Here is a 54,917-nt window from a genome sequence, read left to right on the forward strand (position 1 = left end):
CGCGCGCCGGCAGTAAGATGCGCGGCCGCTTTGGCGCGGTCGGTGAACAGACCGGTGCATTCGAACACCACGTCAATCTTTTCTGCGGCCCATGGCAGCTCGGCCGGGTTGCGAATGGCGCTGACCGCAATGCGGTCGCCATTGACCGTCAGGCTCTCATTGTCATGGGCCACTTCGGCGTCGAATGTGCCATGAACGGTGTCGTATTTGAGCAGATGGGCATTGATGGCGCTGTCGCCCAGATCGTTGATGGCGACGATCTGCAAATCCTGTCGATAGCCTTGGGTATACAGTGCGCGCAGGACATTACGGCCGATGCGGCCAAAACCATTGATTGCGATTCGAAGAGTCATTGAACAGCGCCGCCGTCGTTTTGTTGTTGGAATTACAAGATTATTCGCATAAAAATAGAAAACAAGCCTTTTTAGTGGCAATATTTTGTTTTATCTACAACGAGTGACCTGAATCAACTGGTCCGAATGGTCAAAAAAGCCGTCTGTCATTCCAACAACAACGGCGTTTGATCAGCATAGACAATCAGGTCGCCACATCCGTTAGCCTGGAGTTCTACACATGCATCCCCGCGTTCTTGAGGTCACCGAACGGCTTATCGCCCGCAGCCGCGCCACGCGTCAGGCTTACCTTGCACTGATTCGCGGCGCCGCCACTGACGGGCCGATGCGCGGCAAGCTGCAATGCGCCAACTTCGCCCACGGCGTGGCCGGATGTGGCAGCGAAGACAAGCACAGCCTGCGGATGATGAACTCGGCGAACATCGCCATTGTTTCTTCGTATAACGACATGCTCTCGGCGCACCAGCCGTACGAAGTGTTTCCCCAGCAGATCAAAAACGCCTTGCGCGAAATCGGCTCGGTCGGCCAGTTCGCCGGTGGTACGCCGGCGATGTGCGATGGCGTGACCCAGGGCGAGCCGGGCATGGAGCTGAGCCTGCCGAGCCGCGAAGTGATCGCCATGTCGACGGCGGTGGCGCTGTCGCACAACATGTTCGACGGCGCGTTGATGCTCGGCATCTGCGACAAGATCGTCCCGGGCCTGATGATGGGCTCGCTGCGTTTCGGCCATCTGCCGACGATCTTCGTCCCGGGCGGGCCGATGGTCTCGGGGATTTCCAACAAGGAAAAAGCCGACGTGCGGCAGAAGTACGCCGAAGGCAAGGCGACCCGCGAAGAGCTGCTGGAATCGGAAATGAAGTCCTACCACAGCCCGGGCACCTGCACTTTCTACGGCACCGCCAATACCAACCAGTTGCTGATGGAAGTCATGGGTCTGCACTTGCCGGGCGCCTCTTTCGTCAACCCGAACACGCCGCTGCGTGATGCCCTGACCCGTGAAGCCGCGCATCAGGTCACGCGTCTGACCAAGCAGAACGGCAACTTCATGCCGATCGGCGAAATCGTCGACGAGAAGGCGCTGGTCAACTCGATCGTCGCGCTGCACGCCACCGGCGGCTCGACCAACCACACCCTGCACATGCCGGCCATCGCCATGGCTGCGGGCATCCAGCTGACCTGGCAGGACATGGCCGACCTCTCCGAAGTCGTGCCGACCCTGAGCCACGTTTACCCGAACGGCAAAGCCGACATCAACCACTTCCAGGCTGCTGGCGGCATGTCGTTCCTGATCCGTGAACTGCTCGAGGCCGGCCTGCTGCACGAAGACGTCAACACCGTGCTCGGCCACGGCTTGAGCCAGTACACCAAGGAGCCATTCCTCGATAACGGTGAGTTGGTGTGGCGCGAAGGCCCGACCGAAAGCCTCGACGAAAACATCCTGCGTCCGGTCGCCCGTGCATTTTCCGCCGAGGGCGGTCTGCGGGTGATGGAAGGCAACCTCGGTCGCGGGGTGATGAAAGTCTCCGCGGTGGCGCTGGAAAACCAGATCGTCGAAGCGCCAGCCATGGTGTTCCAGGATCAGCAGGACCTGGCCGACGCGTTCAAGGCCGGTTTGCTGGAGAAGGATTTTGTCGCGGTGATGCGCTTCCAGGGCCCGCGCTCCAACGGCATGCCCGAGCTGCACAAGATGACGCCGTTCCTCGGCGTGCTGCAGGATCGTGGCTTCAAAGTCGCGCTGGTCACCGACGGGCGCATGTCCGGCGCGTCGGGGAAAATCCCGGCGGCGATTCACGTCAGCCCTGAAGCGTATGTCGGTGGTGCTTTGGCGCGGGTGCAAGAGGGCGATATCATCCGCGTCGATGGCGTCAAAGGCACTTTGGAACTCAAGGTCGACGCCGCCGAATTTGCAGCGCGCGAACCCGCCAAAGGCCTGTTGGGCAACAATATCGGCAGCGGTCGCGAACTGTTTGGCTTCATGCGTTTGGCCTTCAGCTCGGCGGAGCAGGGCGCCAGCGCCTTCACTTCTGCCCTGGAGACGCTTAATTGAAACTGGCTTTGGTCGGTGATATCGGAGGCACCAACGCGCGGTTCGCGTTGTGGAAAAACCAGCAACTGGAATCGGTTCAGGTGCTGGCCACAGCCGACCATGCCAGCCCGGAAGAGGCGATCAGCCTGTACCTGAGCGGCCTCGGTCTGGTGCCGGGTTCGATCGGTTCGGTGTGCCTGTCGGTGGCGGGGCCGGTGAGTGGGGATGAATTCAAATTCACCAACAATCACTGGCGCTTGAGTCGCACGGCGTTCTGCAAGACCTTGCAGGTCGAACAACTGCTGTTGATCAACGATTTCTCGGCGATGGCGCTGGGCATGACCCGTTTGCAGCCCGGGGAATTCCGCGTGGTCTGCGACGGCACGCCGGAGCCGTTGCGCCCGGCGGTGGTGATCGGTCCGGGCACGGGGCTGGGTGTCGGTACCTTGCTCGATCTGGGCGAAGGCCGGTTTGCCGCGCTGCCGGGCGAGGGCGGGCACGTCGATCTGCCGCTGAGCAGTCCGCGTGAAACCCAGCTCTGGCAGCACATCCACGACGAAATCGGACACGTCAGCGCAGAAACGGCGCTGAGCGGTGGTGGCTTGCCTCGGGTGTATCGGGCGATCTGTGCGGTGGATGGGCATGAACCAAAGCTTGATACGCCGGAAGCGATTACCGCGGCCGGTCTGGCTGGCGATCCGATCGCGCTGGAAGTGCTGGAACAGTTCTGCTGCTGGCTCGGCCGCGTGGCCGGCAACAACGTGCTGACCACCGGGGCTCGTGGCGGGGTCTTCATCGTGGGCGGGGTGATTCCGCGCTTTGCCGATTTCTTCGTCGAAAGCGGTTTCGCCCGCAGCTTCGCCGACAAGGGCTGCATGAGTGATTACTTCAAGGGCATTCCGGTGTGGCTGGTGACGGCGCCGTATTCCGGTCTTGTCGGTGCCGGCGTGGCACTGGAGCAAGCAATCCCGACCTGAAATGCAATCCTATTGTGGGAGCGAGCCTGCTCGCGAAAGCGGTGTGTCAGTCAACAGATCTGTTGAATGTTAAAACCGATTCGCGAGCAGGCTCGCTCCCACAGGGGGTTCTGTGGTGTTTGCAAGTTCGATGCTTAAGGCATAATCCGCCCCAATTCCAACAACAAGGATGCCTTCGAAGTGAGCTCAGTCAACAAGTCGATATTGTTGGTCGATGACGACCAGGAAATACGCGAGTTGCTGGAAACCTACCTGACCCGCGCCGGGTTTCAGGTGCGGGCCACGGCCGATGGCGCCAGTTTCCGCCAGGCCCTCAACGAGGCGCCGAGCGATCTGGTGATCCTCGATGTGATGCTGCCCGATGAAGACGGTTTCAGCCTGTGCCGCTGGGTGCGCCAGCATCCGCGTCAGGCGCAGGTGCCGATCATCATGCTCACCGCCAGTTCCGACGAAGCCGACCGCGTGATCGGGCTGGAGCTCGGCGCTGACGACTACCTCGGCAAACCTTTCAGCCCCCGTGAACTGCAAGCGCGAATCAAGGCTTTGCTGCGGCGTGCGCAGTTCGGTCAGGAACGCAGCGGCAGCGACGTGCTGGCCTTCGACGAGTGGCGGCTGGACATGGTCAGCCATCGACTGTTCCACACCGACGGCGAAGAAGTGATTCTCTCCGGCGCCGACTTCGCGTTGCTGAAGTTGTTTCTCGATCATCCGCAGGAAATTCTCGACCGCGACACCATCGGCAACGCCACCCGTGGCCGCGACCTGATGCCGCTCGACCGGATTGTCGACATGGCCGTCAGCCGCTTGCGCCAGCGCCTGCGCGATACGGAAAAACCGCCACGGCTGATCCGCACCGTGCGCGGCAGTGGCTACCAACTGGCAGCCAATGTGGTTGCCGGCAATGCTCACTGAGTCGCTGCGCAGGCTCGCCAACACAGTGCCGGTGCCGCGTTCGCTGCTCGGGCGCATGCTGCTGCTGACTCTTTTGGCGGTGTTGTTTGCACAGACCTTGTCGAGCGTGATCTGGGTTTCGCAACTGCGCGCCACCCAGCTCGAGGGCCTGGTCACCAGTGCCCGCAGCCTCGCCCATTCGATGACCGCCAGCGTCAGTTATTTCCGCTCGTTGCCAGTAGCCTATCGGCCATTGGTGCTCGACCAGTTGCGCAGCATGGGCGGCACCCGTTTCGTGGTGACGCTCAACGACAAGCCGCTGGGCATGGACGTGCTGCCGATCACCCCGCGCAAGGCTGCGGTGATTCAAGCGGTGGATGAAGTGCTGCGCCAGTCGCTGGGCCATGACACGGATATTTCGGTGACCTTCGTCAGCCCCGAGGATCTGCGGATTTTCAATGCCGGGCTGAAACTCGATGAGCTGCCGCGCTCGTGGGCGCATTACGCGTTGACCCTGGAACCGGTGAATCCGCCCGTGCTGGTGACGCAGATTCAAATGGCCCCGGGCGAGTGGCTGTACATCGCCTCGTTGCTGCCGGAGCCCTACACCAGTCTTGAAGAGCAAGGCCTGCCGGCGCAGCAGGTGTGGTTCATCGTCCTCACCAGCGGCTTTTTGCTGCTGTTTATCGGCTTGCTGGTGCACTGGCAGAGCCGGCCGCTCAAGCGTCTGGCGCGGGCGGCGCGGGATCTGTCGCTGGGCGCCGATGTCGAGCCGGTGGCCGAGGGCGGCGGTAGTGAAGTGGTGGAAGTGGGCCGTGCGTTCAACACCATGCGCGAACGCATCAGCCGCTACCTGACCGAGCGCAGCCAGTTGTTCAGCGCGATTTCCCATGACCTGCGCACGCCGATCACTCGCCTGCGTTTGCGCGTCGAGTTGCTCGAAGACGAGCAGCTGCAAGCCAAGTTCGGCCGCGATCTGGATGAGCTGGAGTTGCTGGTCAAGGGCGCGCTGCAATGCGTGAAAGACACCGACATCCACGAGAACATCGAGCCGGTGGATCTCAATCATGTACTCGACTGCCTCGTAGAACCGTACCTGGCGCCCAACGGTAATGGCCGCGTGACCCTGCAAGGCAAGGCGCTGGCGGCGTATCCAGGCAAGCCTTTGGCGTTGAAACGCTGCATCGGCAACCTCATCGACAACGCGTTGAAGTACGGGCAGAACGCGCACCTGCACATCGATGACGATGAGCGCGCGTTTGTCCTGCACGTCGACGACGAAGGCCCGGGCGTACCGGAGCAGCGGCTGGAGCAGGTGTTCGAGCCGCACTTTCGCCTGGCCGGGCAGCAGCAAGGCTATGGTCTCGGTTTGGGCATTGCGCGCAACATTGCCCACAGCCATGGTGGTGAGGTGACGTTGCAGAACCTGCGTGAGGGCGGGTTGCGGGTGACGTTGCAGTTGCCGCGCAGTGTTGATTAGTCAGACCGAGTTATCGTTCTTCGCGAGCAGGCTCGCTCCCACAAGTTGATTGCGTTTCAACTGAAAGAATGCAGTCGAATGTGGGAGCGAGCCTGCTCGCGAAGGCGTCGGTCCATCGAACACAAGTGTCACGAGCTGGTGACAAAACCCGTCCCCTTCGTTACAAGCCCACCCCGGCCCGTTGTTTAGACTGCCCGCAGTCATAACAACAAAAAAGGGCCACTCATGGACACCTTTCACCCAGGCTTCAGCAGTTGGCTGAATGCCCCTGCCCACCAGCAATGGCTCGCCGACGAAGGCCTGCGTTTGCTGGACTTTGCCAAGGCTTCAAGACTCCCGGAAGGTTTCGGCAACCTCGACGAGCGCGGCCATCTGCCGGCGCACGCGCAAGCCGAAACCATGAACACCGCGCGCATGACCCACAGCTTCGCCATGGCCCACATTCAGGGCCTGCCGGGGTTTGCCGAACTGGTTGATCACGGCATTGCGGCCCTGCGTGGTCCATTGCGGGATGCGCTGCACGGCGGCTGGTTTGCGGTCGCCGAACACCGCGATGGCAACACCGGCAAGAATGCCTATCTGCATGCCTTTGTCGCGCTCGCGGCCAGCTCGGCGGTGGTCGCGCAACGTCCCGGCGCCCAGGCATTGCTGGATGATGCGATCGACATCATCGACACGTATTTCTGGAGCGAAGAAGAGGGCGCCATGCGCGAATTCTTCAATCGCGACTGGCGCGAAGAAGAGGCCTATCGCGGCGCCAACAGCAACATGCACGCCACCGAAGCATTCCTCGCGCTGGCCGATGTCACTGAAGACCCGCGTTGGCTGGTGCGTGCGCAGCGCATTGTCGAGCGGGTTATCCACGGTCACGCCGCCGCCAACGGCTACATGGTCATCGAACACTTCGACCGCGACTGGCAACCGCTGCGCGAGTACAACCACGACAATCCGGCTGACGGCTTCCGCCCTTACGGCACCACCCCGGGCCACGGTTTCGAGTGGGCGCGACTGTTGCTGCACCTCGAAGCGGCGCGGGTCCAGGCCGGGATGCTCACGCCGGGCTGGCTGGCGACCGATGCGCAAAAACTCTTCGAGCAGAACTGCCGACACGGCTGGGATGTCGATGGCGCGCCGGGCATCGTCTACACCCTCGACTGGGACAACAAAGCCGTGGTGCGTCATCGTCTGCACTGGACCCATGCCGAAGCCAGCGCGGCGGCCAGCGCCTTGCTCAAACGCACCGGTGATGCGCAATACGAGACCTGGTACCGGCTGTTCTGGGAATTCTGTGAAGGCCATTTCATCGATCGCTGCGATGGCAGCTGGCACCACGAACTCGATCCGCAAAACCGTCCGAGCGCCGATATCTGGCCGGGCAAACCCGATCTCTACCACGCGTGGCAAGCGGTGTTGATCCCTCGTCTACCCTTGTCACCGAGTATGGCAACGGCTCTGGCGCAAATATCCCGGGCTGTTCCTGTGTAACCATGTGGTGACATTCGCGCGTCCCTTCGTTACCTGCGAAGGGAATCGTCCTGTTTAAACTCCTGTGCAGCGCAAGCACCAGACTTGCATGCATAACAACAAGAAAGGTACATCTCAGATGAATGCGATTTCTCGCCTCGCTACTGTCATTTCTGTCGCCTCCCTGTTCCCGCTCGCAATTCTGCCTCTCAGTGTGTCCGCTGCCGAATCCAAAGGTTCGGTCGAAGTCGTGCACTGGTGGACGTCCGGTGGCGAAAAAGCCGCTGTCGATGTGCTCAAGGCGCAAGTTGAAAAAGACGGTTTCACCTGGAAAGACGGCGCTGTCGCCGGCGGTGGCGGTGCCACGGCCATGACCGTGCTGAAGAGCCGCGCCGTGGCCGGCAACCCGCCGGGCGTGGCCCAGATCAAAGGCCCGGATATTCAGGAATGGGCCTCCACCGGTCTGCTCGACACCGACGTCCTGAAGGACGTGGCCAAAGAAGAGAAGTGGGACAGCCTGCTCGACAAGAAAGTCTCCGATACCGTGAAGTACGATGGTGATTACGTGGCCGTACCGGTGAACATTCACCGCGTGAACTGGCTGTGGATCAACCCGGAAGTCTTCAAGAAAGCCGGCATCACCAAGAACCCGACCACCCTCGAAGAATTCTACGCCGCCGGCGACAAGCTCAAGGCTGCGGGCTTCATCCCGCTGGCTCACGGCGGTCAGCCTTGGCAGGACAGCACCGTGTTCGAAGCCGTGGTGCTCTCGGTCATGGGCGTTGATGGTTACAAGAAAGCCCTGGTCGACCTGGACAACAAGGCGCTGACCGGCCCGGAAATGGTCAAGGCGCTGACCGAGCTGAAGAAAGTCGCGACCTACATGGACGCCGACGGCAAGGGTCAGGACTGGAACCTGGAAGCGGCCAAGGTCATCAACGGCAAGGCCGGCATGCAGATCATGGGTGACTGGGCCAAGTCCGAATGGACCGCCGCCAAGAAAGTCGCCGGCAAGGATTACGAGTGCGTAGCCTTCCCGGGCACCGACAAGGCGTTCACCTACAACATCGACTCCTTGGCGGTGTTCAAGCAGAAAGACAAAGGCACTGCGGCCGGTCAGCAAGACATCGCCAAAGTCGTGCTGGGGGAAAACTTCCAGAAAGTCTTCAGCATCAACAAAGGCTCGATCCCGGTACGTAACGACATGTTGAACAACATGGACAAACTCGGTTTCGACTCCTGCGCACAGACCGCTGCCAAGGACTTCCTGGCTGACGCCAAGTCCGGCGGCCTGCAACCGAGCATGGCGCACAACATGGCGACCACGCTGGCGGTGCAGGGCGCGTTCTTTGATGTCGTGACCAACTACATCAACGACCCGAAAGCCGACCCGGCCGATGCGGCCAAGAAACTGGGCGCGGCGGTTCAGTCGGCCAAATAACTAAAAGCAGGCTCGAACCCTGTGGGAGCGAGCCTGCTCGCGAAGGCGTCATGTCAGTTGCTACATCCGTCGACTGACACACCGTTTTCGCGAGCAGGCTCGCTCCCACAAGGGACCTCACTGTAGTTTTTATTCCCTGTACTGGATTTCCCCATGAGTTCTGTTGCTGTGTTCAGCAAAGCCTCGCCGTTCGATGCACTGCAGCGCTGGCTACCGAAACTGGTGCTGGCGCCGAGCATGTTCATCGTGCTGGTGGGCTTCTATGGCTACATCCTGTGGACGTTCGTGCTGTCGTTCACCACCTCGACGTTCCTGCCCAACTACAAGTGGGCCGGCCTGGCGCAATACGCGCGGTTGTTCGACAACGATCGCTGGTGGGTGGCGAGCAAGAACCTCGCGGTGTTCGGTGGCATGTTCATCGGCATTACGCTGGTGATCGGTGTGCTGCTGGCGGTGTTCCTCGACCAGCGCATCCGTCGCGAAGGCTTTATCCGCACCATTTACCTGTACCCGATGGCGCTCTCGATGATCGTCACCGGTACCGCGTGGAAATGGCTGCTCAACCCGGGCATGGGCCTGGACAAATTGTTGCGTGACTGGGGCTGGGAAGGCTTCCGTCTGGACTGGCTGATCGACCCGGATCGCGTGGTCTACTGCCTGGTGATCGCTGCCGTGTGGCAAGCCTCGGGCTTCATCATGGCAATGTTCCTTGCCGGCCTGCGTGGGGTCGATCAGTCGATCATTCGTGCCGCGCAGATCGATGGCGCGAGCATGCCGACCATCTACTGGAAAGTCGTGCTGCCAAGCCTGCGTCCGGTGTTCTTCAGTGCGGTGATGATCCTCGCCCACATCGCGATCAAGAGCTTCGACCTGGTCGCGGCGATGACGGCGGGTGGCCCGGGTTATTCCTCCGACCTGCCGGCGATGTTCATGTACTCCTTCACCTTCAGTCGCGGTCAGATGGGCATGGGCTCGGCCAGTGCGATTCTGATGCTCGGTGCGATTCTCGCGATCATCGTGCCTTACCTGTACTCCGAGCTGAGGACCAAGCGTCATGACTAGTCTCGCTGCCAAACCCGCGTTCAGCCTCAGTCGTGTGGCGATCTACGCGGTGCTGATCCTCGCGGTCCTGCTGTACCTGATTCCGCTGGTGGTGATGCTGCTGACCAGCTTCAAGACCCCGGAAGACATCAGCACCGGCAACCTGCTGAGCTGGCCGACCGTGGTCAGCGGCATCGGCTGGGTCAAGGCCTGGGCCACGGTGGATGGTTACTTCTGGAACTCGATCAAGATCACCGTGCCGGCCGTGGTCATCTCCACTGCCATTGGCGCGTTGAACGGTTACGTGCTGTCGTTCTGGCGCTTCCGCGGTTCGCAGCTGTTCTTCGGTCTGCTGCTGTTCGGTTGCTTCCTGCCGTTCCAGACCGTGCTGCTGCCGGCCTCGTTCACCCTCGGCAAGATGGGCCTGGCGAGCACCACCACCGGCCTGGTGTTCGTGCACGTGGTCTATGGTCTGGCGTTTACCACGCTGTTCTTCCGCAACTACTACGTGAGCATTCCCGATGCGCTGATCAAAGCAGCACGGCTGGATGGCGCGGGTTTCTTCACGATTTTCCGGCAGATCATTCTGCCGATGTCGACCCCGATCATCATGGTTTGCCTGATCTGGCAGTTCACCCAGATCTGGAACGACTTCCTGTTCGGTGTGGTGTTCTCCAGCGGTGATTCGCAACCGATCACGGTGGCGCTGAACAACCTGGTCAACACCAGCACCGGCGCCAAGGAATACAACGTTGATATGGCAGCGGCGATGATCGCCGGCCTGCCGACCCTGCTGGTCTATGTGGTCGCAGGCAAGTATTTCGTGCGCGGGCTGACGGCCGGCGCAGTCAAGGGGTAATCATGGCAACGCTCGAACTTCGCAACGTCAACAAGACCTACGGTGCCGGCCTGCCGGACACCCTGAAGAACATCGAACTGTCGATCAAGGACGGTGAATTCCTGATCCTGGTCGGCCCGTCGGGCTGCGGCAAGTCGACCCTGATGAACTGCATCGCGGGCCTGGAGACCATCACCGGTGGCGCGATCATGATCGGCGACCAGGACGTCAGCGGCATGAGCCCGAAGGATCGCGACATCGCCATGGTGTTCCAGTCCTATGCGCTGTACCCGACCATGAGCGTGCGCGAGAACATCGAGTTCGGTCTGAAAATTCGCAAGATGAGCCAGTCGGCGATCGACGAAGAAGTCGCGCGCGTGGCCAAGCTGCTGCAGATCGAACACCTGCTCAACCGCAAGCCGGGCCAGCTCTCCGGTGGTCAGCAACAGCGTGTGGCAATGGGCCGTGCGTTGGCGCGGCGGCCGAAGATCTATCTGTTCGACGAACCGTTGTCGAACCTCGACGCCAAGCTGCGCGTCGAGATGCGCACCGAAATGAAACTGATGCACCAGCGTCTGAAAACCACCACCGTTTACGTGACCCACGACCAGATCGAAGCGATGACCCTGGGCGACAAGGTGGCGGTGATGAAGGACGGCATCATTCAGCAGTTCGGCACGCCGAAAGAGATCTACAACGACCCGGCCAACCTGTTTGTGGCGAGCTTCATCGGTTCGCCGCCGATGAACTTCATCCCGCTGCGTCTGCAACGCAAGGACGGTCGTCTGCTGGCGCTGCTCGACAGCGGCCAGGCCCGTTGCGAACTGCCGATGAGCATGCAGGATGCAGGGCTGGAAGATCGCGAAGTGATCCTCGGCCTGCGCCCGGAACAGATTGTCCTGGCGAACGGCGAGGGCAATGGCCTGCCGAGCATCAAGGCCGAAGTGCAGGTCACCGAGCCGACCGGTCCGGACACCCTGGTGTTCGTCAACCTGAACGAAACCAAGGTCTGCTGCCGCCTGGCACCGGACGTGGCGCCGCAGGTGGGCGAAACCCTGACCCTGCAATTCGATCCGTCGAAAGTGTTGTTGTTCGATGCCAACACTGGCGAGCGTCTGGGCGTTGCGGGCCAGGCGCAGACCGAAGCGCGGTCGGCAAATGTCGCGCAGTTCAAAGGTCGCTGAGGAACAAATGTGGGAGCGAGCCTGCTCGCGAAAGCGGTCTGACATCCAGCATTGATGTCACCTGATACATCGCATTCGCGAGCAGGCTCGCTCCCACAAGGGAGCACGCGGTGGATGGCCTGTAATCCATCGCAATTTATGTAAACCGCGTTGGAAAAAAACAGTTAATAACAATAAAGACGAGGATGTAGGGATGAAAAAGAAACACGTCAATGCCCGGTTGATCTGCCAAGTGTCAGCCGCGGCGGCATTGGTGCTGGCCGGCAATGCAATGGCTGCGGATGCGTTCAGCTCCGATTCGAAATGGATGACCGGTGACTGGGGTGGCGAGCGGACCAAGCTGATCGAGCAGGGTATCGACATCAAGGCCGACTACGTTGGGGAAATGGGTGCCAACCTGCATGGCGGCTACAACGACGACAAGACCGGTCGCTACAGCGATCAGTTCGGTCTGGGCGTGGCGCTGGACCTGCAAAAACTCTGGGGCTGGGACAACACTCAGGCCAAGATCCAGTTGACCAACCGTAACGGTCAGAACATCTCCAACGATCGTATTGGCGATCCGCGTGCCGGCACTCTGTCGTCTTCGCAGGAAGTCTACGGCCGTGGCCACATGGTGCGTCTGACCCAGTTGTGGATTCAGCACCAGTTCTTCGACAACAAACTCGACGTCAAGGCCGGTTACTTCGGTGAGGGCGAAGACTTCAACACCTTCCCGTGCGACTTCCAGAACCTGGCGTTCTGCGGCTCGCAAGTGGGTAACTGGGCGACCAACATCTGGTACAACTGGCCGGTCAGCCAGGCCGCGATCCGCGTGAAGTACAATATCAACGACGAGCTCTACGCGCAGATCGGTGCGTACAACCAGAACCCGTCGCAGCTGGAACACGGCAACGGCTTCAAGCTCAGCGGCAGCGGCACCAAAGGGACTGTTCTGCCAGTCGAACTGGTCTGGTCGCCGAAGGTCAACAGCCTGCCGGGCGAATACCGCATCGGTTACTACAAGAGCACCGCTGACGCCAATGACGTGCGTGAAGACGTCAACGGTTTCGACGCAGCGACCACTGGCGACGCTTACAAGACCCACAGCAGCAAACACGGCTACTGGTTCGTCGCGCAGCAGCAACTCACCAGCCACAACGGTGATGCCAGCCGCGGTCTGAACATTGCCGCCAACGCGACCTTCCACGACAAGGACACCAACTTCATCGATAACTACCAGTCGGTGATGTTTGTCTACAAAGGCCCGTTCGACGCCCGTCCGAAGGATGACGTCGGCATTGGCGCGGCGCGTATCCACGTCAACGATGACGTGAAGAAAAACGCCGAACTGCTGAATGCCTCCAACGGTGTCTCGGATTACGACAATCCGGTGTTCTCGCCGATTCGTGAAACCGAATACAACTACGAGATCAACTACGGCTTCCACGTCACCAACTGGCTGACCGTGCGTCCTAACCTGCAGTACATCACTCACCCGGGCGGTGTTGATGCCGTGGACAACGCTTTGGTCGCTGGCCTGAAAATTCAGTCTACGTTCTGACGCGTCTGCGATAAGCTCCTCTCCATGTGCGCATATTTGCGGACAGCCCAGGCTGTCCGCTTTTTTTTGCGACACTCGTATACAAGGTTTGTGTCGTACCCATTTGTGGCGAGGGAGCTCGCTCCCGCTCGGCTGCGCAGCAGTCGTAAATCCTGATGATGAGGTTTAAATGACACACCGCAGTGAATGGTTTTGGGGCCGCTTCGCAGCCCAGCGGGAGCAAGCTCCCTTGCCACAAGAGCAATGTGGATTGTTGAGTACCCCCATGATTTTCAGGACCGTGGCCAATGCATGAGCATCCGCTGCAACGCTTCTTCAAATCCCTGCGCGAACGACCGGTGTTTGCCTGGGAGCGCTATCAGATGCGCGATGTGCTGGTGATCGACCATCCGCTGTGTCAGGCGGTGTTCAGTCGGCAGGGCGCGCAGTTGCTGCACTTTCAGCCGCGCGGGCAGAAACCGTGGTTGTGGTGCGCGGCGAAGTGGCCGCACGTGGGCGCCATTCGCGGTGGTGTGCCGGTGTGCTGGCCGTGGTATGGCCGCCATCCGAGCGAAAACGCCTGGCCCTCTCACGGTTGGGCGCGACTGCTCGACTGGAAACTGATCGACAGCAGCAGTGCCGAGGATGGCGTGCGCCTGCATTGGCAATTGCAGCTGTGCGACTGGCAGGTCGACCTGCATGCGCATCTCGGTGAACGCATGGAGTTACGCCTGAGCACCGAGCATCAGGACGACATGCCGTGCCAGTTGAGCCAGGCTTTGCATGCTTACTGGCGTATTGGCGATGTCGGTGAGATAGCGCTGTCTGGGCTCGAAGGGGCGCAGGGTTATGACCAGTTGAGTCGCCAGTCCTGCCAGCAGGAAGGTGAGTTGCGCGTGGAGGGCGGTTGTCAGCGGGTGTTCCAGCACGACGGCGAATTGCAGCTCAAGGATCATGCCTGGCAGCGCGAATTGTGCATCGATACCGGTGGCAGCGGCGACACCGTGGTCTGGCATCCTGGCTCGCGACCATTGCTGGGGGTGAGCTGGGATGAAGTGGCGGAGTTTGTCTGTGTCGAAGCGGCGGCGGGCGGTACCGACAGCCTGCATCTGGCGCCGGGGGAGAAGGCGCATCTGAGCTTGCAGGCGTGGGCTGCTGCCTGATTCAAAGCCATGCGGTGAAGCGACTGGCCTCTTCGCGAGCAGGCTCGCTCCCACAGGGAAATGCATTCAAAATGTGGGAGCGAGCCTGCTCGCGATGTGGCCGGATCATTCAATAAAGAATTATCAGGCCTCAGTTGAACTCGTCACCCACCGGATACCGGCTGGCATTCAAGCTCTCCTTGATCTTGCGCAGATGCGGCTGGAAATCCACCCCGCGACGCAATGTCATGCCGGTCGCCAGCACATCCAGCACGGTCAATTGAATGATCCGCGAAGTCATCGGCATATAGATGTCGGTGTCTTCCGGCAGCGGAATGTTCAGGCTCAGGGTACTGGCCTTGGCCAGCGGCGAATTCTCCGCGGTCAGGCCCAACACCGAAGCGCCGTTCTCCCGGGCGATGCGCGCCACTTCCACCAGTTCGCGGGTGCGCCCGGTGTAGGAAATGATCACGAACAGTTCGCCGGTGTGCGCCACTGACGCAATCATCCGCTGCATCAGCACATCCGCATGCGCGGTGACGGCGAGATTGAAACGGAAGAATTTGTGCTGCGCATCCAGCGCCACCGGAGCCGAAGCACCGAGGCCGAAAAAGTGGATCTGCCGCGCCTGGATCAACAGGTCGACGGCGCGGCTGATCAGGTTCGGATCGAGCGCCTGGCAAGCGCTGTCCAGCGAAGCGATGGCGCTGCCGAAAATCTTTTGCGTGTACGCCTCGGGATTGTCATCGGCCTCCACCGCGCGGCTGACATACGCCGCGCCACTGGCCAGGCTCTGCGCCAGTTGCAGCTTGAGTTCAGGGTAGCCGCTGACACCGAACGAACGGCAGAAACGGTTGACCGTCGGCTCGCTCACCGACGCGGCTTGGGCGAGGGCGGCGATGCTGAAGCGGGTGGCCTGCTGCGGGTTGAGCAGGATCACCTCGGCGACTTTGCGTTCGGCCTTGTTCAGCTCTTCAAGGCGACTCTGGATCTGTTCCAGTAAATTTCGCACGCGGTCCATATGGAATTCCTAATTCACCTGCGCAAAGGTGCGCCGGGCTATGCAAATTGGGCCTTTGATGTGGCCCGTGACGGTGGCCTATCCTACTGATGGCTCCGACCGACCACCACTCGGAATCTGTATTTTGCGAAAATGTTGTGGTTATTACTACATTTTCCCTTGAGTGATGCCTTGAAAAAAGGTATTTGTAGCTTAACTTGATAAAAGAACAAACATCATGCCTTCGATTACGGTTGAACCGTGCACCTTTGCCTTGTTCGGCGCTCTGGGCGATCTGGCCCTGCGCAAGCTGTTTCCTGCCCTTTATCACCTCGATGGCGCCGACCTGTTGCACGAGAACACGCGCATTATTGCGCTGGCCCGTGAACCCGGCTCCGAGCAGCAGCACCTGGCGTTTATCGCCGCCGAATTGCGCCGTTACGTCGGCAAAGAGCTGGACGAGGCGGTGGCCGAGCGCTTTCTCGCGCGCCTGAGCTATCTGCATGTCGACTTCCTCAAGGCTGAAGATTACGTCGCGCTGGCTGAAGCGGCCGGCAGCGCGCAACGCATGATTGCCTACTTCGCCACACCGGCAGCGGTGTACGGCGCGATCTGCGAGAACCTGGCAAAAGTCGGTCTGGCAGAAAACACCCGCGTGGTCCTGGAAAAGCCGATCGGCTCCGATCTGGAATCCTCGCGCAAGGTGAACGACGCCGTGGCGCAGTTTTTCCCGGAGAACCGCACCTATCGCATCGACCACTACCTGGGCAAAGAGACCGTCCAGAACCTGATCGCCCTGCGTTTCGCCAACAGCCTGTTCGAAACCCAGTGGAACCAGAATTACATCTCCCACGTGGAAATCACCGTGGCCGAGAAGGTCGGCATCGAAGGCCGTTGGGGCTACTTCGACAAGGCCGGCCAGCTGCGCGACATGATCCAGAATCACCTGTTGCAGCTGCTGTGCCTGATCGCCATGGACCCGCCGGCCGACCTGTCCGCCGACAGCATCCGTGACGAAAAGGTAAAGGTGCTCAAGGCCCTGGCGCCAATCAGTCCGGAAGGCCTGACCACGCAAGTGGTGCGCGGTCAGTACATCGCCGGGCACAGCGAAGGCAAGTCCGTACCGGGCTACCTCGAAGAACCGAATTCCAATACCCAGAGCGACACCGAAACCTTCGTCGCCCTGCGTGCCGACATCCGCAATTGGCGCTGGGCCGGCGTGCCGTTCTACCTGCGGACCGGCAAGCGCATGCCGCAGAAGCTGTCGCAGATCGTCATTCACTTCAAGGAACCGTCTCACTACATTTTCGCGCCGGAGCAACGCCTGCAGATCAGCAACAAACTGATCATCCGTCTGCAACCGGACGAAGGCATTTCCTTGCGTGTGATGACCAAGGAGCAAGGCCTGGACAAGGGCATGCAACTGCGCAGCGGCCCGCTGCAACTGAATTTCTCCGACACCTGGCGCAGTGCGCGGATCCCCGACGCCTACGAGCGGTTGTTGCTGGAAGTGATGAACGGCAATCAGAACCTGTTTGTCCGTAAAGATGAAATCGAAGCCGCGTGGAAGTGGTGTGATCAGTTGATCGCCGGCTGGAAAAAATCCGGTGACGCGCCCAAGCCGTATGCGGCCGGGTCGTGGGGGCCGATGAGTTCGATTGCACTGATCACGCGGGACGGGAGGTCGTGGTATGGCGATATCTGACGTGAAACTGCCTGCGGGCGTCCACGCTCACCAGTTCAAGAGTCCGGTGCTGTTGGCCGAAGGTCTGGCGCTGAATGTCGCCAAGCAACTGAGCGATGCCATTTCGGCACGCGGCAACGCAGTACTGGTGGTCTCTGGCGGTCGCAGTCCGGTGGCGTTTTTCCAGCACCTGGCCAAGCAGGAGCTGGACTGGTCGAAGGTCGTCGTGACCCTCGCCGACGAGCGCTGGGTACCCGTCGAACACGCCGACAGCAACGCTGGTCTGCTCAAGCAGTACCTGCTCAAGGGCCCGGCCGCCAAGGCGCAGTTCCTCAGCCTCTACAGCGCGGCGGCCAACGTCGAGCAGGCTGCGGAGCAGGCCGACCGCTTGCTTGCCGAATTGCCGCCGATTGACGTGCTGGTGCTGGGCATGGGCGATGACGGTCACACCGCGTCGCTGTTCCCCGACAGCCCGAACCTGAGTGAAGCCTTGCAGGTTGACGGCAGCCGTCGCTGCTGGCCGATGCTGGCGCCGAGCGTACCGCGTCAACGCCTGACCATGAGCCGCGCACTGCTGGCTTCGGCGAAGCACAAGATTCTGTCGATTTCCGGTCAATCGAAACTGACCACACTGAATGCCGCACTGGCATCCGACGACGTCGCGGCCATGCCGGTGCGCGCGTTTCTGCAACCTACGTTAGAGATCTACTGGTGCCCATGAGCCAAGGAACAGCCGCTATGACAACCCCATCCCCGACCGTTTCCATGGCGGACAAAGTTGCCCTGATCGACAGCCTCTGCGCCAAGGCGCGGATCCTGCCGGTGATCACCATTGCCCGTGAACAGGATGTGCTGCCGCTGGCCGACGCCCTGGCCGCCGGTGGCCTGACCGCGCTGGAAGTGACCCTGCGTTCGCAGTTCGGTCTCAAGGCGATCCAGATCCTGCGTGAGCAGCGTCCGGAACTGGTGACCGGTGCCGGCACCGTGCTCGACCGTAACATGCTTGCGGCGGCTGAAGCGGCGGGTTCGCAGTTCATCGTCACCCCGGGTATCACCCGTGACCTGCTCGAAGCCAGCGTCGATAGCCCGATTCCGCTGCTGCCAGGCATCAGTAATGCCTCCGGCATTATGGAAGGCTATGGCCTGGGCTATCGCCGCTTCAAACTGTTCCCGGCGGAAGTCAGCGGTGGCGTGGCAGCGATCAAGGCCCTCGGCGGCCCGTTCGGCGAAGTGAAATTCTGCCCGACCGGTGGCGTCGGCCCGGCCAATATCAAGAGCTACATGGCGCTGAAAAACGTCATGTGCGTGGGCGGCAGTTGGATGCTCGATCCGGAGTGGATCAAGAACGGCGACTGGGCGCGCATTCAGGAATGCACCGCCGAGGCCCTGGCAATGCTGGACTAAACGTTTTACCTGACACTTCGTTGTGTGTTCTACGGCTTTACGGTGCGCTTGGTCGGTGCACCGTTTTTTTTGCCCGAAGAAAATCCAACCCCTGTAGGAGCTGCCGCAGGCTGCGATCTTTTGATGTTGTTTTTTTTAAATCAAGATCAAAAGATCGCAGCCTACGGCAGCTCCTACAGTGGGGGCGTCCGGGATCACCGTTACGCTGCGATACATAGTTACCGCACCGAGAGCGGCGTGCGCCGTTAATCTGCGTTCATCTTATGGAAGAGAGAACGTGTCATGGAACGAGATATTTCAGCCGCAACACCCCAACCGGTGTATCAACTGGCGCCCGAGCAGATCGCCGGGCCGTATTTCCGCAATCCCAAATTACTGCGACGCAATATCAGCGAGGGCGCCGAGGGCCTGCCACTGTTGCTGCGCCTGACGATCGTCGACGCGATGACCGGTGAGCCGGTGAGCGGCGCGCTGGTGGATATCTGGCACTGCAATGCGCGGGGCGCCTATTCGGGGTGGAGCCGGATCAATCCGGATCGGGAGGTCGACACCGATGCCATCGGCTCGATCCCGCGTACCGATGATGACACCTACCTGCGCGGCAGCCAGTTCTGTGATCAGCAGGGACGGGCGCGCTTCACCACCATCTATCCGGGGTTCTATGCCGGTCGGGCGCTGCACATTCATGTGGCCGTGCGCATGGTTACCGGCCGTGAATATCTGGATGAGCGCAACGTGGCCTGGGTCGGTCAGCTGTATTTTCCCGAGGTGGTGTCACGCGCCGTGCTCAATGCCCGGGACTATCGCGGGCGGGCCTCTGCACCGTTGAACAATGCCGAGGACAGCTACTACGCCAATATGGGCGGCGAGGGCTCAACCTTGACGGTGTGGCCGATCGGGCGTGAATCGCACGAGGACGGTTTTTTCGGCCACCTGACCATCGGCATCGACACCTTTGCCGCCTCGTCGCAGATCAAGCCCGAGGACTTCGACAAGTACACTGTGTGAACGGATCAGCGCAGCTCGTTGAGTGCACGGGTCAGCAACTGCATGTCAGCCGCCGTGGTGGTCAATCCCGGAGTGATACGGATGCTCGGCCCGCTCGCCGCACCGTTACGCACCACGGTGAACAAGTTGTACTCATCGAGCAGGCGTTCGACCATCGCCTGTTGATCGGTGTGGCGAGTGAAGCGCATCGAGGTGATGCCGCCATACAAGCGCGGATCGTCCGGGGTCATCACTTCGATCCCCGGCAAGTGGCGCACGGCGCTGACCCACAGGTTGCGCAGGTAATTCAGTCGCGCGCCCTTGGCTGCTGCGCCGCCGAGCGAACGATGCTCCTCGAGCGCCAGCGGCAGGGACATCAGTGCCGGAATGTTCGGTGTGCTGTACGGTGTGCGCGCGCGGATGTCGCTGGCTGGAAAATGCATTTCGCCCATGTCCGGATCAATGTCGGCAAGGCGCTGCGGGGCGATGTACAGAAAACCCAGAGTCAACGGTGCGCCAATCCATTTGTGCAGATTGAAGCCAGCGAACGAGATCCCCAAGGCTTCAAGGTTGAACTCTATCTGGCCGAGGGCGTGGGCGCCGTCGAGAATGATGTCTACGTCATGTTGTTTCGCCAGCGCAGCGATAGCCTGCACCGGCATCACCAGCCCCGTGCGATGAGTTACGTGGGTCAGGGCCATCAGCTTGAGTTTTGGATAGCGGACGAAGGCTTCGCGATAGGTATCCAGCAGGCTGTCGAAAGTGGCCGGATGGGTGTGGCTGATCTCGATCACCTCCACACCGCGATGGCGCGCCAGCCAGCGCATGGCGCCTTTGACCGTGTCGTATTCCAGGTCGCAGATCAGCACCTGATCGCCCGGCTGCAGGCGATTGTAATTGCGGATCAGCGACTGCAGCGCATCGCTGGCGTTGCGGGTGAAGGCGATGCTCTGCGCGCGCACGCCGATCGTCTCGGCCAGTTGCGCGCGGATGTCGAGGCTGTCGTGTTGCTCGAAACGCTGGCGCACATACACCGAGTTGCGGGTGTTGATCAGCTCGATGTTGCGCTGGTAGTCCTCGATCACCGTGCGCGACATGCGTCCGAAGTAGCCGTTTTCCAGGTTCAGCGGACCGGTTTGTGCTTCGTAGCGATCGGCGAAGGTTTGCCAGAATGCTTCGTCACGGGCGCGGCGGGTGTTGTCAGGCATGGTCGACTCGGTTTGGGGGGAGGGCGCTTCAGTGGCGCGGGGCGGGTTTGCCGTGTTTGGCGCGTAGCGGTTCAAGCAGCTCCGACAGACCGTTATGGTCGATTTCCTGCATCAGCGCCAACAGTCCGCCGAGCTCGCCGTGAGGGAAGCCTTCGCGAGCGAACCAGTTCAAATAAGGGCCCGGCAGGTCGGCGATGATCCGGCCCTTGTACTTGCCAAAGGGCATTTCACGGGTGATCAGCAGTTCGAGTTTTTCAGGATTCATCAGGGGCAATCATCTGGCTTCGGAACACTCTGGAAAATACAGGCATTCTGCATGCAGGCCAAATGACAGATCATGCAAATAACCGTGATACAGATAGTTCAAATATCTTTAGGTTATTGAAAAATAAGGATTTATTTTTTATCAAAAAGCTGGCACGCACACTGCAATAACCCTTGCATCTTCAACCAACCGCAAGGAATTGAAAAATGACTGACATGAACAAAGAAGCCATCTCTGTACTCAACGACCTGATCGAAACCAGCAAGGACGGTCAGGAAGGGTTCAAGACTTGCGCCGAAGACATCAAGCATCCAGAACTCAAAGCGCTGTTCGCCAAGCGTTCTGCCGATTGCGCCACTGCCGCTGCCGAACTGCAGGCTACCGTGCGCTCGATGGGCGGTGATCCTGAAACCTCTACCAGCGTCAGCGGTGACCTGCACCGTCGCTGGGTCGACGTCAAAGCCATGTTCACCGGCAAGGATGAAGAGGCTGTACTGAACGAAGCCGAGCGCGGTGAAGACCATGCACTCAAGGCTTATCGTGAAGCCATCGAGAAAATCAACAAACACAACCTGGTCGGCATCCGTGACCTGGTTGAGCGTCAGTACCACGGCGTGCAACGCAATCACGACCAGGTGAAAGCCCTGCGTAACCAGGCTCGCGCGCGTTCGTAAGCGTTTGCAGGTTATAAAAAACGCCAGCTAGTCTGGCGTTTTTTATGCGAGAGGGAAAAGCCAAAGATCGCAGCCTGCGGCAGCTCCTACAGGGGATCGCATTCCAGGGCAGGAGCTGCCGAAGGCTGCGTCTTTTCCATCAGCCGATGCTGATCGCCGGCAACGTCGGCAGGGTCACGGTCTGTTGCTTGCGCGGCGCGAGAATCTCGGCCTCGCCATCCACCACCAATTCATCACGCTGATTGAACACGCGAGTGGCGATGCGCACGCGAAACTTCGGCAATTTCTCGAGAATTTCCAGACGCACGGTCAGGGTATCGCCAATCTTCACCGGCTTCTGAAAGCTCATCTGCTGACCGATGTAGATGGTGCCCGGCCCAGGCAGCTCGCACGCTACGGCCGCGCTGATCAACGCACCGCTGAACATGCCATGGGCGATGCGTTCCTTGAACATGCTGGCGGCGGCGAACTCGGCATCCAGGTGCACCGGGTTGTGGTCGCCGGACATCGCGGCGAACAGCTGAATGTCGCGCTCTTCCACCGTCTTGCTGTAGCTGGCGGTCTGGCCGACTTCGAGGGCTTCGTAAGGGATGTTGGTAACCTGGGTCATCGGTCTTGATTCCTGTGACGGATTAAAGTGAATCCACAAAAAATTATTCGCTGCGATGAGGGCGGCGATGGCTCAGCGCCTGGTCGATCCAGGCCAGCACATCGGCAATCACTTCGTCGCGATTGGTTTCATTGAACAATTCGTGCCGTGCCTGCGGGTAGATCTTCAGTTGCAGGTTCTGGCTGCCGGCCTCGCGCAACGCTTCGGCCAGATCTGTCAGACGCTTGCCTTCGCTCACCGGATCACATTCACCGCCGATCACCAGCAGCGGCAGGCCCGGGTCGATCTGCGCGAGATTGGACGCTTTGCTGATCTGCTGCAAGCCGCCGAGCAAGTCGATCCACAATTGGTTGGTGCAGCGGAAGCCGCACAATGGGTCGTTGGCATACAGATCGACCTCCACCGGATCGCGGCTCAGCCAGTCGAACGGCGTGCGCGCCGGCTTGAATTTTTTGTTGAACGAGCCGAACGACAACCACTCGATCAACGCACTGCGGCCCTTGCCACCCTGACGCAGTTTTTCGAAACGGGCGATTTGCCGCGCCGCGCCGTAAAGCGCGACAGGCTGAAAATTCGAACCGCTGAGAATCGCCCCGTGCAGGCTGGCGCTGTGATGCAGCAGGTAACCCTGGGCGAGGTAGCTGCCCATGCTGTGCCCGAGCAGGATAATCGGTACCTCGGGATGCTGCTGGCCGATGTGCTGATTGAGGCTGGCCAGATCGCCGATCACTTTGCACCAGCCGTCGTCATCGGCGAAATGCCCGAGCGTCCCGTGTTCGGCGGTTTTGCCATGTCCACGCAAATCCGGGGCATACACACCGTAGCCTTGTTCGCAGAACGCATTCGCCAGCCTTTCGTAGCGAGCGCTGTGTTCGGCCATGCCGTGGGCCAGCAAAATGACTGCTTTCAATGGCGCGGCGGGCAGCCACTGGTTGACGAACAGGCGGCTGCGGTCACTCGCGTCCAGCCAGAAGGCACGGTGGATCATGGCAATTCCTTTTTGATCGAGCGGTTACGGCCCGCAGTCGTTGCATTGTATAGCGCGTCCGATCAGCTCATGCCACGGCAGGAAGATTCATACGATCAATGTCGCCATTGCCCTTATTTGCCTCAATGGCCATAACTGCTAGTGTCCGTGAAGCTCCGCTTTTTGCTTTGTGCCCTCAGGGGTAAGCGCGAAACCACAGAAAAGCGGCTCCCGGATCGATTCAGGTAAAGAGGACAAGAACAATGCAACCTGATTTCTGGAATGACAAACGCCCCGCCGGCGTACCCCTGGACATCGACATGGGCGAGTTCAAGTCGGTGATTGAGGTGTTTGAACGTTCCTGCAAGAAATTCGCGGACCGTCCGGCCTTCAGCAATATGGGCGTGACCCTGACTTACGCGGAACTCGAGCGCTACAGCGCGGCGTTCGCCGGTTACCTGCAAGCCCACACCGATCTGGTGCCGGGGGATCGCATCGCGGTGCAGATGCCCAATGTGCTGCAATATCCGATTGCCGTGTTCGGCGCCTTGCGCGCCGGGCTGATCGTGGTCAACACCAACCCGCTGTACACCGCGCGCGAGATGCGCCACCAGTTCAAGGACTCCGGTGCCCGGGCGCTGGTGTACCTGAACATGTTCGGGCAGAAGGTCCAGGAAGTGCTGCCGGACACCGACCTGCAATACCTGATCGAAGCGAAAATGGGCGATCTGATGCCCACCGCCAAGGGCTGGCTGATCAACACTGTGGTCAGCAAAGTGAAGAAAATGGTCCCGGACTATTCGCTGCCGCAGGCCATCTCGTTCAAGAGTGCGCTGCGCCTGGGCCGTGGTTTGGGAATCAAACCGCTGAAAGTCAGCCTCGACGACATCGCCGTGTTGCAATACACCGGCGGCACCACCGGGCTGGCCAAGGGCGCGATGCTGACCCACGGCAACCTCGTGGCGAACATGCAACAAGTGCGCGCCTGTCTCGCCCAACTGGGGCCTGACGGTCAGCCACTGCTGCGTGAAGGGCAGGAGGTGATGGTGGCGCCGCTGCCGCTTTATCACATCTATGCCTTCACCGCGAACTGCATGTGCATGATGGTTTCCGGCAACCACAACGTGCTGATCACCAATCCGCGAGACATCGCAGGCTTCATCAAGGAACTGAAGACCTGGCGCTTCTCGGCGTTGCTCGGGCTGAATACGTTGTTCGTCGCGCTGATGGATCACCCGGACTTCAAGACCCTGGATTTCTCCAGCCTCAAGCTGACCAACTCCGGCGGTACCGCGCTGGTCAAGGCCACCGCCGAGCGCTGGGAGCAGATCACCGGTTGCCGCATTACCGAAGGTTACGGTCTGACCGAAACCTCGCCGGTGGCCTGCACCAACCCGTATGGCGAAAAGTCGCGCCTGGGCACGGTCGGCCTGCCGGTGCCGGGTACGCTGCTGAAAGTCATCGATGACGAGGGCGTCGAGCAGCCGATGGGCGAGCGCGGCGAGCTGTGTATCAAAGGCCCGCAGATCATGAAAGGCTACTGGCACAAACCCGAGGCCACCGCCGAAGTGCTGGACGCCGAGGGCTGGTTCAAGTCCGGTGATATTGCGGTGATCGACCCGGACGGCTTCGTGCGCATCGTCGACCGCAAGAAGGACATGATCATCGTCTCCGGTTTCAACGTGTACCCCAACGAGATCGAGGACGTGGTGATGGCTCACCCGAAAGTCGCCAACTGCGCGGTGATCGGTGTGCCGGACGAGCGTTCGGGCGAGGCGGTGAAGCTGTTTGTGGTGGCGCGGGAAACCGGGGTCAGCCTCGAAGAGCTCAAGGCGTACTGCAAAGAGAATTTCACGGCCTACAAGGTGCCGAAACACATCGTGCTGCGTGAGTCGTTGCCGATGACGCCGGTCGGCAAGATTCTGCGGCGGGAGTTGCGCGATATCGCTTAAAGAGCAGAAGCGAAAAGATCGCAGCCTGCGGCAGCTCCTACATGGGAAATGTATTCCCTGTTGGAGCTGCCGCAGGCTGCGATCTTTTGCTTTCAAGGCCCGGAAAACCGGGGCTTTCAGGGTGATATAGGATTTTTGCTCTAAAATGACTGTTAGAAAGTCTTGAGTCATTAAAGTGACCATGGAGGCCGCTTTTGGCTCTAGTCGGCCCTTGGCAAAGCTGCTACTCTCGGCGCGCTTTGTGACTTCTCGGCCTGTAGAAAAGCCAGATTCACCAATACAAAACACACACCAATAATAATCGCATCAAATGCGGTGAAGAATTCGCGTTGCTGAGGAGTGGGCTTCCATGATCGAAGACTTTTGGAAGGATAAATACCCGGCTGGAATTGCTGCCGACATCAATCCAGACGAGTACCCGAATATTCAGGCAGTGTTGAAGCAGTCCTGCCAACGCTTCGCCAACAAACCGGCTTTCAGCAACCTGGGCAAGACAATCACCTACGGTGAACTGTACGAATTGTCCGGTGCGTTTGCCGCGTATCTGCAACAGCATACCGACTTGCAGCCCGGTGATCGAATCGCCGTGCAACTGCCCAACGTTCTGCAGTACCCGGTCGCCGTCTTCGGTGCGATCCGCGCCGGGCTGATCGTGGTCAACACCAACCCGCTGTACACCGCGCGGGAAATGGAACACCAATTCAACGACTCCGGCGCCAAAGCCCTGGTCTGCCTGGCCAACATGGCGCACCTGGCGGAAGCCGTGGTGCCAAAAACCGGCGTCAAGCACGTCATCGTCACCGAAGTCGCCGACCTGCTGCCGCCGGTCAAGCGCCTGCTGATCAACAGCGTGATCAAGTACGTGAAGAAGATGGTCCCGGCTTATCACCTGCCCAAAGCCGTCAAGTTCAACGACGTGCTGAGCAAGGGCCAGGGCCAGCCTGTGACCGAAGCCAACCCGCACAGCAGCGACGTCGCGGTACTGCAATACACCGGCGGCACCACCGGCGTGGCAAAGGGCGCGATGCTCACCCATCGCAACCTCGTCGCCAACATGCTGCAGTGCAAGGCGCTGATGGGCTCCAACCTCAACGAAGGCTGCGAGATCCTGATCACCCCGTTGCCGCTGTACCACATCTATGCGTTCACCTTTCATTGCATGGCGATGATGTTGATCGGCAACCACAACATCCTGATCAGCAACCCGCGCGACCTGCCGGCGATGGTCAAGGAACTGTCGAAGTGGAAGTTCAGCGGTTTCGTCGGCCTGAACACACTGTTCGTGGCGCTGTGCAACAACGAAGGTTTCCGCAAGCTGGATTTCTCCAACCTGAAAGTCACCCTGTCCGGCGGTATGGCCCTGCAACTGGCCGCGGCCGAGCGTTGGAAAGCCGTGACCGGCTGCTCGATCTGCGAAGGTTACGGCATGACCGAAACCAGCCCGGTGGCCACGGTCAACCCGATCCAGAACATCCAGATCGGCACCATCGGCATTCCGGTGCCGTCGACCCTGTGCAAAGTCATCGACGATGCCGGTGTCGAGCAGCCAATGGGCGAAATCGGCGAGCTGTGCGTCAAGGGCCCGCAAGTGATGAAAGGCTACTGGCAGCGTCAGGACGCCACCGATGAAATCCTCGACAGCGAAGGCTGGCTGAAGACCGGTGACATCGCGCTGATCCAGCCCGATGGCTACATGCGCATTGTCGATCGCAAGAAGGACATGATCCTGGTGTCCGGTTTCAACGTCTACCCGAACGAACTGGAAGACGTGCTGGCAACCTTGCCGGGCGTGTTGCAGTGCGCGGCCATCGGCGTGCCGGACGAGAAGTCGGGCGAAGCGATCAAGATCTTCATCGTGGCCAAACCGGGCGTGACCCTGACCAAGGAAACCGTGATGGAACACATGCGCGCCAACGTCACCGGTTACAAGGTGCCGCGTTCGGTGGAATTCCGCGATGCGCTGCCGACCACCAATGTCGGCAAGATCCTGCGCCGCGAGCTGCGTGACGAAGAGCTGAAGAAGATCAAGGCGAAGAACGCCGCGTAAAACAGAAAGCCCCGCAAATGCGGGGCTTTTTGTTGGGTGACGAGATCCTGTGGTGAGGGGATTCATCCCCGATCGGCAGCGTAGCTGCCGCCAGTTGCTTGAGCGCAAGGATCTGAGGGGCGCTTCGCACCCCATCGGGGATAAATCCCCTCGCTACAGGGGCATCGCGGTTACTGCCGAAACGGCGCGAAATTCACGTTGGTGCCCGCCGGACGCATGTCCTGCAGGTACGAATCCTTGTCTGCACTCAATTCCAGGCTCAACGCCGCCTTGCGCTTGCCTTCGTTGCGAATCACCAGGCCTTCGAGCTTTTCCCGCAGGAACACGGTCGGCACTTTTAGGTGCAGCAGTTCGTCGGTGGCCGGGGTGTGCATCAGCAGGTGAATCCACTCGTACTGACCGACGGCCAGACGCGACACCGGCAGGTCGAACCACCAGATGTTGCGGTTGCGGTTCAGTTCGGCGAAGTGGCAGTTGTTGGTGCCGAGCACAGCGCCGCCCAGTTCCTGGTTGCGACGGGCAATGGCCTGCTTTTTATCGAGTTTCATAACATTCCTGCGGGGTCTGATCGTTGGCGCAGCGCGCCCATAGCTGCGCATTCTCGGGGCTTGGGGGGCAAACATAAAGCCCAACCTGCATTGCACGACGAAATGAAGGGCAAAAATAAATGAAACTCGTGGCAAACCCGGTCAGTCAATCATTACGTACTGACTTTTCCCCCTTCAATGCACCAAGGAGAAACACCATGAGTAGCACTGGCGATAAAGTAAAAGGCATGGCCAACGAAGCCGTCGGCAACGTCAAGCAAGGTGTCGGTAAAGCCACCGACAACACCAAGCTGCAAGCCGAAGGCAAGCTGCAAGAGAAAAAAGGCGAAGCCCAGCAAGCTGTCGGCAAAGCCAAAGACGCCATCAAGAAAGGTGTCGACAAGGCGTAATTCCCGCCTTGAACGAAACACACGAACGGCCATCCAAGGATGGCCGTTTTTGTGTCAAAACCCGACGGTCATCCACGAAGGTCGCCAAGTAGGCTACCGTGATGTAAAAAACGGCCCCTGAGTCGCCACGACTTCAACCTGTAATGCGGCGAAAGGAGACGCGAATGATTTTTCCGGACATGAAAGGTCTGCCCCTGCATCGAGTGATGGTGCGCACGGTCACTGAATTCGTCGACGACGAAATGTCGACCTACGCCTCGGCACTGGCCTACCAGATGCTGTTCTCGCTGTTCCCGTTCATCCTGTTTTTGATCGCCTTGATCGGTTTCCTGCACCTGCCGGACTTCTTCAGCTGGCTGCGTCTGCAGTCGGAACTGGTATTGCCGCCGCAGGCACTGGAGCAGGTCAACCCGGTGATCGATCAGTTGCAGCAGTCCAAGGGCGGCTTGCTCTCGGTGGGTATCGTCATCGCCCTGTACACCGCGTCGGCTGGTGTGCGCCTGATGATGAGCGCGATGAACGCCGCGTATGACGTGGTCGAGGGACGGCCGATCTGGAAACGTTTTCCGCTGTCGATTTTCTACACCGTGGGCATTGCCGGCATGTTGCTGGTGGCCGCCGCGCTGATGGTGCTCGGGCCGCAAGTGATGGGCTGGATTGCCGCGCAGGTAGGGCTGGAAGACTTCATCGTCACGGTCTGGACGATTGCGCGCTGGCCGGTGATCGTGATTCTGATGATGGTCGCGGTGGCGCTGATCTACTACGTGATGCCCGACGTCAAACAGGAATTCCGTTTCATCACCCCCGGCTCGGTACTGGCCGTGGTGGTGTGGATCATCGCCTCGCTGGGCTTTGCGTTCTACGTCAAAACCTTCGCCAACTACAACGCGATGTATGGCAGCATCGGCGCGATCATCGTGCTGTTGCTGTATTTCTACATTTCCTCGGCGGTGCTGCTGCTCGGCGCCGAGATGAATGCGGTGATCGAACACATGTCCAGCGAGGGCAAGGACGCGGGCGAGAAAGTCCCCGGCGAACTCGATGTACATCCCAAACAACACGTCTCGGGCCTGGGGCGCGATCATTCGCTCAAGCCGGACACTGACGAAGCCTGATCATGATTCGTGAAATCCTCAAAATGGGCGACGAACGTCTGCTGCGCATCGCCCCGCCAGTGCCGCCGGAGATGTTCGACAGCCCCGAGCTGTGGCAACTGATCGATGACATGTTCCAGACCATGGAAAGCGTCGGCGGAGTTGGCCTGGCCGCGCCGCAGATCGGCGTCGATCTGCAACTGGTGATCTTCGGTTTCGAGCACAGCGAACGCTACCCGGACGCCGAAGCGGTGCCGCAGACGATCCTGATCAATCCGCTGATCACGCCGTTGAGTCCGCTGACCGAGGAGGGTTTCGAAGGCTGCCTGTCGGTGCCCGGCCTGCGTGGCGCGGTGGATCGTTATCAGCAGATTCGCTACGAAGGCTTTGATCCCAAGGGCGAGCCGATCGTACGCGTGGCCTCAGGTTTTCATGCGCGGGTGGTGCAGCACGAATGCGATCATCTGATCGGCCGCTTGTATCCTTCGCGGATTACCGATTTCAGCAAATTCGGTTTTACCGAAGTGATGTTCCCGGATCTTGATCCGAGCGCAGACGATTAAGCAAAAATCAAAAGATCGCAGCCTTCGGCAGCTCCTACACCGATCCCTGTAGGAGCTGCCGCAGGCTGCGATCTTTTGATCTTCAAACAAGCCCCATCGCAATCATCGGCTTGTTCCGCGCATACCGGCTCAACCGTTCGGCCAATGCATAGGGCAGGGCAGGGTCGAAGCTGAAGCCACGCCGCTCATAAAACCCGCGCAAATCCGGATGGCAGAACAGCCATACCGGTTCCTGCACATCCTTCACCGCCGCCGCGATCAACTGCCCGGCAATTCCTTGCGCGCGGCAACCCGGATCAACAAACAATCCGGTCAACCAGTGCCCGCCCACCACCGGCCGCAAGCACAACGCGGCGACGATGTCCTCGCGACGGGCCACCCACAGTTGCGCGTCGCGCACTGCTTTCATCGACGATTGGTGGCGGCGGTAAAACTTGTTCATCAATGGCCACAAAGGCTCATCGAGCAGGCTGTACTGGGTATCGGACATGGGATCGGACTGACGGCGGGCAAAGCGCCGATTATAAAAGAACGCGCGACGCGCGATAGGTGTATACCTGAGCCTACATCCCTGTGAGTGGAGTACGCATCATGTCCAAAGGTATGGATTCAAAGAAAGCCGCGAAGAAGAAACCGGCCAAGACGGCGATTGAAAAGCGTGCAGAGAAAAAAGCCAAGAAGGTCGATATTTTCGGTCATTGATCACGTCCCTCGGGAGCCCGTCCTCCGGGCTCCCTCCCGCCTCAGCGCAAAAATAATCTGCAAGATTGCCCGGCTTCGTTGCACAGAAGGGGAAGATTCCCGTTCCGAGCCACGCCATGCCGAATTACTTCGACGCCGACCATCGCCAGCAAATCGAAACCCTGCGCCAGCGCTTCACCGCCCGCACCGAATGGCCGACATGGCTGCTGCTGATCGGCGTGTATGGCGGCTGGTTCTCGATCATCATCAACAGTCAGTGGCTCGGTCGCGGCTTGAGTACATTGCTGCTGATTCCGCTGCTGGTGCTGTGGCTGTCAGTGCAGCATGAGTTGCTGCATGGACATCCGACCCGTTCGGTGCTTTTCAATAAAATCCTCGGCTACGCACCCTTTGCGGTGTGGTACCCGTACACCTTGTATCGCGACAGCCATCTGTTGCATCACCGCGATGAAGACCTGACAGTGCCCGGTGTCGATCCGGAAAGCCGTTATCTGACGGCGGTGCGTTGGCAGGGCAGTTCCTTGTTCGAACGCGGCCTGCACTGGCTGAACAAGACCGTGCTCGGGCGGTTCGCGATTGGCGCGCCGCTAGCCTTGCTGGCATTGGCCGCGGAAGAACTGCAACGCCTGAAAAACCGCGAGCGGCAAGCCTGGCTAATGTGGCTGACCCACGGTGCGTTCACCGTGTTGATGCTGTGGTTTGTCGCGCGCTTCAGCGCGTTGCCGGTCTGGCATTACCTGTTGCTGATCAGTGTGCCCGCACTGTCGATTGCGATGATCCGCTCCTACTATGAACACCGCCCGCACGCACAACCGGAGCAACGCACCGTGCTCAACGAGGCCGGCTGGCCATGGCGCTGGCTGTTTCTGAATCTGAATTTTCATCTGGTGCATCACGACCTGCCGGGGCTGGCGTGGTACGACTTGCCCCAGGCTTACCGTATGCGCCGCGAGCAATGGGTCGCGCGTAGCGGCGGATTTCTGGTGCAGGGTTATGGGCAGTTGTGGTGGCGCCACGGGCTCAAGCCGATTGACAGTCCCGAGCATCCCTTCCACTGACCCCAGGAACACCACAGGTAAGTATTTGCAGGGAAATAATGTGTATGACCCAACACCACGTCGAACTGCTGATGTACACCGCCCCCGAGCCCATTCGTGCGGCCAGCGAGCGCTGGATTTCACGCATCCTCAAACACCTCGGCCACTCCCGCCTGAACGCCGCCAGACTGTCGCTGCCCGAACTGTGGTTGTCGCCCGATCTGCTACTGACGCAAACCTGCGGCTACCCCTTGATGACCTTGCTGCGCGATCAGGTGCGCATCGTCGGTCGCCCGCGCTACGAATTGCCCGACGCCAGCGCCGGCAATCACTGCAGCCTGATCCTCAGCCGTGCCGATGATGTGCGCAAAACCCTGGCGGATTTTCGTGGCAGTCGCGGGGTGATCAACAGTGAAGACTCCAACAGTGGCATGAATCTGTTGCGCCAGCGCCTGGCGCCGTTGCAGCGCGACGGGCAGTTCTTCGCCACGGTCGGCATCAGTGGCGCACACCGCGAGAGTCTGCGCTGGCTGCGTGAAGAACGCGCCGATCTGGCGGCCATCGACAGCGTGACCTATGCCTGCCTTGCGCAATACGCACCCGAGGAGGTCAACGGATTGCGGGTTGTGGCGCGTAGTGCGTTCAGTCCGACGTTGCCGTTTATCACTGCCGTATCGACTACGGATAAACAGATCGAGCGCTTGCGCGAGGTGATGAATCAGACGCTGCTTGAGTTGCCGGATGTGGCGCAGATCCTTGGATTGCCTGAGGTTCTGGCAGCCAGTGAAAGCGATTATCAGGTTGTGCTCGACTATCAGCGTGAGGCTGAAGAGTTGGGCTATGGCCGCTTGCGCTAAAGATCGCAGCCTTCGGCAGCTCCTACAGGTTGAACGCATTTCAAATGCAGGCGCTGCCGAAGGCTGCGATCTTTCGCTCTTATATCTCAAAAAAGAATATAGGAATGAAATATAAATATTATTAATGCATAAGGCGCCTTGCTAGGATCGCGCCACCGGATCACCGGACATTCAGCGACCCCTTACCCAGGAGCCCTTATGTCCGGCGCCGATACCGTTCACCGCAATCATCTCGACGTGCTGTTCCGCGCCCACTATCGCTGGCTATGCACGTACTTGCGCCGGCAGCTGCACGACGCCGAAAACGCGGAAGACATCGCTGCCGAAACCTTCGCGCAATTGCTTCAGGCGCCCAGTGTCACGGCGATTCGTGAACCCCGCGCCATGCTCACCACGATTGCCCAGCGCCTGCTTTATCAGCGTTGGCGCCGCGCGGATCTGGAGCGCCGGCATGTGCAGCAGTTCGAGGTCGAGGTCGCCACTTCGCCTGAAGAACTCGCACACCTGAGCCAGACCCTCAAGCGCCTCGACCACAGCTTGCAACGCCTGCCCGGCAAGGTCCGCTCGACCTTCCTGCTGGCGCGGATCGATGGCCTGACCTACCCGCAAATCGCCGCCGAACTGGGCATCTCGCAGCGTTCGGTCAGCGTTTACATGAGCCGTTCCCAGGCCCTGTGCGACCGCCACAGCGCCAACCAAATCCTGACAGACAAGAGGTCCGCATGAGATCGATCAAAACCCTGCTCGGCCGTTCGTTGCTGGCACTGAGCCTGAGCATTGGCGCCGTTGCCGCCAGCGAAAAATCCGCGCCGATCCACTTCGGTGACATCACTTGGGAAAGCGGCAGTTTCATCACCGAGGTGCTGCGGCTGATCGTCGAGAAAGGCTACGGCTACCCGACCGATACGCTGCCGGGCAGCACCGTCAGCCTGGAAGCGGCGCTGGCGAAAAACGACATTCAAGTGATCGGCGAGGAATGGGCCGGGCGCAGTCCGGCGTGGGTCAAGGCTGCCAATGAAGGCAAGGTGTTCGGCCTTGGGGACACGGTCAAGGGCGCAACCGAGGGCTGGTGGGTGCCGGAATACGTGATCAAGGGCGACCCCGAGCGCGGCATCAAAGCGTTGGCCCCGGAGCTGAAATCGGTGGCTGACCTGCCGCGCTACAAGGACGTGTTCCGCGACCCGGAAGACCCGCGCCGTGGACGCTTTCTCAACAGCCCGACCGGCTGGACCTCGGAGATCGTCAACAGCCAGAAGCTCAAGGCCTATGCGCTGACCGACAGCTACGTCAACTTCCGCACCGGCTCCGGCGCGGCGCTGGATGCCGAGGTGGCGTCATCGATCAAACGCGGCAAACCGGTGCTGTTCTATTACTGGTCGCCGACGCCGCTGCTCGGGCGCTTCAAACTGGTAAAACTCGAAGAACCGCCGTTCGATGCCGAGGCCTGGAAAACCCTGGCCGATGCCAATAATCCGAATCCCAAGGGCACCCGCTCGATGCCGGCCAGCCTGGCGATTGGCGTGTCGGCGCCGTTCAAGGCGCAATACCCGGAACTGGTGGCGTTCTTCGAGAAAGTCGACTTGCCGATTGATCTGCTGAACCAGACGCTGGCCGGAATGAGCGAAAAGCGCCAGCCACCGCGGCAGGTCGCCGAAGCGTTTCTGCGTGATCAGCCGCAGGTGTGGCAGGCGTGGGTGCCGGGGGAGGTGGCGAGCAAGGTGACGGCGGGACTTTGAGTTTCTGCCGGTTGATCTGCGTTGTTTGAACGGACGCCTTCGCGAGCAGACTCGCTCCCACACTGGATTTTTGACGTGCACAAAACCCCTGTGGGAGCGAGCCTGCTCGCGAATGATCTGAAGGCCTACGCCGCTTCTGCTGCCAACGCCGCCACCACGGTCGGCCGCTGTTCAATCCGCGCCTGAAACCGCGCCAGCGCCGGCCACTGCGCCAGGTCAATGTCAAACAACCCGGCCCAACGCAGCACCACAAACAACAATGCATCCGCCACGCTGAAGCCGCTCGGCAGCAGATACTCCTGCTGCTCCAGCACCGTGACCAACACGGCAAAACGCTTGAACAACTTCTCCTTGATCACCTCGGCCGGCAGCCGCTCATCAAACAGCGCGCCGAGGCCGCCGTGGATCTCGCTCGAAATGAAATTCAGCCACTCCTGCAAACGCAGCCGTTCGAAACTGCCGGGCGCCGGCGCCAGCCCTGACTGTGGTTGCAGATCCGCCAGATATTGCAGGATCACCGGGCCTTCGGTCAGCACCGCGCCGTTGTCCAGTTGCAGGGCGGCGACATAGCCCTTGGGATTGATCGCCAGGAAGTCTTCGCCGCTGGCGGTGCGCTTGCTGCGGTTGTCGACGCGAATCAGCACGAAGGGCAGCTTCAGTTCGCGCAACACAATGTGCGGCGCCAGTGAACAGGCTTGCGGGGCGTAATACAGCTTCATCGGCAGCTCTCTGGTGAGGATTTGGCGCCAGTGTCATAGTGCGCCGTACCCTCGGTAAAATTAATCTTTCAGAAAGCAGCCATAAGGACAGCTACTGTCATGATGAACCTGATGCATTGGCGGCTGGTGGTCGCTGTGGCCGATCACGGCAACATCACCCGCGCGGCCGAGCGGGTCGGCATGACCCAGTCCGGCGCGAGCCAGGCCTTGGCGCTGATGGAACAAACCCTCGGTGTGCAACTGTTCAGTCGCGAAAGCCGGCAAACCTTGCCCACCGCCATTGGGCTGCCGGTGATTGAGCAGGCGCGCGTAATGCTCGGCGCGCTGCAAACCATTCGCCAGACCGTCGACAGCGTGCGCCCGATGCTGCGCGGGACGATTCGCCTGGCAAGTTTTCCCATGGTCCTGGCGAGTTTTCTGCCGCCGCTGCTGCGCCAGTTCAATCGCCTGTACCCCGGGATCGAAGTGGTGGCGCTGGAGGTCAGCGATGACGAGGTGGAAACCTTGCTTGCGGCCGGTCTGGTGGATGTCGGTGTGGTGCTCAACCCGGCCCCCGAGCGCAATGCCGGGCCATTGGGCCGTGATGAATGGGTGGCGGTCGTGCCGACGGGCCATCCGCTGGCGCTGCGAGGAACCGAGCAAGGCGTCACCCTGCAAGAACTGACCGCGCTGCCCTTTGTGCTGGCCACCGGCGGTTGCTCGACCAACGCCCGCAGCCTTGCCGCCGAAGCCTGTTTGCAGTTGCAGGATGTGCGGGTCGAGGTGCGCGAGTGGAGCAGCGCTTTCACGCTGGTGCGGGAAAACCTCGGCGTGACGCTGGTGCCGGAAATGACCTTGCCGGTCGACCGTCAGGGCTTGCGCGTGATTGCTCTGCAACCACCTGTCGAGCGGGTGTTTTCGCTGGTGTTGCCTGCGGGGCAGACGGCGTCGGCAGCGGTGCAGGCGCTGCTGGATTTGCTGGCGGAGACTTCGCTTGCCTCCGTTCGCTGAACCGTTTCTTGTGCAAAAAGTGCCAGATACTGGCCGACTAGTGGCCTTGCGCGTGGCAGGGCGCTGGCTATGCTAGCTGTAACTAACTATGTCGACCGTCATCGGTTAGCCGTGATTTCAACGCTGCCAGAGTGCGCAATCAAAGGCACCGGACACTGAACCAACAAGGAGCCAGTTGTACATGGAAGTTCTTCTGCACGTTAGGGCTGGCCCGCTCGCGGGCTATCAAGAGAAGGATGTCTTGATGAGAGCGTCGCGGCATGCACGCTCGGATTAAACATCATTTATCACCTGACAACTTCCTCCTGTGGAGGAATGCGTGTGCCTGTTCTGTGGAACGTAGTGGTGGATTCTGAAAGACCTGAACTTTCATCAAATCAAAAGACCGCGCGGAAGGTGATACAACCATGTTCAACCTACATCACAAGGCTGACCTGCAGGAAATCGAGCGTTTCAGCTGCGCCTTGACCGAAGCCAACGCCAAGCTCGAAGCGATCAGCCGCTCGATGGCGATGATCGAATTTACCCCCGAAGGCATTGTTCTGGATGCCAACGAAAACTTCTGCAAGACCATGGGTTACAGCGCCGAGGAAGTGCGTGGCAAACATCACCGGGTGTTCTGCGAAGAAGCGTTTTACCGCAGCGAGGAATACGCCAGATTGTGGCGCGACCTGGCCCGGGGCGAGCCGGTCAGCGGCACGTTTCTGCGCTTGAACAAGTCCGGCAGGGAGATCTGGCTTGAAGCCAGTTACATGCCGGTGTACGGCCCGGACAAACAAGTCAGAAGCGTCATAAAAGTTGCCGCCGACATCACCGCCCGAGTCAACAAAGAGCACGAAGAAGAAAGCATGCTGGCGGCAATCAGCCGTTCGATGGCGGTGATCGAGTTCACCCCGGAAGGCAATGTGATTACCGCCAACGACAACTTTCTGCGCACCATGCAATACACGCTGCCGGAAATCGTCGGCCATCACCACAGTATGTTCTGTCACCGTTCCGAATCCGAATCGGCGCAGTACAAAGCGTTCTGGGCGTCGCTCAATCGCGGCGAATATCACTCGCACCGTTTCGAGCGCAAGAACAAGTCCGGACAGATGGTTTATCTCGAAGCCTCGTACAACCCGCTGTTCGACACCAAGGGTCGCTTGTACAAGGTGGTGAAGTTCGCCAGCGACATCACCCAGCAGATGACTACGCTGCAGAACGCCGCGGAATCGGCCCACAGCACCTCGGTACAGAACGATGCCTGCGCGCAAAAAGGCTCACAGGTCGTGCAGCAGACGGTGCAGATCATCCAGGACATTTCCCGCGACCTCAACGAAGCGGCGCGGAGCATCGATGCGGTGAACAAGCAGTCGGACATCATCGGCACCATCGTCCAGACCATTCGCGGGATCGCCGACCAGACCAATCTGCTGGCGCTCAACGCCGCCATCGAAGCGGCCCGGGCCGGTGAGCACGGGCGCGGGTTTGCCGTGGTCGCGGACGAGGTGCGCAGTCTCGCGGCGCGCACCAGTCAGGCGACCCTGGAGATTGTCGAAGTGGTGCGCAAAAACCATGACCTGTCGCTGAGCGCGGTGTCGAGCATGCAGTCGAGCCTGAGCCGCACCGGGCTGGGTGTGGAACTGGCGAACGAGGCGGGGGAGGTGATCCTGGAGATTCAGCAGGGTTCGCGGCATGTGGTGGATGCGATCGGACAGTTCAATGCGACGTTGCAACTGAACTAGCATCTACGCCAAAAACCTGTAGGAGCTGCGGCACGCTGCGATCTTTTGATTTTGTTTTTTTAGATCAAAAGATCGCAGCGTGCCGCAGCTCCTACATGGGTTTGCAGTCAAAGCGCCGCGAGAAACTTGTCCGCCAGTTTGTCGCTGTCCTTGACATCATTGGCGTTGTCTTTTTCCGCCTGCGCCAGTTTCATCTTGTCCTGCAGACGCTCGGCGATCTCTTTGCCGATGGCCAGTTGTTTCTCCGGCGGCATGGCTTTGATGTCGTCTTCGGTGATGCCCATGCTTTGAAGGATACTGTCGCGCAGACGCTGTTCCGGCGACTTGCTCATGTAGTCCTTGAACGCGTCGGTGGCCGAGGTGTCGCTGGTGCTGCCGGCAGTCGTGGCGTCGGTGGTTTGCAGGCCGACACGGGTCTTGGCGAAGGCTTCGTCGACGTTATCGCTGATGCGCGTGGCGGCGGCCACTTGCTGGGTGGCGATCTGCGTGGCCGAATCCTGGACCTTGGAGGTCGCATCGGTGGCTTGCGACTGAGTCTGGTTCTGCAGCGATTGCAACATGGCGCCGTGCAGGCCGCTTTGCAGACCGGCAGCGGCGGTCGTGGTCGCGTCATCCGCCAACCGCTTGGGCAGGTGGATGAGCTGCTGCTGTTTGGCACTGACCAACATCATGATGGAGACCTTTGGATAATTGCTGACGGGCATATCCGAGCAATTAGCGTGCCTTTGCAGAAAATCCCGCTATTTCAAGGGTGTACTGTTGGTGCATGCGCAATCAGGCGGTCATCCCTTGCCGCCGGGCGGCAGAGGATGACCGTGTGGCCGTCAGCGATGGGCAATGTTTTCCAGTGCCAGATTGCGCGTGCGCGGGCCGAACCCGCCGATGGTCAGCATCACGATCAGCATGCTGCTGACGATGAACGCCAGCACGCCGGGCGTGCCGAAGTAGTCGAGGAACAACCCGATCAACAGGCTGCTGAACACTGTCGACAAGCGACTGAACGAATAACAGAAACCCACCGCCCGGGCGCGGATGTTGGTGGGGAACAGTTCGCTCTGGTACGAGTGATAACTGAAACTCAGCCAAGCGTTGCAGAAGGTGATCATCACCCCGCAGAAGATCAGGCCGAAGGCGCTGGTCTGTAACGCGAACAAGGTGCCGAAGGTCATGGCGCCAAGGGCTGAGCCGACGATCTGCCATTTGTTCTCGAAACGGTTGGCGAACTTCACGAACAGCAATGGCCCGAGCGGGTAGGCCAGGGTGATGATGAAGGCGTACATCAGGCTGTGAGTGACGCTCACGCCCTGGCCGGAAAGCAGCGCCGGCAGCCAGTTGCCGAAACCGAAGAAACCGATCGCCTGGAACACGTGAAACACGATCAACATCAGCGCCCGACGCCGATACGGCGGTTGCCAGATATCGGCGAAACGGCCCTTGCCCTCGACATCCACCGGAACGGCTTCAGGCGCATCCAGCGGTTGCCGGTGATCCTTCTCGCAGCGGGCTTCGATGTCGTCGAGAATCCTGTTCGCCTCATCGAAACGCCCATGCTGCGCCAGCCAGCGCGGCGACTCCGGCAGACGCTTGCGCAGCCACCAGATGAACAGCGCAAACACCGCACTCGCCAGCACCACCCAACGCCAGCCCGACACGCCGAACGGCGCCTGCGGCACCAGCCACCACGACATCAATGCCACCGCCGGCACCGAAAGAAACTGTACGAAAAAGGCGAAGGCAAACGCCGAACTGCGCATGCGTTTGGGCACCAGTTCCGAGAGGTAGGCGTCGATGGTCACCAGCTCGATGCCCAAGCCAATCCCCACCAGAAAACGCATGCAGATGATGCCCAGCGCCGAGCTTTGAATCCCCATCAGCACCGTGGCCACCGTGTACCAGACCAGCGCAAAGGTGAAAATCGCGCGGCGGCCGAAACGATCGGCTAACGGGCTGAGCAGGCTGGCGCCGAGGAACAGACCCAGGAAGGTCGCCGAAGCGAATGCCGCCTGATCGGAGAAACCGAACACACCCTGATTGCCGGTGGCGAAGATCCCGTCACGGATCAGCCCGGGGCTGATGTAGGCCGTCTGGAACAAATCGTAGAGTTCGAAGAAGCCGCCAATCGACAACAGCGCCACCAGTCGCCAGATCGTGGCGACGGCGGGCAGGCGGTCGATGCGGGCGGAAATCTCGGCGGCGCGTATCGGATCGATGCCGTCGCATTGCGCGGCGGCGGGGGCGTGAGCAGTCATGGGGCTGGTCCATTTTTTATTGATGGAAAAGCTTAGCCTGCTATCGGAGTTGATGGATTGTGAATATCGGCGGTTTTCCCGCAGATACCGCCGATTTTTCGCAATAACTGCTTACGAATTAACGATTTATGCCGCTGCGGCAGAGTCGGGCAGCGCTGAGGCCGGCAGGCCGAAAATGCGATCGAACAGCCCGTTGAAGGCGAACGTGTAGCACGGGATGAAGATGATCAACGCCAGATCCAGCAAGAACGCCTGCACCAGACTGATGTTCATCCACCAGGCGATCAGCGGGATCAGGAACACGATCAGTGTCAGCTGAAAACCCACGGCGTGGGCGATGCGCCGCTTGACTGTGCGGGTGCGTGATTTCTGGCGGCTTTCCCAATGCTCGAACAGTGTGGTGTAGATGAAATTCCAGGTCACGGCGATGGTGGTGATGATCACCGCCAGCGGGCCGGTGCTGCCCGGTGAAGTGCCGGACAACAGCGCCAGGCCGAGGGCGGAGAAGGTCATGCCGATCACTTCGTAAAGCGACACATAGACCAGTTTGCGTTTGACGCCTTGCATGGGGATTTGCCTCTTTCTTGCAATGTGTTGGCCAGCGGGACTGGCGGAGGCGGCGAAAGATAGCTTCAATAGTGGTGACAGAAAAAGTCAGTAGCTTTCAGTTTTGGTGATAGGTGGTGTTTTGAATTTCAACAGCGACAGCATCGAGCTGTTTCTTGCGGTGATTGATCGTGGCTCGTTCTCCGCCGCCGCCCGCGCTTTGGGCAGGGTGCCTTCGGCGGTCAGCATGGGCATCGGCAATCTTGAGGCGGAGCTTGGCTATGCCTTGTTCGACCGCAGCCATCGCGAACCGCAGCCAACCGCGATGGCGCTGTCACTGGTGCCCCATGCGCGGTTGATTGCCGAGCAGCTCAAGCAGCTGCAAGTGCACGCGGTGGAGTTGTCGCTGGGGCTGGAGAGCAAGCTGTCGATTGGTGTGGTCGCCGACATCGATCGCCGCCGCTTGCTCGCCGCGATCAAGGTGATTGCCGAGCGTCATCCGCTGCTCGACATCGAAGTGCTGACCGCACCGCAGGACGATGTGCTGGCGATGCTGCACCGTGGCCGCGTCAGCGTGTGTCTGGTGTTTGCCGGGTTGAGCATGAACGTGCTGGAGCGTTTTCAGTTTGTCGGCAGCGAACGGATGATCGCCACGCTGGCGGCAGACAGCCCATTGTTGCGGGGGCAGGATCTGTTCCTTGAAGACCTGGTGCATGTGCGGCAGATTTTCGTCGCCAGCCGTGATTTGCCGATCAGCGAAACCCGGCCGCTGGTGGCTGAGTCGCACTGGCGCACCGATACGCTGGAGGCGGCGCTGGAGATGGTCGAGGCGGGACTGGGCTGGGGCAATTTTCCGTTGTCGGTGGTGCAGCCGTGGCTGGACAGCGGGCGCTTGCAGCGCCTGAATTTTCGCAACATCGAAAACGGCCTGGTACTGCCGGTGCACGCGGTGTGGCTCAAGAGCCAGCCACTGCAGAAGGGCGCGTCGGCCCTCGTTGACCTGCTCAGCCGCTAGAAACAGTGGAGATCCAATGTGGGAGCGAGCCTGCTCGCGAATGCGGTGTGTCAGACGACACAGGTTTATCTGCACCACCGCTTTCGCGAGCAGGCTCGCTCCCACAAGGGGTGAGTTTCAATCCAGCATCTGTGACGCATCACAGAATTCTTGGGTGACTATGTACTTTCGCGAATCTTCAATTCAAAACCCATATCCTCAACCGGCCGCGCCACGCTGTTGCCGGCCATCAACGTCAGCATCTGCTCCGCCGCGCGCCGGCCAATCGCCTCGCGCGGGGTGTTGATGCTGCTCAGGCGCGGCACCATGTGCTCGGACATCGGCAAGTCGTTGAAGCCGAGGATCGCCACCTGCTCGGGGATCTTGATCCCGTTGCGCAGCGCCTCCAGCAGCGCACCCTGCGCCAGGTCGTCGTTACCAAAGAAGATCGCATCGACGTCCGGATGCGCCGCCAGCAGTTGCAGGAACAACTCTCCGCCTAATCCCACCGACGAGGAGCGCGGGGTCAGCACTTCCAGATCCGGGTCATAGCGCCCGGCCTTCTGCAGGGCTTTGCGAAAACCCTCGCCGCGCAACAAGGTGCGTTGATCGAGCTGTGCGCCGATATAGGCCAGACGCTTGCGACCGCGCGAGAGCAAATGCTCGGCCGCGGTTTCGCCGGCGCTGAGCTGCGAGAAACCCACGCAATTCACGCCGGCCGCGCTGTCCAGTTCCATCATGTACACGCAGGGAATGTTGCTGGCCTCGATCATCCGTCGCGAACTTTCCGTGCGATCAAACCCGGTCAACAGCAAACCACGCGGCTGATAAGCCATGTAGTTGCGCAGCAGGTTTTCTTCTTCATCGCGTGAATAGTGGAAGTTGCCGATCAGCACTTCGAAGCCCTTGGGCGTCAGCACCCGATGAATGGCTTCCAGCGTGTCGATGAACAGCAGGTTGGACAGCGACGGCACCAGCACCACCACCGAATGGCTCTGCGCCGAGGCCAAGGCGCGGGCGGCAGGGTTGACCACGTAATTGAGTTCGAGCGCGGCTTTCTGCACTTTTTCCACCAGTTCGGTGGCCACGGTGCTGACCCCGCGCAAGGCGCGGGACGCGGTAATCGGGCTCACGCCGGCAAGGCGGGCAACTTCATTAAGGGTGGGACGGCCGGTGGTGCGAGTGTTTTTATCGTTTTTAGGGGTGGTCATCGGGCGGCTTGCCAAACAAAAATCAAGGCACTAAGGTAGCGCTGTCCTGATGCAGCTGCAAATGCGTAAGCGAGGTCCTGCCTGATCCTCGCTTTTTGGCGTTGGGCGACAACCTGCTGCAACCCAAAAAAACGACAAGAAGGCGTCGGCAACTTCTGCCTGTGCACTAGAGTCATAGCTAGCAAAGGTAGCGCTGTCTGCGCGCTGAGGTGTTATATGAGTCATCCCATCACCGCCCTGGTCATCATGGGCGTTGCCGGTTGCGGCAAGACGTGCGTCAGCGAGGCCCTGTGCCAATTGAGCGGCGCCACTGCCATTGAAGGCGATACTTTTCATCCGGCCGCCAACATCGAAAAGATGAGCGCGGGGATCCCCTTGAACGACGACGACCGTGCCGGCTGGCTCGACAGCCTGTGCGTTGAGTTGCGTCGTGTCGATGCACTCGGCGAGCGTCCGGTGCTGACCTGCTCGGCGCTTAAACACAGTTACCGCGAAGTGCTGCGCAGTGCCTTGCCGGGCCTGGGCTTCGTGTTTCTCGAACTGACCCCTGAAGTGGCTGCCGACCGCGTGTCCCATCGCCCGGGTCATTTCATGCCGGCGACGTTGATCGAAAGCCAGTTTGCCACCCTCGAATCGCCGGTCGGCGAGCCGTTGACCCTGGCGCTGAATGCTTCGATCCACAGCGTTGAAGAGCTGGCGGCCCAGGCGCACGTCTGGTGGCAGGCTCATGGTCTGAAACAGGCGGTATGAGTGTGTTGAAAGAGTTAGCGCTGTCCTCACGAATTCTGTTTAACCCGCTTTAATAACAACAACAAGCCAGGAGACACCCCCAATGTTTGGCATGTCCCACGACGCCTACCTGCTGCTCGATGCAGTGGTCACGGTAATCGGTCTGATTATCCTGATCACCAAATTCAAGATTCACCCCTTCATCGCCCTGACCATCGCGGCCGCGTTCCTCGGCCTGACGTCCGGCATGCCGATCGGCACCATCACCAAGGCGTTCCAGGACGGCTTTGGTGGCGTGCTCGGTTTCGTCGGCATCATCCTCGCGCTGGGCACCATGCTCGGCAAAATGATGGCCGAATCCGGTGGCGCCGATCAGATCGCGCAGACCCTGATCCGCGCGTTCGGCAAGGACAGAGTGCAGTGGGCCATGATGTTCGCCGCGTTCCTGGTCGGTATTCCGCTGTTCTTCGAAATCGGCTTCGTGCTGCTGATTCCGCTGGTGTTCATCGTTGCCCGACGCACCGGGGTGTCGATCATCAAGATCGGTATTCCGCTGCTCGCCGGTCTGTCTGCGGTACACGGTCTGGTGCCGCCGCACCCGGGCCCGCTGCTGGCAATCGGCGTGTTTGGTGCCGACATCGGCAAGACCATCCTCTACGGTCTGATCGTGGCGCTGCCGACCGCCATCATCGCCGGCCCGATCTTCGGTACGTTCATTGCCAAGCACATTCCCGGCACGCCGAACCAGGAACTGGTCGATCAACTGGCCCGCGAAACCGATTCGCAGAACCTGCCGAGCTTCAGCATCACCCTGGTCACTGTGCTGCTGCCGGTGTTCCTGATGCTGCTGAAAACCTTCGCTGACGTCGCGCTGCCGGACGGTCATTTCTTCCGCACCTGGATGGACATGATCGGCCATCCGATCTCGGCACTGCTGCTGGCCCTGCTGCTGTCGCTGTACACCTTCGGTCACAAGCAGGGCATCGGTTCGCAGCAGATGCTCAAGTGGCTGGACGCGAGCCTGGCGCCGACCGCCGCGATCATCCTGATCATCGGTGCCGGTGGTGGCTTCAAGCAGATGCTGGTGACCAGCGGCGTGGGCGACGTGATCGGCCACATGGCGGTCAGCGCGCAGATCTCGCCGATCTTGCTGGCGTGGCTGGTGGCGGCGGTGATTCGTATCGCCACCGGTTCGGCCACCGTGGCGACCATCACGGGCGCGGGCATCGTGGTGCCGGTGGTGGGGATGATTCCGGGCGTCAACCGTGAACTGCTGGTGCTGGCCACCGGTGCCGGGTCGTTGATCCTGTCCCATGTGAACGACGCCGGTTTCTGGCTGGTGAAGCAGTACTTCAACATGACCGTGGCCGAGACGTTCAAGACCTGGACAGCGATGGAAACCATCCTGTCGGTGGTGGGCCTGGGCTTCATTCTGTTGCTGTCGCTGTTCGTTTAACCTCGAACGCAAGACACAAAAAAACCGCAGCGATGCGGTTTTTTTGTGCCCTGATTTTAGGGTTAACCCAAAACCAATGTGGGAGCGAGCCTGCTCGCGAAGAGGCCATGTCAGACAACCCATATGTTGACTGATAGACCGCTTTCGCGAGCAGGCTCGCTCCCACAGGGGGCAGGTGTCAGACGCCAGTTTTGGCGACTAACCCATCCGCCCGGAACATCCCGCGAATCCCGCGCACCGCCTGCCGAATCCGGTCCTGGTTTTCGATCAGCGCAAAACGCACATGATCATCGCCATACTCACCAAAACCCACCCCCGGCGAGACACAGACCTTGGCCTCGGCCAGCAGCTTCTTGGCAAACTCGAGCGAGCCCAGATGCGCATAAGCCTCGGGAATCTTCGCCCAGACGTACATCGACGCCTTCGGATTCTCGACCATCCAGCCCAGCTCGTGCAGGCCTTTGACCAGCACGTTACGGCGCTGGCGATACTGTTCGGCGATGTCACGCACACATTGCTGATCGCCTTCCAGCGCAGCAATCGCCGCCACTTGCAGCGGAGTGAAAGTGCCGTAGTCGTGGTAGCTCTTGATCCGCGCCAGGGCGTTGACCAGTTCCGGGTTGCCGACCATGAAACCGATGCGCCAGCCGGCCATGTTGTAGCTTTTGGACAGGGTGAAAAACTCCACCGCGATGTCTTTGGCGCCGGGCACCTGCATGATCGACGGGGCTTTCCAGCCGTCATAGACGATGTCGGCGTAGGCCAGGTCGTGCACCACCAGTACGTCGTATTGTTTGGCGAGGGCGATTACCCGTTCGAAGAAATCCAGCTCCACGCATTGTGCGGTGGGGTTGGACGGGAAACCGAGGATCATCATCTTCGGCTTCGGGATCGAACCGCGAATGGCCCGTTCCAGCTCGGCGAAGAAGTCCACGCCCGGCACCAGTGGCACCGAACGCACCTGGGCACCGGCAATCACCGCGCCGTAGATGTGAATCGGGTAGCTCGGGTTCGGTACCAGTACCGTGTCGCCCTGATCCAGGGTCGCCAGCATCAAATGCGCCAGGCCTTCCTTGGAACCGATGGTGACGATGGCTTCGCTTTCCGGGTCGATGTCGACCGCGTAGCGTTCCTTGTACCAGTTGGAAATCGCCCGGCGCAGACGTGGAATGCCCTTGGACGTGGAGTAACCGTGGGTGTCTTCACGTTGGGCAACTTGTACCAGTTTTTCGACGATGTGCGGCGGCGTGGCCCCGTCGGGGTTGCCCATGCTCAAGTCGATGATGTCTTCACCACGGCGCCGCGCGGCCATCTTCAGCTCGGCGGTGATGTTGAAAACGTAAGGGGGGAGTCGATCTATGCGCGCAAAGCGGCGCGGCGAACCTTGTTCAGCCATTGTTGCCTCGGATAACGTAAGCGCCCGGAACCGTCCGAGCGACGCTGGTCACTGCGGTGACCTGTGGCGGAAGATAAGGGCTGTGATGGCAGGCTGTCCAGCCTGCGTGTAAACAAATTTTTCCCAAGGAAATCGGTAGATGGAATTCACCAGCGGCTTCTTGCTGAGCCTCTCGCTGTGCCTGGACATCGGCGTAGCCAACATCGCAATGATCACCCTGGCGATGCAGCGCGGCTACTTTCAGGGCTTCGCGCTGGGCCTCGGCACCTGCGTCGGTGACCTGATCTACGCGGTGCTGGCGCTGGCCGGCATGACCGTGCTGCTGCAGTACGAAAGCGTGCGCTGGGTGCTGTGGATCGGCGGGTCGGCGCTGCTGATCTACTTTGCGGCGAAGATGATCTATTCGGCGATTCACCACGAGGCGCAGTTGGCGGCGACCGCCGAGGTGGGGCAGAACTCGCATCGCAAGGAGTTCTTTCGCGGGATTTTCCTCGCCATGTCTTCACCGAGCGCGATTCTCTGGTTCGCCGCGGTGGGCGGCACCCTGATCGCCCGCTCCGGTGGCGGTGGCCCTGTAAGTTCGGCGCTGTTCCTCGGCGGCTTCCTGTGCGCCGGGCTGCTGTGGTCGGCCGGGCTGTGCTTCGCCGCGAGCCACGGCGGCAAGTTGCTCGGCGACAAGCTGTTGCGCTACTCGTATATGGCATCGGCAGCGATCTTCTGCTATTTCGCGGTGTACGTGATCGTATCCGGTTATAACGAGTTCGTCGGTTCCGGGGCCGCCGACCAGTTGCACGCCCTGTAGCATTGCGAATCGGGTTTGGCTTCTATACTCAGCAGCCGAACCCCTTCTTTTGTTCCAGGAGTCGAGTCATGGATGAGCAAAAACGCGTCGAAGTGGCTGAACCTCGCTTCGAACATGGACACTTCCTGCTGATCGCAGGATTTCGTGGTCGATTTACCCAGGACACCGCCAAGGACATCCCCGCGCTGTGGGAAAGGTTCTTGCCGCACTTGGGAAAGATACAGGGACAAAAAAACGAAGTGACCTACGGCGTCTGCAGCAATTTCGACGGCCAGGGTGGCTTCGATTACATCGCCGGGGTGGAAATCAGCAAGCTCGACGACCTCGACCAGAAGGTCTATCAGTGGGTCGAAGTGCTGCCTCGTCAGTACGCCGTGTTCGAGCACAAGGGACCGCTCGATCAGTTACCTCAGACTCTGCAATACATCTACAAAACCTGGCTGCCGACTTCCCACTATGTGGAGCTCAACGCCCCGGAGCTGGAACGCTACAGCGCCGATTTCAATCCGCGACTGCACACCGGCAAACTGGAAATCTGCGTGCCGGTCGACACCAAAGCCTGAACCATAACGATGAGGCGGATCACTGATCCGCCTCATGTTGTTCAACCGCGCTTGCCTTTGCCCAGCCGTCGCGCCCGCAACAGGTCGATGCCCAAGGTGATAAAGCCGAACGTACTGATGCCCAACACCATCAACAGGCCGATTTCAACGCTGCTCATAAGCGGTTACCCCCAAGGGTGATCAGAGACACACCGCAGAAATAGCCCGCCGCCCGCACGAAGAAAAGCGCTTATACGCAAGCTTTACGCCCCCCGCGCGGATCGATATGCACACCTTATTCCTTTATGCTTTGCGCACTTTTCTCCGCTGATTTTCGAGCTGCCATGAACACCGTCATCCGCAACGTCACCGCCGCCGACCTGGACCGCTGCTACGCCATCGAAACCGTTGCCTACGAAGGCGATGAAGCCGCCACGCGCGAAAAGATCGCCACGCGCATCGCCACCTGGCCGGAGGGTTTTATCGTCGCCGAAGTGGAGGGCGTGGTCGCCGGGTTCATCAATTCGGGCGCGGCGTTTGACGTGCAGATGTCCGACGAGGCGTTCAAGGAACTGATCGGCCACGACCCCAAAGGGCCGAACGTGGTGATCATGTCGGTGGTGGTACACCCGGACTATCAAGGGCAGGGCCTGGCCAAGCGATTGATGGCCGAATTCATCGAGCGCATGCGCGGTATGGACAAGGCGACGATTCATCTGATGTGCAAGGAGAAGCATATTGCGCTGTATGCCGGGTTCGGCTTTGCCTACATCAAGCCGTCGGAGTCCGAACATGGCGGGATGGCGTGGCACGAGATGATCCTTACTCTCTGATTCAACCCGTTCAAAACTGTGGGAGCGAGCCTGCTCGCGAAGAGGCCGTGTCAACCAACCAATTTGTTGACTGATATGACGCTTTCGCGAGCAGGCTCGCTCCCACAGGGGGTTGTGGCGTTTTGAGTTCCCCGTTCAGTAGAGAGTGTCGCTTACTCTTTTCGGTGCTTCGCGATCGTACGTCTCGGCATCAAACTGCCCATCATTCAGACGCTTGTGGAAAGCGCCCGCAGAGGGCAGGGCCGAGCGCGGCAGGTGAGTCTCGGGGTTCCACGCATCGGAACGCACAAACGCTTTCGAACAATGGAAAAACGCCGCCTCCACCGTCACCAGCAACACCGTTTTCGCCGGTTTGCCATTCACCGCAAAGCTTTCCAGCAGTTCGAGATCGGCGCTGATGGTCGCGGTGCCGTTGACCCGCAAGGTCTCGCCGATCCCCGGAATGATGAACAGCAGCGACACCCGTGGATCCTGCAGCACATTGCGCAAGGTATCGATGCGGTTGTTGCCCGGGCGATCCGGCAGCGCCAGGGTGTTCTGGTCGATGATCCGCACAAATCCCGGCGCATCGCCGCGTGGCGAATTGTCCAGGCCGTCGGCGCCCACCGAGCTGACGATCACCAGCGGCGAAACCCGCACCATCGCCTGATAATCTTCGTTGAGAAAACCGATCTGCTTGCGCACCGCGCGCTCGTGGGGCAGGCCGTAAATAGCTTCCAGTGCTTCGATTGAATCGATCATCGTGCATCCCTCGATGATTTAGAAAAACAGCCCCATGCGCCGCTCGTAACCGATCCGGCCCTTGTACGCTTCGCCGCTGTCGACGAAACCGTGTTTGGCGTACAGCGCGATCGCCGCGTCGTTATCGGCATCCACCGACAGTTCCAGCGCTTTGATCTCCGGCCATGCTTCACGCGCGACGTCGGGCAACGCCTGCAGGCAGGCCTTGCCATACCCCTTGCCTTGCGCGCGGTGATCGACCTGCAAGGCGTGCAGGGTGGCGCTGTGTTCATCGGCCCAGGCCGGCAACACCGGCGGGCGCTTGAGCAGCAGGAACGCCACTGGCACTTGATCGGCCAGCAGGGCAAAGCCTTTCACGCCGGGGCCGGGTTTGGACAGCAGCGTGTGCAGCGCACCGTGAATGTCGCCGGAAAACTTGATCTGCTCGGGATGGATTTCAATTGCCTCGACCTGCTGACGCTGCAAGGCGTTCAGGCTGTCGTACGGCACGAGTTGGGCTGACACGGGAATTTCCTTTTTCCTACAAAGGTGAGCCTCGGATTCTAGCGATTTTGTCTTCGGCGGAAATTTTTTGTTTCGACTGTCGATCTGCCCGATGGCCGAACGACTAAGGGTGTCTTCACTACAAAAACCACGGAGAACACCATGAGCGCACACACTGAAATCCAGGCCCTGATCAACACTTACCGCGAAGCGGTGATGACCAAGAATGTCGACAAAGTGATGGCGTTGTACGCCGACGACATCGTCTCGTTCGATGCGATCAAGGCCCTGCAATTCAAAGGCAAGGCGGCCTACCGCGCGCACTGGGAAGCCTGCATGGAAATGTGTTCCGGCCCGCACGTTTTCGAGTTTCACGAGATCGCCATCGAGACCGCCGACAACCTCGCTTTCGCCCATTGGGTCACGCATTGCGGGGGGACCAACGACAAGGGCGAAACCCAGAGCTGCTGGATGCGCGCTACCGCGTGTTATCGGCCAGTGGGCGTAACGTGGAAGATTGTCCACGAGCACTGGTCGGCGCCGTTCGATCCGATGAGCGGCAGCACGCTGTTCGATGTGCAACCCTGATCTTCAGCCATAGTTGATCCGTTCGATTCAGGAGAAAGCCATGAAGTACCTATGCTTGGTCTACAGCGATGAGCGCCTGCTGCACACCTCGCCCGACAGCCCGGAAGACGCCGAGTGCTGGGCCTATGCCGAGTCGATTCAGGGCAGCGGGCGGATGGTTGCCGCCGAAGCGCTGGAGTCGGTGCAGACTGCGACCACGGTGCGCATGCGCAACGGCAAGCTGTCGATTACCGATGGCCCGTTCGCTGAAACCAAGGAGCAACTGGCCGGGTTTTACCTGATCGATGCCAAGGATCTGAACGAAGCGATTCAGGTCGCCGGCCACATTCCGGCGGCCCGGGTCGGTAGCGTTGAAGTGCGTCCGGTGCGGCAGTTGAATGTCTGAAGTCCGGGCGCGGGTCGAGCAGGTCTATCGCGAAGACTCGCGGCGGATTCTGGCAACCCTGATTCGCCTGCTCGGCGATTTCGACCTCGCCGAAGAAGCCTTGCACGAGGCGTTCTTCGTCGCGGTCGAGCGCTGGCAGCGCGACGGCGTGCCCGACAATCCGCGTACCTGGCTGGTGTCCACCGGACGCTTCAAGGCCATTGACGTATTGCGCCGTCGCGCCCGCTTCAAGGCCTCGCAGCCGCTGTTGCTGGCGCAGCTTGAGGAACTGGAGCAGGCCGACTGGAGTGGCGAAGACGTGGAAGACGACCGCTTGCGGCTGATCTTCACCTGCTGTCACCCGGCCTTGGCGGCGGATGCGCAAGTGCCGCTGACCTTGCGTGAAGTCTGCGACCTGACCACCGAGGAAATCGCCCGCGCGTTTCTTTCGGCTCCGGCGGCGATTGCTCAGCGCATCGTGCGGGCCAAGGCGAAGATTCGCGACGCCAGAATCCCTTATCAAGTGCCGAGCCTGAGCGAGTTGCCCGAGCGCCTCGACAGTGTGTTGCGGGTGATTTATCTGGTGTTCAACGAAGGCTATTCGGCATCGATGGGCACTGAGTTGATCCGTGAAGACCTGACCCGCGAGGCGATCAGGCTCGGGCGTTTGCTCATGGAATTGCTGCCGGAGCCGGAGGTCATGGGCTTGCTGGCGTTGATGTTGTTGCATGAGTCGCGGCGGCCGGCGCGCACGTCACCCAGCGGAGAGTTGATCCTGCTGGATGATCAGGATCGTTTGCGCTGGGATGCCGGGTTGATCGCCGAAGGTTGTGCGCTGGTGGAGCGGGCGCTGACCACGCGGCGATTTGGGCCGTATTGCCTGCAAGCAGCGATTGCCGCGGTGCATGCCGAAGCGCCGTCAGCGGCTGAAACGGATTGGCAGCAGATCGTTGGCCTCTACGACGTGCTGTTGCGCGCAGTGCCGTCGCCGGTGATCGAGTTGAACCGCGCGGTGGCAGTGGCCAAGCGCGATGGGGCGCTGGCCGGGCTGACGCTGATCGAGTGGATTCTGGATCGCGGCGAGTTGCAGGATTACCACCTCGCGCATTCGGCGCGGGCGGAATTTTGTCGGCAGTTGGGTCGGGTAGAGCAGGCGCGGGCGGCGTATCGGCGAGCACTGGAACTGACCCGGCAAGAGCCGGAGCGGCGGTTTATCGAGGGGCGGCTGAGCGAACTGGACTGAGCTGAACGCTTCGCTGGCCCTGCCGACCTCTTCGCGAGCAGGCTCGCTCCCACCTTTGGAATGCATTTCTCTGTGGGAGCGAGCCTGCTCGCGAATGGGCGCGCCGCTATTCCAGCATCTTGCTCAGCAACCAACTCCCCGCCGGCCCCGGCGGATAAATCCGCGACCACAGTGCATCGACATACACCGGCCGTGGCCAGCCACGCACCGTCAGCTCCACCAGCGAGCCATTGCCGAAACGCCCCACCAGCCAGCGTGGCAGCGCCGCCCAGCCGAAGCCCATTTCCGCCATCTCCATCAGCATCAGGTAACTCGGGGCGGACCAAACCCGGCCTTTGGCCCGGCTGTCGTAGGGATTGACGATGGTCGCCAGGCGCAACTCGCGATACTGCTCCAGCACCTGCTGATCGACACCTTGGATGCCGGTCAGCACATGATCACGTTTGACGAACAGCGCGATGTCGGTGTGCTCGGCCACGGTCGAGGTCACTAGGTCCGGCGGGTAGCTGTCGCGCATTTCGGCAAATGCCAGGTGCGCGCGGCCACGCTGGACCAGTTCGATCAGGTCGTCGCACTCGGCGATCAGGCATTCCAGTTCCAGGTCCGGATAACGCTGCTCGAAGTCGACCAGCGCCGCTTCGAAGCGCGCCGATTGATAGGTGTCGGAAATCGCCACGGTCAGCTTCGGCTCGACACCTTGGGCCAGTTGCCGGGCGCTCATTGCCATACGATGGGTGGCCGCCAGAATCGCCTCGGCCCGTTGCAGCATCACATGGCCGGCCGGGGTCAGGGTCGGTTTGCGGCTGCTGCGGTCGAACAGCATCAGATCCAGATCGATCTCCAGGCTGGCCACAGCGGCACTGATGGTTGACTGACTGCGCCCCAGTTTGCGCGCCGCCGCCGAAAACGAACCCTGAGTGGCCGCTTGCACAAAGGCCAACAGCACTTCCTGCGAAGCCATGAACTATCGCCTTGATCGATGGTTATTGGTTATGAAGTATCGGGGCGACGATGGATCATGGCAACTATCTTCACTCAAGGAGTCAGGCCATGACTGCCAGCAAATCCATTACTGAACGTATCCTCCAGGCCATCGGTTTCGAGTGTCTGGCGATCCTGATCTGCACGCCGTTGCTGGCGTGGATCATGGACAAACCGCTGTTGGACATGGGCGCGGTGACCGTGCTGATCGCTCTGCTGGCGCTGGCCTGGAACGTGCTGTTCAACGGCTTTTTCGACCGCATGCTCAAACGCCTGAACCTCGGGCACAACGCCTGGACGCGGGTGATCCATGCGCTGCTGTTTGAGGGCGGGTTGATCGTGATGGGCGTGCCGCTGATTGCCTGGTGGCTGTCGGTCAGCCTGTGGCAGGCGTTCTTGCTGGACATCGGCGTGCTGCTGTTTTTCCTGCCGTACACCTATGTGTATCACTGGGGGTATGACGTGGTGCGCGAGCGGTTTGTGCAGCGCAGCGCCTGTCAGAGCTAACCCGAACCCTGTAGGAGCTGCCGCAGGCTGCGATCTTTTGACTTTGATTTTTTAAAAACAAGATCAAAAGATCGCAGCCTGCGGCAGCTCCTACAGGGGCGTGTTGGGTTTAGAGGAACATCCCGCCCGATGCTTCGACCCGCTGCCCGTTGATCCACTGCGCACCCGGCGCCAGCAGCATCGACAGTGCGCCACCGATGTCATCCGGTTGCCCGGCGCGACCCAGTGCGGTGTTGCTGGCGACCATCGCGTTCAACGCCGCGTTGTCGCGCACCGCGCCGCCACCAAAATCAGTCTCGATGGCGCCCGGCGCCAGAATGTTCACGCCGATCTGCCGCGCCCCCAGCTCCTTGGCCTGATAGCGGGTCAGCACTTCCATCGCACCCTTCATCGCCGCGTAGGCGGCATAGCCCGGCAGGCTAAAGCGGGTCAGCCCACTGGAAATGTTGATAATGCGTCCACCGTCATTGATCAGCGGCAGCAGTTGCTGAGTCAGGAAGAACGGCCCTTTGAGCTGGATATTCATCAGCAGGTCGAACTGTTCCGGAGTGGTTTCGGCGAACAGTGCGTGCACGCCAATCCCGGCGTTGTTGATCAGGAAGTCGAAGCGCGGACGATCAAAGTGCTGCAACGCCTGCTCAACCCGCGAAGCGAAATCGGCAAAGCTTTCGCTGCGGCCCACATCCAGTTGCAGCATCACGGCTTTGGCGCCGCGTTGTTCCAGTTCAGCCACCAGCGCCTGGGCTTCATCGGCGCGGCTGTTGTAAGTGCCGATGATGTCCACGCCTTCGGCGGCGAGGTGCAGGGCGGCGTTCTTGCCCAGGCCACGGCTGGCGCCGGTGATCAATGCGATTTTGCGGCTCATGTGAAATCCTCGATTGCGGTGAGTGGTGATGAGCAAAGTTTATTTATCCGCTGTGGGGTGATAAACAGACTGAAACCGGAATCACTGATCGGCTCAGTCGAACAATCAACGGGTGTCCTCATGAACAAACTGGAATTGCTGCGCACCTTCGTCCGGGTCAGCGAACTGTCGAGTTTTACCCTGGCCGGCGAGAGTCTCGGGCTGCCGCGCTCGACGGTGTCCGAGCATGTGCAGGCTCTGGAAAGCCTGCTTGGCACGCGCCTGTTGCAACGCACCACGCGCAAAGTGCAGGCGACGCAGGACGGTCTTGTGTTGTACGAACGCAGCAAGGATCTGCTGTCGCACATGGACGAGATCGAGGGGCTGTTTCGCCAGGATCCGGCCTCGTTGAGCGGGCGGATTCGCGTCGACATGCCGAACATTCTGGCGCGACGCCTGATCATGCCGCTGCTGCCTGAGTTCATGGCGCGCCACCCGAGTCTGGAACTGGAAATCAGCAGCACCGACCGCCGCGTCGATCTGCTCAGCGAGGGCTTCGATTGCGTGGTGCGCATCGGCGCGCAGCCGGATCAGTCGGTGGTGGCGCGGCATCTGGGTGATTTTCCGATGATCAACTGCGCCAGCCCCGCGTACCTTGAACGCTACGGCGTGCCGCAGACGCTGGAGGATCTGGCGCAGCATCGACTGGTGCATTACGTCGGCGTGCTCGGTTCGCGCTCGGAAGGGTTTGTGTATGAACAGGACGGTCAGGTGCGGCGCCTGCCGATGGCCGGCAGTGTCACGGTCAACAGCACCGATGCCTATGAGTCGGCCTGTCTGGGCGGGTTCGGCCTGATTCAGGTACCGCGCACCGGCATGCAGCCGCACC

Annotated in this window: 55 protein-coding genes and 2 pseudogenes (2 of these 57 running past the window's edge); 39 read left to right on the forward strand and 18 right to left on the reverse strand. The window is 60.3% G+C overall.

What is annotated here, in order from left to right:
• A protein-coding gene (gene gap / locus ACM6HV_RS18210) for a type I glyceraldehyde-3-phosphate dehydrogenase (RefSeq protein WP_145594494.1) crosses the window boundary here: on the reverse strand, nt 1–353 show its 5' portion. Its footprint begins 649 nt before the window's first position; the window shows 353 of its 1,002 coding nt (coding positions 1–353); it begins with the start codon at nt 351–353; the stop codon falls past the left edge of the window.
• A 220-nt stretch (nt 354–573) separates the two neighbouring features.
• Here gap and edd point away from each other — a divergent pair, with 220 nt between their 5' ends.
• The 11 genes from edd (at nt 574) to ACM6HV_RS18265 (ending at nt 14,380) form a co-directional block, all read left to right on the forward strand.
• Entirely contained in the window at nt 574–2,400 is a 1,827-nt protein-coding gene (gene edd / locus ACM6HV_RS18215; RefSeq protein WP_041068637.1) for a phosphogluconate dehydratase, read from the forward strand.
• Nucleotides 2,397–3,356, forward strand: a complete 960-nt coding sequence (locus ACM6HV_RS18220; protein ID WP_145594491.1) for a glucokinase — start codon at nt 2,397–2,399, stop codon at nt 3,354–3,356. The genes edd and ACM6HV_RS18220 overlap by 4 nt, the downstream gene beginning before the upstream one ends.
• A 180-nt stretch (nt 3,357–3,536) precedes the next feature.
• Entirely contained in the window at nt 3,537–4,268 is a 732-nt protein-coding gene (locus ACM6HV_RS18225; protein WP_007917879.1) for a response regulator, read from the forward strand.
• On the forward strand, nt 4,258–5,727 hold the full coding sequence (locus ACM6HV_RS18230; protein WP_041068645.1) for an ATP-binding protein: 1,470 nt from the start codon (nt 4,258–4,260) through the stop codon (nt 5,725–5,727). Before ACM6HV_RS18225 ends, ACM6HV_RS18230 begins: the two co-directional genes overlap by 11 nt.
• Before the next feature lie 225 nt (nt 5,728–5,952).
• Nucleotides 5,953–7,212 carry an AGE family epimerase/isomerase gene (locus ACM6HV_RS18235; RefSeq protein WP_414904928.1) on the forward strand — a complete coding sequence of 420 codons (1,260 nt, stop codon included), beginning with the start codon at nt 5,953–5,955 and terminating at the stop codon, nt 7,210–7,212.
• Nucleotides 7,213–7,330: 118 nt separating this feature from the next.
• Nucleotides 7,331–8,632, forward strand: a complete 1,302-nt coding sequence (locus ACM6HV_RS18240) for an ABC transporter substrate-binding protein (RefSeq protein WP_007969316.1) — start codon at nt 7,331–7,333, stop codon at nt 8,630–8,632.
• A gap of 153 nt (nt 8,633–8,785) precedes the next feature.
• Entirely contained in the window at nt 8,786–9,694 is a 909-nt protein-coding gene (locus tag ACM6HV_RS18245; RefSeq protein WP_003227452.1) for a carbohydrate ABC transporter permease, read from the forward strand.
• Nucleotides 9,687–10,532 (forward strand): carbohydrate ABC transporter permease, encoded by an 846-nt coding sequence (locus ACM6HV_RS18250; protein ID WP_007969317.1) that lies wholly within the window; start codon nt 9,687–9,689, stop codon nt 10,530–10,532. The genes ACM6HV_RS18245 and ACM6HV_RS18250 overlap by 8 nt, the downstream gene beginning before the upstream one ends.
• A 2-nt stretch (nt 10,533–10,534) precedes the next feature.
• Complete coding sequence (locus tag ACM6HV_RS18255) at nt 10,535–11,695, forward strand: sn-glycerol-3-phosphate ABC transporter ATP-binding protein UgpC (RefSeq protein ID WP_145594482.1); 1,161 nt, start codon at nt 10,535–10,537, stop codon at nt 11,693–11,695.
• Between the two features lie 193 nt (nt 11,696–11,888).
• Nucleotides 11,889–13,238, forward strand: coding sequence for a carbohydrate porin (locus tag ACM6HV_RS18260; RefSeq protein ID WP_414904929.1), 1,350 nt, complete (start codon nt 11,889–11,891; stop codon nt 13,236–13,238).
• 287 nt (nt 13,239–13,525) lie between these two features.
• Entirely contained in the window at nt 13,526–14,380 is an 855-nt protein-coding gene (locus tag ACM6HV_RS18265) for a D-hexose-6-phosphate mutarotase (RefSeq protein ID WP_414904930.1), read from the forward strand.
• Between the two features lie 130 nt (nt 14,381–14,510).
• On the opposite strand, the gene ACM6HV_RS18270 is transcribed toward ACM6HV_RS18265, so the two are convergent.
• Complete coding sequence (locus ACM6HV_RS18270; RefSeq protein WP_169842436.1) at nt 14,511–15,371, reverse strand: MurR/RpiR family transcriptional regulator; 861 nt, start codon at nt 15,369–15,371, stop codon at nt 14,511–14,513.
• 226 nt (nt 15,372–15,597) lie between these two features.
• On the opposite strand from ACM6HV_RS18270, the gene zwf reads away from it, so the two are divergent.
• The 4 genes from zwf to ACM6HV_RS18290 all read left to right on the forward strand — a co-directional run bounded on the left by zwf (nt 15,598) and on the right by ACM6HV_RS18290 (nt 19,455).
• Nucleotides 15,598–17,064: a glucose-6-phosphate dehydrogenase gene (gene zwf / locus ACM6HV_RS18275; protein ID WP_047295976.1), complete on the forward strand. Its 1,467-nt coding sequence runs from the start codon at nt 15,598–15,600 to the stop codon at nt 17,062–17,064.
• Entirely contained in the window at nt 17,051–17,764 is a 714-nt protein-coding gene (gene pgl, locus ACM6HV_RS18280) for a 6-phosphogluconolactonase (protein WP_414904931.1), read from the forward strand. The genes zwf and pgl overlap by 14 nt, the downstream gene beginning before the upstream one ends.
• Nucleotides 17,765–17,781: 17 nt before the next feature.
• The gene (locus tag ACM6HV_RS18285; RefSeq protein ID WP_414904932.1) at nt 17,782–18,447 is read left to right on the forward strand and encodes a bifunctional 4-hydroxy-2-oxoglutarate aldolase/2-dehydro-3-deoxy-phosphogluconate aldolase; all 666 of its coding nucleotides are present in this window, start codon (nt 17,782–17,784) and stop codon (nt 18,445–18,447) included.
• A 282-nt stretch (nt 18,448–18,729) separates the two neighbouring features.
• Nucleotides 18,730–19,455: an intradiol ring-cleavage dioxygenase gene (locus tag ACM6HV_RS18290; RefSeq protein WP_131671169.1), complete on the forward strand. Its 726-nt coding sequence runs from the start codon at nt 18,730–18,732 to the stop codon at nt 19,453–19,455.
• Nucleotides 19,456–19,460: 5 nt separating this feature from the next.
• Here the strand turns inward: ACM6HV_RS18290 and ACM6HV_RS18295 are convergent, their stop codons facing one another.
• Together ACM6HV_RS18295 and ACM6HV_RS18300 are read right to left on the reverse strand one after the other, a co-directional pair.
• Nucleotides 19,461–20,642: an aminotransferase class V-fold PLP-dependent enzyme gene (locus ACM6HV_RS18295; protein WP_145594478.1), complete on the reverse strand. Its 1,182-nt coding sequence runs from the start codon at nt 20,640–20,642 to the stop codon at nt 19,461–19,463.
• 28 nt (nt 20,643–20,670) lie between these two features.
• The gene (locus tag ACM6HV_RS18300; RefSeq protein WP_003213031.1) at nt 20,671–20,907 is read right to left on the reverse strand and encodes a DUF3820 family protein; all 237 of its coding nucleotides are present in this window, start codon (nt 20,905–20,907) and stop codon (nt 20,671–20,673) included.
• A gap of 206 nt (nt 20,908–21,113) precedes the next feature.
• Between ACM6HV_RS18300 and ACM6HV_RS18305 the strand changes: the two genes are divergently transcribed.
• Entirely contained in the window at nt 21,114–21,581 is a 468-nt protein-coding gene (locus ACM6HV_RS18305; RefSeq protein ID WP_025112834.1) for a ferritin-like domain-containing protein, read from the forward strand.
• Between the two features lie 139 nt (nt 21,582–21,720).
• Here ACM6HV_RS18305 and ACM6HV_RS18310 read toward each other — a convergent pair whose 3' ends face one another.
• Both ACM6HV_RS18310 and ACM6HV_RS18315 read right to left on the reverse strand, forming a co-directional pair.
• Nucleotides 21,721–22,191, reverse strand: coding sequence for a MaoC family dehydratase (locus ACM6HV_RS18310; RefSeq protein WP_003227420.1), 471 nt, complete (start codon nt 22,189–22,191; stop codon nt 21,721–21,723).
• Nucleotides 22,192–22,234: 43 nt separating this feature from the next.
• On the reverse strand, nt 22,235–23,179 hold the full coding sequence (locus ACM6HV_RS18315) for a lysophospholipase (RefSeq protein WP_414904933.1): 945 nt from the start codon (nt 23,177–23,179) through the stop codon (nt 22,235–22,237).
• 242 nt (nt 23,180–23,421) lie between these two features.
• Between ACM6HV_RS18315 and fadD2 the strand changes: the two genes are divergently transcribed.
• Together fadD2 and fadD1 are read left to right on the forward strand one after the other, a co-directional pair.
• A complete protein-coding gene (fadD2, locus tag ACM6HV_RS18320; RefSeq protein WP_414904934.1) occupies nt 23,422–25,110 on the forward strand; it encodes a long-chain-fatty-acid--CoA ligase FadD2 in 1,689 nt (562 codons plus the stop codon).
• A 349-nt stretch (nt 25,111–25,459) separates the two neighbouring features.
• Nucleotides 25,460–27,157, forward strand: a complete 1,698-nt coding sequence (fadD1, locus tag ACM6HV_RS18325) for a long-chain-fatty-acid--CoA ligase FadD1 (protein WP_145594474.1) — start codon at nt 25,460–25,462, stop codon at nt 27,155–27,157.
• Nucleotides 27,158–27,327: 170 nt separating this feature from the next.
• On the opposite strand, the gene ACM6HV_RS18330 is transcribed toward fadD1, so the two are convergent.
• Nucleotides 27,328–27,705 carry a hypothetical protein gene (locus tag ACM6HV_RS18330; protein ID WP_041068691.1) on the reverse strand — a complete coding sequence of 126 codons (378 nt, stop codon included), beginning with the start codon at nt 27,703–27,705 and terminating at the stop codon, nt 27,328–27,330.
• A gap of 197 nt (nt 27,706–27,902) precedes the next feature.
• Here ACM6HV_RS18330 and ACM6HV_RS18335 point away from each other — a divergent pair, with 197 nt between their 5' ends.
• The 3 genes from ACM6HV_RS18335 to def all read left to right on the forward strand — a co-directional run bounded on the left by ACM6HV_RS18335 (nt 27,903) and on the right by def (nt 29,751).
• A complete protein-coding gene (locus tag ACM6HV_RS18335; RefSeq protein ID WP_027612573.1) occupies nt 27,903–28,094 on the forward strand; it encodes a CsbD family protein in 192 nt (63 codons plus the stop codon).
• A 164-nt stretch (nt 28,095–28,258) separates the two neighbouring features.
• Nucleotides 28,259–29,209: a YihY/virulence factor BrkB family protein gene (locus ACM6HV_RS18340; RefSeq protein ID WP_131671173.1), complete on the forward strand. Its 951-nt coding sequence runs from the start codon at nt 28,259–28,261 to the stop codon at nt 29,207–29,209.
• Nucleotides 29,210–29,211: 2 nt separating this feature from the next.
• Nucleotides 29,212–29,751, forward strand: a complete 540-nt coding sequence (gene def / locus ACM6HV_RS18345) for a peptide deformylase (RefSeq protein WP_047295954.1) — start codon at nt 29,212–29,214, stop codon at nt 29,749–29,751.
• Nucleotides 29,752–29,833: 82 nt separating this feature from the next.
• Here the strand turns inward: def and ACM6HV_RS18350 are convergent, their stop codons facing one another.
• Nucleotides 29,834–30,241, reverse strand: a complete 408-nt coding sequence (locus tag ACM6HV_RS18350; protein WP_414904935.1) for a GNAT family N-acetyltransferase — start codon at nt 30,239–30,241, stop codon at nt 29,834–29,836.
• Nucleotides 30,242–30,569: 328 nt separating this feature from the next.
• Here ACM6HV_RS18350 and ACM6HV_RS18355 point away from each other — a divergent pair, with 328 nt between their 5' ends.
• From ACM6HV_RS18355 to ACM6HV_RS18370, 4 genes are all read left to right on the forward strand, one after another.
• Nucleotides 30,570–31,511: a fatty acid desaturase gene (locus ACM6HV_RS18355; RefSeq protein WP_145594469.1), complete on the forward strand. Its 942-nt coding sequence runs from the start codon at nt 30,570–30,572 to the stop codon at nt 31,509–31,511.
• A gap of 44 nt (nt 31,512–31,555) precedes the next feature.
• Nucleotides 31,556–32,347 carry a phosphate/phosphite/phosphonate ABC transporter substrate-binding protein gene (locus ACM6HV_RS18360; RefSeq protein ID WP_414904936.1) on the forward strand — a complete coding sequence of 264 codons (792 nt, stop codon included), beginning with the start codon at nt 31,556–31,558 and terminating at the stop codon, nt 32,345–32,347.
• Between the two features lie 198 nt (nt 32,348–32,545).
• Nucleotides 32,546–33,073, forward strand: a complete 528-nt coding sequence (locus ACM6HV_RS18365) for a sigma-70 family RNA polymerase sigma factor (RefSeq protein ID WP_086791903.1) — start codon at nt 32,546–32,548, stop codon at nt 33,071–33,073.
• On the forward strand, nt 33,070–34,083 hold the full coding sequence (locus tag ACM6HV_RS18370; protein WP_041066375.1) for an ABC transporter substrate-binding protein: 1,014 nt from the start codon (nt 33,070–33,072) through the stop codon (nt 34,081–34,083). Before ACM6HV_RS18365 ends, ACM6HV_RS18370 begins: the two co-directional genes overlap by 4 nt.
• Nucleotides 34,084–34,208: 125 nt before the next feature.
• Here the strand turns inward: ACM6HV_RS18370 and gstA are convergent, their stop codons facing one another.
• The gene (gene gstA / locus ACM6HV_RS18375) at nt 34,209–34,802 is read right to left on the reverse strand and encodes a glutathione transferase GstA (RefSeq protein ID WP_145594462.1); all 594 of its coding nucleotides are present in this window, start codon (nt 34,800–34,802) and stop codon (nt 34,209–34,211) included.
• Between the two features lie 99 nt (nt 34,803–34,901).
• On the opposite strand from gstA, the gene ACM6HV_RS18380 reads away from it, so the two are divergent.
• From ACM6HV_RS18380 to ACM6HV_RS18390, 3 genes and pseudogenes are all read left to right on the forward strand, one after another.
• Complete coding sequence (locus ACM6HV_RS18380) at nt 34,902–35,792, forward strand: LysR family transcriptional regulator (protein WP_121186810.1); 891 nt, start codon at nt 34,902–34,904, stop codon at nt 35,790–35,792.
• A gap of 407 nt (nt 35,793–36,199) precedes the next feature.
• Nucleotides 36,200–36,976, forward strand: a pseudogene (locus ACM6HV_RS18385) (PAS domain-containing protein); the annotation flags it as partial.
• A gap of 120 nt (nt 36,977–37,096) precedes the next feature.
• Nucleotides 37,097–37,519 (forward strand): annotated as a pseudogene (locus tag ACM6HV_RS18390) (methyl-accepting chemotaxis protein); the annotation flags it as partial.
• Between the two features lie 107 nt (nt 37,520–37,626).
• On the opposite strand, the gene ACM6HV_RS18395 reads toward ACM6HV_RS18390, so the two are convergent.
• The 3 genes from ACM6HV_RS18395 to ACM6HV_RS18405 form a co-directional block, all read right to left on the reverse strand.
• Nucleotides 37,627–38,187 carry a hypothetical protein gene (locus tag ACM6HV_RS18395; protein WP_414904998.1) on the reverse strand — a complete coding sequence of 187 codons (561 nt, stop codon included), beginning with the start codon at nt 38,185–38,187 and terminating at the stop codon, nt 37,627–37,629.
• 156 nt (nt 38,188–38,343) lie between these two features.
• Nucleotides 38,344–39,768: an MFS transporter gene (locus tag ACM6HV_RS18400; protein ID WP_414904937.1), complete on the reverse strand. Its 1,425-nt coding sequence runs from the start codon at nt 39,766–39,768 to the stop codon at nt 38,344–38,346.
• A 126-nt stretch (nt 39,769–39,894) separates the two neighbouring features.
• On the reverse strand, nt 39,895–40,335 hold the full coding sequence (locus ACM6HV_RS18405; protein WP_414904938.1) for a PACE efflux transporter: 441 nt from the start codon (nt 40,333–40,335) through the stop codon (nt 39,895–39,897).
• A 121-nt stretch (nt 40,336–40,456) separates the two neighbouring features.
• On the opposite strand from ACM6HV_RS18405, the gene ACM6HV_RS18410 reads away from it, so the two are divergent.
• Nucleotides 40,457–41,329, forward strand: coding sequence for a LysR family transcriptional regulator (locus ACM6HV_RS18410; RefSeq protein ID WP_414904939.1), 873 nt, complete (start codon nt 40,457–40,459; stop codon nt 41,327–41,329).
• 158 nt (nt 41,330–41,487) lie between these two features.
• Here ACM6HV_RS18410 and ACM6HV_RS18415 read toward each other — a convergent pair whose 3' ends face one another.
• Nucleotides 41,488–42,519 (reverse strand): LacI family DNA-binding transcriptional regulator, encoded by a 1,032-nt coding sequence (locus ACM6HV_RS18415; protein ID WP_047295927.1) that lies wholly within the window; start codon nt 42,517–42,519, stop codon nt 41,488–41,490.
• Between the two features lie 216 nt (nt 42,520–42,735).
• Between ACM6HV_RS18415 and ACM6HV_RS18420 the strand changes: the two genes are divergently transcribed.
• Nucleotides 42,736–43,269, forward strand: a complete 534-nt coding sequence (locus tag ACM6HV_RS18420) for a gluconokinase (RefSeq protein WP_041066400.1) — start codon at nt 42,736–42,738, stop codon at nt 43,267–43,269.
• An 82-nt stretch (nt 43,270–43,351) separates the two neighbouring features.
• Complete coding sequence (locus ACM6HV_RS18425) at nt 43,352–44,704, forward strand: GntP family permease (RefSeq protein ID WP_414904940.1); 1,353 nt, start codon at nt 43,352–43,354, stop codon at nt 44,702–44,704.
• Nucleotides 44,705–44,882: 178 nt separating this feature from the next.
• Here ACM6HV_RS18425 and alaC read toward each other — a convergent pair whose 3' ends face one another.
• Nucleotides 44,883–46,100, reverse strand: a complete 1,218-nt coding sequence (gene alaC, locus ACM6HV_RS18430; protein ID WP_145594453.1) for an alanine transaminase — start codon at nt 46,098–46,100, stop codon at nt 44,883–44,885.
• Nucleotides 46,101–46,239: 139 nt separating this feature from the next.
• On the opposite strand from alaC, the gene ACM6HV_RS18435 reads away from it, so the two are divergent.
• From ACM6HV_RS18435 to ACM6HV_RS18445, 3 genes are all read left to right on the forward strand, one after another.
• Nucleotides 46,240–46,902, forward strand: a complete 663-nt coding sequence (locus ACM6HV_RS18435; protein ID WP_095137081.1) for a LysE family translocator — start codon at nt 46,240–46,242, stop codon at nt 46,900–46,902.
• Between the two features lie 68 nt (nt 46,903–46,970).
• The gene (locus ACM6HV_RS18440; protein WP_041066414.1) at nt 46,971–47,465 is read left to right on the forward strand and encodes a GyrI-like domain-containing protein; all 495 of its coding nucleotides are present in this window, start codon (nt 46,971–46,973) and stop codon (nt 47,463–47,465) included.
• Between the two features lie 323 nt (nt 47,466–47,788).
• Nucleotides 47,789–48,277, forward strand: a complete 489-nt coding sequence (locus ACM6HV_RS18445; protein ID WP_414904941.1) for a GNAT family N-acetyltransferase — start codon at nt 47,789–47,791, stop codon at nt 48,275–48,277.
• Between the two features lie 135 nt (nt 48,278–48,412).
• Here the strand turns inward: ACM6HV_RS18445 and ACM6HV_RS18450 are convergent, their stop codons facing one another.
• Both ACM6HV_RS18450 and ACM6HV_RS18455 read right to left on the reverse strand, forming a co-directional pair.
• Nucleotides 48,413–49,018, reverse strand: coding sequence for a pyridoxamine 5'-phosphate oxidase family protein (locus ACM6HV_RS18450; protein WP_414904942.1), 606 nt, complete (start codon nt 49,016–49,018; stop codon nt 48,413–48,415).
• Between the two features lie 18 nt (nt 49,019–49,036).
• The gene (locus tag ACM6HV_RS18455; RefSeq protein WP_414904943.1) at nt 49,037–49,522 is read right to left on the reverse strand and encodes a GNAT family N-acetyltransferase; all 486 of its coding nucleotides are present in this window, start codon (nt 49,520–49,522) and stop codon (nt 49,037–49,039) included.
• A 141-nt stretch (nt 49,523–49,663) separates the two neighbouring features.
• Here ACM6HV_RS18455 and ACM6HV_RS18460 point away from each other — a divergent pair, with 141 nt between their 5' ends.
• The 3 genes from ACM6HV_RS18460 to ACM6HV_RS18470 are packed head-to-tail and all read left to right on the forward strand — an operon-like array spanning nt 49,664 to nt 51,696.
• Nucleotides 49,664–50,089, forward strand: a complete 426-nt coding sequence (locus tag ACM6HV_RS18460) for a YybH family protein (protein ID WP_414904944.1) — start codon at nt 49,664–49,666, stop codon at nt 50,087–50,089.
• Between the two features lie 40 nt (nt 50,090–50,129).
• On the forward strand, nt 50,130–50,474 hold the full coding sequence (locus ACM6HV_RS18465) for a YciI family protein (protein WP_003227360.1): 345 nt from the start codon (nt 50,130–50,132) through the stop codon (nt 50,472–50,474).
• On the forward strand, nt 50,467–51,696 hold the full coding sequence (locus ACM6HV_RS18470) for an RNA polymerase sigma factor (protein WP_414904945.1): 1,230 nt from the start codon (nt 50,467–50,469) through the stop codon (nt 51,694–51,696). The genes ACM6HV_RS18465 and ACM6HV_RS18470 overlap by 8 nt, the downstream gene beginning before the upstream one ends.
• Nucleotides 51,697–51,802: 106 nt before the next feature.
• Here ACM6HV_RS18470 and ACM6HV_RS18475 read toward each other — a convergent pair whose 3' ends face one another.
• Complete coding sequence (locus ACM6HV_RS18475; protein ID WP_414904946.1) at nt 51,803–52,657, reverse strand: LysR family transcriptional regulator; 855 nt, start codon at nt 52,655–52,657, stop codon at nt 51,803–51,805.
• Between the two features lie 89 nt (nt 52,658–52,746).
• Here ACM6HV_RS18475 and ACM6HV_RS18480 point away from each other — a divergent pair, with 89 nt between their 5' ends.
• Entirely contained in the window at nt 52,747–53,184 is a 438-nt protein-coding gene (locus ACM6HV_RS18480) for a multidrug/biocide efflux PACE transporter (RefSeq protein ID WP_414904947.1), read from the forward strand.
• Between the two features lie 109 nt (nt 53,185–53,293).
• On the opposite strand, the gene ACM6HV_RS18485 is transcribed toward ACM6HV_RS18480, so the two are convergent.
• Complete coding sequence (locus ACM6HV_RS18485) at nt 53,294–54,049, reverse strand: SDR family NAD(P)-dependent oxidoreductase (RefSeq protein WP_121186789.1); 756 nt, start codon at nt 54,047–54,049, stop codon at nt 53,294–53,296.
• Between the two features lie 120 nt (nt 54,050–54,169).
• Here ACM6HV_RS18485 and ACM6HV_RS18490 point away from each other — a divergent pair, with 120 nt between their 5' ends.
• Nucleotides 54,170–54,917, forward strand: the 5' portion of a protein-coding gene (locus tag ACM6HV_RS18490; RefSeq protein ID WP_414904948.1) for a LysR family transcriptional regulator. 149 nt of this gene lie beyond the right edge of the window; only the first 748 of its 897 coding nucleotides appear in the window; the start codon lies at nt 54,170–54,172; its stop codon lies off the right edge, out of view.

The organism is Pseudomonas sp. IT-P260, from assembly GCF_949768395.1.
GTDB lineage: Bacteria > Pseudomonadota > Gammaproteobacteria > Pseudomonadales > Pseudomonadaceae > Aquipseudomonas > Aquipseudomonas parakoreensis.

Bases quoted from the DNA above. Each gene is read 5' to 3' on its own strand.
- ACM6HV_RS18475 (WP_414904946.1), bottom strand. From the start codon at position 52,657: ATGGCTTCGCAGGAAGTGCTGTTGGCCTTTGTGCAAGCGGCCACTCAG.
- pgl (WP_414904931.1), top strand. From the start codon at position 17,051: ATGGCGATATCTGACGTGAAACTGCCTGCGGGCGTCCACGCTCACCAG.
- ACM6HV_RS18290 (WP_131671169.1), top strand. From the start codon at position 18,730: ATGGAACGAGATATTTCAGCCGCAACACCCCAACCGGTGTATCAACTG.
- gstA (WP_145594462.1), bottom strand. From the start codon at position 34,802: ATGAAGCTGTATTACGCCCCGCAAGCCTGTTCACTGGCGCCGCACATT.
- ACM6HV_RS18355 (WP_145594469.1), top strand. From the start codon at position 30,570: ATGCCGAATTACTTCGACGCCGACCATCGCCAGCAAATCGAAACCCTG.
- ACM6HV_RS18480 (WP_414904947.1), top strand. From the start codon at position 52,747: ATGACTGCCAGCAAATCCATTACTGAACGTATCCTCCAGGCCATCGGT.
- ACM6HV_RS18350 (WP_414904935.1), bottom strand. From the start codon at position 30,241: ATGTCCGATACCCAGTACAGCCTGCTCGATGAGCCTTTGTGGCCATTG.
- ACM6HV_RS18470 (WP_414904945.1), top strand. From the start codon at position 50,467: ATGTCTGAAGTCCGGGCGCGGGTCGAGCAGGTCTATCGCGAAGACTCG.
- ACM6HV_RS18285 (WP_414904932.1), top strand. From the start codon at position 17,782: ATGACAACCCCATCCCCGACCGTTTCCATGGCGGACAAAGTTGCCCTG.
- ACM6HV_RS18450 (WP_414904942.1), bottom strand. From the start codon at position 49,018: ATGATCGATTCAATCGAAGCACTGGAAGCTATTTACGGCCTGCCCCAC.
- ACM6HV_RS18250 (WP_007969317.1), top strand. From the start codon at position 9,687: ATGACTAGTCTCGCTGCCAAACCCGCGTTCAGCCTCAGTCGTGTGGCG.
- ACM6HV_RS18255 (WP_145594482.1), top strand. From the start codon at position 10,535: ATGGCAACGCTCGAACTTCGCAACGTCAACAAGACCTACGGTGCCGGC.
- ACM6HV_RS18465 (WP_003227360.1), top strand. From the start codon at position 50,130: ATGAAGTACCTATGCTTGGTCTACAGCGATGAGCGCCTGCTGCACACC.
- ACM6HV_RS18265 (WP_414904930.1), top strand. From the start codon at position 13,526: ATGCATGAGCATCCGCTGCAACGCTTCTTCAAATCCCTGCGCGAACGA.
- alaC (WP_145594453.1), bottom strand. From the start codon at position 46,100: ATGGCTGAACAAGGTTCGCCGCGCCGCTTTGCGCGCATAGATCGACTC.
- ACM6HV_RS18400 (WP_414904937.1), bottom strand. From the start codon at position 39,768: ATGACTGCTCACGCCCCCGCCGCCGCGCAATGCGACGGCATCGATCCG.
- fadD1 (WP_145594474.1), top strand. From the start codon at position 25,460: ATGATCGAAGACTTTTGGAAGGATAAATACCCGGCTGGAATTGCTGCC.
- ACM6HV_RS18340 (WP_131671173.1), top strand. From the start codon at position 28,259: ATGATTTTTCCGGACATGAAAGGTCTGCCCCTGCATCGAGTGATGGTG.
- ACM6HV_RS18260 (WP_414904929.1), top strand. From the start codon at position 11,889: ATGAAAAAGAAACACGTCAATGCCCGGTTGATCTGCCAAGTGTCAGCC.
- ACM6HV_RS18240 (WP_007969316.1), top strand. From the start codon at position 7,331: ATGAATGCGATTTCTCGCCTCGCTACTGTCATTTCTGTCGCCTCCCTG.
- ACM6HV_RS18330 (WP_041068691.1), bottom strand. From the start codon at position 27,705: ATGAAACTCGATAAAAAGCAGGCCATTGCCCGTCGCAACCAGGAACTG.
- ACM6HV_RS18460 (WP_414904944.1), top strand. From the start codon at position 49,664: ATGAGCGCACACACTGAAATCCAGGCCCTGATCAACACTTACCGCGAA.
- ACM6HV_RS18315 (WP_414904933.1), bottom strand. From the start codon at position 23,179: ATGATCCACCGTGCCTTCTGGCTGGACGCGAGTGACCGCAGCCGCCTG.
- ACM6HV_RS18305 (WP_025112834.1), top strand. From the start codon at position 21,114: ATGACTGACATGAACAAAGAAGCCATCTCTGTACTCAACGACCTGATC.
- ACM6HV_RS18245 (WP_003227452.1), top strand. From the start codon at position 8,786: ATGAGTTCTGTTGCTGTGTTCAGCAAAGCCTCGCCGTTCGATGCACTG.
- ACM6HV_RS18370 (WP_041066375.1), top strand. From the start codon at position 33,070: ATGAGATCGATCAAAACCCTGCTCGGCCGTTCGTTGCTGGCACTGAGC.
- ACM6HV_RS18310 (WP_003227420.1), bottom strand. From the start codon at position 22,191: ATGACCCAGGTTACCAACATCCCTTACGAAGCCCTCGAAGTCGGCCAG.
- ACM6HV_RS18420 (WP_041066400.1), top strand. From the start codon at position 42,736: ATGAGTCATCCCATCACCGCCCTGGTCATCATGGGCGTTGCCGGTTGC.
- ACM6HV_RS18365 (WP_086791903.1), top strand. From the start codon at position 32,546: ATGTCCGGCGCCGATACCGTTCACCGCAATCATCTCGACGTGCTGTTC.
- ACM6HV_RS18335 (WP_027612573.1), top strand. From the start codon at position 27,903: ATGAGTAGCACTGGCGATAAAGTAAAAGGCATGGCCAACGAAGCCGTC.
- ACM6HV_RS18295 (WP_145594478.1), bottom strand. From the start codon at position 20,642: ATGCCTGACAACACCCGCCGCGCCCGTGACGAAGCATTCTGGCAAACC.
- ACM6HV_RS18440 (WP_041066414.1), top strand. From the start codon at position 46,971: ATGGATGAGCAAAAACGCGTCGAAGTGGCTGAACCTCGCTTCGAACAT.
- edd (WP_041068637.1), top strand. From the start codon at position 574: ATGCATCCCCGCGTTCTTGAGGTCACCGAACGGCTTATCGCCCGCAGC.
- ACM6HV_RS18395 (WP_414904998.1), bottom strand. From the start codon at position 38,187: ATGTTGGTCAGTGCCAAACAGCAGCAGCTCATCCACCTGCCCAAGCGG.
- ACM6HV_RS18360 (WP_414904936.1), top strand. From the start codon at position 31,556: ATGACCCAACACCACGTCGAACTGCTGATGTACACCGCCCCCGAGCCC.
- ACM6HV_RS18230 (WP_041068645.1), top strand. From the start codon at position 4,258: ATGCTCACTGAGTCGCTGCGCAGGCTCGCCAACACAGTGCCGGTGCCG.
- ACM6HV_RS18415 (WP_047295927.1), bottom strand. From the start codon at position 42,519: ATGACCACCCCTAAAAACGATAAAAACACTCGCACCACCGGCCGTCCC.
- ACM6HV_RS18445 (WP_414904941.1), top strand. From the start codon at position 47,789: ATGAACACCGTCATCCGCAACGTCACCGCCGCCGACCTGGACCGCTGC.
- ACM6HV_RS18235 (WP_414904928.1), top strand. From the start codon at position 5,953: ATGGACACCTTTCACCCAGGCTTCAGCAGTTGGCTGAATGCCCCTGCC.
- def (WP_047295954.1), top strand. From the start codon at position 29,212: ATGATTCGTGAAATCCTCAAAATGGGCGACGAACGTCTGCTGCGCATC.
- fadD2 (WP_414904934.1), top strand. From the start codon at position 23,422: ATGCAACCTGATTTCTGGAATGACAAACGCCCCGCCGGCGTACCCCTG.
- ACM6HV_RS18405 (WP_414904938.1), bottom strand. From the start codon at position 40,335: ATGCAAGGCGTCAAACGCAAACTGGTCTATGTGTCGCTTTACGAAGTG.
- ACM6HV_RS18435 (WP_095137081.1), top strand. From the start codon at position 46,240: ATGGAATTCACCAGCGGCTTCTTGCTGAGCCTCTCGCTGTGCCTGGAC.
- zwf (WP_047295976.1), top strand. From the start codon at position 15,598: ATGCCTTCGATTACGGTTGAACCGTGCACCTTTGCCTTGTTCGGCGCT.
- ACM6HV_RS18425 (WP_414904940.1), top strand. From the start codon at position 43,352: ATGTTTGGCATGTCCCACGACGCCTACCTGCTGCTCGATGCAGTGGTC.
- ACM6HV_RS18485 (WP_121186789.1), bottom strand. From the start codon at position 54,049: ATGAGCCGCAAAATCGCATTGATCACCGGCGCCAGCCGTGGCCTGGGC.
- ACM6HV_RS18380 (WP_121186810.1), top strand. From the start codon at position 34,902: ATGATGAACCTGATGCATTGGCGGCTGGTGGTCGCTGTGGCCGATCAC.
- ACM6HV_RS18300 (WP_003213031.1), bottom strand. From the start codon at position 20,907: ATGAATCCTGAAAAACTCGAACTGCTGATCACCCGTGAAATGCCCTTT.